The sequence below is a fragment of the Erwinia rhapontici genome (genome assembly GCF_020683125.1).
Classification (GTDB): Bacteria; Pseudomonadota; Gammaproteobacteria; order Enterobacterales; family Enterobacteriaceae; genus Erwinia; species Erwinia rhapontici.
Map to the genome: position 1 here is coordinate 3216032 of NZ_CP085627.1, position 57671 is coordinate 3273702.

Below are 57671 nucleotides of genomic sequence, written 5' to 3' on the forward strand. Positions count from 1 at the left end.
GAAGATGCGGAACGCATTGGGATTGACCGTCAGCGCTGCCTGGATAATCTCACCCTGCTGCGTCAACACCCTGAGGTACGCGAGAAAGTGGTGGCGCTGTATGCCGATGCCGAACCTTTCAAAGCCTCCGAAGATGTGGATGCCCAGATTTATAACGGTTTCTTTAGCGATGCTGACCGCAATGCGATGAATATCATTCGTCAGACTGCGCCGGAGAATCTTCCGGCGTTGGATTTAGCGTTCAATGACGCACGCATTGAGAAGTTACTGTTCCGCTATCGCGCACGTAACTTCCCCGGCACGCTGGATGACGCAGAGCAGAAACGCTGGCTGCAGCATCGTCGCGAGGTGCTGCATCCTGAGCGAGTGCAGAACTATGTTCAGGAACTGGAAATGCTGTTTAATCAGTATGAAGGGGAGCAGGCAAAGCTGGATCAGCTGAAAGCGCTGTTTGAGTACGCACGGGAACTGGTGTCCTGATAGGAAAAGGGCGGACCCAACAGCGGCCCGCCCTCACAGAGAATGATGCACCCACGAGGGTTTACATCAAATCTTCACTGCACTGTGGCACCGGATTACGGAAGCTGCGGGTGACAAAGGCCAGATACAGCAGACCAATCGCGCCCCAGACCAGGCCCAGCACCATGGAGCTCTCTTCCAGATTCACCCACAGTGCACCCACTGTCAGTGCACCCATCAGCGGCAGCACAAGGAACTTGAAGTTATCTTTCAAGGTCTTGTTACGCTTCTCACGGATCCAGAACTGAGAAATCACCGACAGGTTAACGAAGGTAAACGCCACCAGCGCCCCAAAGTTAATCAGCGCCGTTGCCGTCACCAGATCGAAGGTGATTGAAGAGAGTGCGATCACCCCCACCAGCAGCACGTTCAGTGCCGGCGTACGCCATTTCGGATGGATATAACCGAAGAAACGCACCGGGAATACCCCATCACGGCCCATCACATACATCAGACGTGACACGCCCGCATGCGCCGCCATACCAGAAGCCAGTACCGTCACGCAGGAGAAGATCAGGATACCGAACTGGAAGGCTTTACCTGCCACATACAGCATAATTTCCGGCTGTGATGCGTCCGGATCTTTAAAGCGCGAGATATCCGGGAAATACAACTGCAGGAAATAGGACACCACAATAAAGATGACGCCGCCAATCAGTGCGGTGAGGAAGATCGCTTTCGGGATAACGCGCTCTGCATCTTTGGTCTCTTCCGACAGTGAACTGATACCGTCAAAGCCAAGGAAGGAGAAACAGAGTATCGTCGCGCCAGTGATCATCGGCACCACATTGGCATTTTCTGACCAGAACGGTTTGCTGCTGACCAGCGTGCCTGCGCCTTCACCGTGCGCCACACCCCAGACAACCATCGCCATGATCGCCACCATCACCACTACCTGCAGCACAACAATTACACTGTTAAAGTTGGCAACGGTTTTAATACCTTTGAGGTTGGAGAGGGTCATAAAGCCCACCAGCAAGATCACAAAGATCCACGATGGAATGCCAGGGACCAGTGCTTCCCAGTATATTTTCGCCAGCAGGATATTGATCATCGGCATAAACAGATAATCAAGTAGCGAAGACCAGCCGACCATAAAGCCGACGTGCGGGCTGATCGCTTTCTGCGCATAGGTATAGGCCGATCCCGCAGACGGGAAACGACGAACCAACTGGCCGTAGCTCAGTGCGGTAAACAGAATAGCAATCAGCGCAAAGGCGTACGCGGTCGCGACGTGGCCATCTGTCAGGCCAGAAACAATGCCAAACGTATCAAATAAAGTCATTGGCTGCATATAAGCCAGACCCATCATCACAACAGGCAGTAACGTCAGCGTTTTTTTCAGTTTTGCACGCGGCTGGGCGGCTGAATTGAGCGTATCAAACGACATGATTTAGCCTCCCCACAGCATCAACCGTTCTGGGTTGAACCACAGGGGAGCTATGCATCGTGCGATAGCTTTTCGAAAGAGGATACTGGGAAGAACAGGCAGGCGTGAAGGTATCACCTGCTGTGGCGCCGTAGTCATCGCGCTGACGGATCCCAGCAGACGCTGGAGTAAGATGGTGAAGCCCCATGTTTGTTTCCTCAATAAAACACGTCAAAGTGTATTTAAAAGCGAATATCTATCCGGTTCTGGACCGGCCTCTTTAAAATGCGAAAGTTGTGTTGCCTGCTGACCGACAGATAAAAAAATACCGCCGCCAGGAAATTAAGCGTCGGTTTACAGGTATCATTTTGCAGGGCGCACATTCTGCACCAAAGTAAGGCGCAATGACAAGCCCCTAAGAGTTTCAGTTACAATTTATTGAAACAAAGAGAGTAAGCCGGGCGTGACAGTCACACCCGGTACAGGGATTTTCAGGCATTTTTCAGCATCCAGTCAATCTCCGTGGTGGTGATCAACCGTTCAAACTGCATCAGTTCATGGTGCTTACACTGATGCCAGACAAAACCAAAACGCGTGCCCAATAATGCCTGTATCTGATGGCTTTGCTCAAAGGCATTCAGCGCATCGCTTTGGCGGATCGGCAGCGGGTTCCCTTCCGCTTCGTGTCCGTTACCTTTGACCGCAGGAGGTAAAGGTAATTGATTGTCCAGCCCATGTAATATGCCTGCCAGAATGGCCGCCATCACCAGATAAGGATTAGCGTCCGCCCCGGCGACACGATATTCCACGCGATGGTTTTGCTGATCGCCACAGGGGATGCGCAGGGCCACGGTGCGGTTGTTATGGCCCCACGATGCCTGAAGCGGAACGAACGCCTCCGGCAGAAAACGGCGATAAGCGTTCACATTTGGGGCCAGCAGCGCCATTGATGCAGGCATCAGGTCAATCATGCCCGCCAGCGCGCGCTTCAGCAGCGGCGAATCGCTGCCATCGTCATTGGCAAAAGCATTATGATCGGCCGCATCCAGCATGCTGATATGCACGTGCATGCCACTGCCCGCATAGGCCTCGTAAGGTTTTGCCATAAAGGTGGCATTCATCCCGTGCTGCTCGGCAACCTGGCGCACCAGGCGTTTTAGCTGTACAGCATGATCGCAGGCATTGAGCACATGGCGGGTGTGATGCAAGTTGATTTCAAACTGCCCCGGTGACGCTTCCGCCAGCGCACCGTCAGCCGGTATCCCTTGTAAATGCGCCAGGGAATCGATATCACCCAGTACCGCTGAGAAATGGTCAAGATTATCGACAGAATAGACCTGGCTCTGCATGCTGCGTTCGTCGCTGCCCGGCGCACACGGTGGCTGAATATCGCCTTCCGCATCACGCTGCTTGTCGACCAGATAGAACTCCAGCTCTACCGCTACCACCGGAAACAAACCTCGATTGCGCAGTCGCTGCCAGAGGTGATTGAGTACGTTTCGGGGTTCAACGTCAAAGGGAGTGCCATCTTGATTACACATAGTCAGCAGAACCTGTGCCAGATGGTGCGGGTCCGCCGCAGAGGGGGTTAAGGTGCCTTCAACCGGCATGCAAAGGTTATCGGGTTCGCCCAGCGCCTGGCCGAGTCCAGCCTCTTCAACGGTATTGCCCAGAATATCCATGGCGAAGACCGATGCCGGGAAGTAGCAACCCTTATCAAGTTTTGTCAGACTGGCGATGGGGATACGTTTACCGCGAAACACCCCATTTAAATCATTAAGAAGAATATCGGCATACTGCGTTTCAGGATGGCGTTCCAGATAAGCTTTCACTTCATTCTGGAACGCGCTGGTTCGTTTTTCTTCACTGTGCCGCGTGAAGTCTTCAACTTCGACAATATTGGTCATCGCATCACCTTTTCAGGTTGTTGAATACTGCTCAAAATAACAGCCACCCTCTTAACATAGCGCCAACACAAAAAGTGTGCAAATGTAACTATCCGCTTTATATTTGCGCTTATTGCGTTTGAATATTAAGCACCTGATTGCTAGATTGAAAATATATTGCACAGTTTTCGGCCATTTCTGGCTCGAATGGTTGATATATTGACCAGCATGAGGAGGGATTGATGGGCATTATTTTTGACAAGCCGTTGATTGGCGTGGTGATGTGCCAAACCGATATTGGCGGCCACCCGACGCAGATGGTGCATAACAAATACCTCGATGCCATCTTCTCTCAAGGCGGTATCCCGCTCGCCCTGCCCCACGGACTGATGGCCGCTCCTCAGCGGTTAGAGAATGCAATGGCCGTTCTGGATGGCATTCTGCTGACCGGCAGCCCCAGCAATATTGAACCCCACCACTACGGCGAGAGCGGCAAAGAAGTTCTCGCCGATCCCGGCCGCGATACGCTCTCCTTTGCCCTGATCCGCTATGCGCTGGACCACCAGATGCCGTTGCTGGCGATTTGTCGCGGCTTACAGGAGCTGGTGGTGGCCACCGGCGGTACGCTGCACCGTCGGTTACATCAGGTTGAGGGCCTTCAGGAGCATCGTGAGGACGAGGAACTGTCACTGGACCAGCAATATGCCCCGGCGCATGAAGTCTGGGTGGAACCGGGAGGCTTGCTGGCACCGCTGGTGAATCATTGTGAAAAATTTTGGGTCAACTCCCTGCACCAGCAGGGTATTCGTTCGCCGGGTGATGCCTTGCGCATTGAGGCGCGTGCCGGAGACGGGCTGATCGAGGCTGTCAGCCATCGCCAGCACCCGTTTGCCCTGGCGGTGCAGTGGCATCCTGAATGGCACAGCGACAGCTCGGCGCTTTCACGTCAGCTGTTTGAGGGCTTCCTCGCCGCCTGCGTGGCATCAAAAAAGGACGCACAGCAATGAGTGAAACCACGCTGGCGCCAGGACGGCGTTTATCCGAAATCCGGCAACAGATGGGATTGTCCCAGCGTCGCGTGGCGGAGCTTTCCGGGCTGACGCACAGCGCCATCAGTACGATTGAACAGGATAAAGTCAGCCCGGCCGTCAGCACGCTGCAAAAACTTCTCAAGGTATACGGCCTGTCGCTGTCCGAGTTTTTTGCCGAAAAAGTGCAGGATGAACCGCCAAAGGTGGTGATCGATGCCCATGAGCTGATCGATATCGGCAGTCAGGGCGTATCGCTGCGTCTGATCCACAACGGCAATCCTCAGCGTACGCTGGCAATGCTGCTGGAAACCTACGAACCCGGTGCCACCACCGGCGAAAAAATCCGCCATCAGGGAGAAGAGACCGGCACGCTGCTGGAAGGCGAAATCATCCTGACGATCAGCGGCCAGCACTACGCACTTCACGCCGGGCAGAGCTATGTGATCGATACCGGCAAACCGCACAGCTTTACCAATTCATCCACGCGGCCCTGCCGTATTATCAGTGCACATACTCCGGCCACATTCTGACGGCCAGAGGCGATGCTGTTTCCGGTCGCCTCTGAGCCAGTGATTAAGGGAGAAGGTATGGAACATATCAACAGCTATTATGCCGCCACCACAAACCCACACGATCCCTGGCCAGTGCTGGAAGGGGATATCCAGTGCGATGTCTGCATCATTGGCGGGGGCTTTACCGGGCTGTCGTCTGCTCTGTTCCTTACCGAGGCGGGCTACGATGTCGTACTGCTGGAGGCGGCCCGGGTGGGCTTCGGTGCCAGCGGGCGCAATGGCGGCCAGGTGGTTAACTCTTACAGCCGTGATGTTGATGTTATTGAACAACGTTACGGCAAAGAGACGGCACGTCTGCTCGGCAGCATGATGTTTGAAGGAGCAACGATCATTCGCGATCGCATCGATCGCTATGCGATTCGCTGTGATTATCGTCCGGGCAGTATTTTCGCCGCGTTGAATAACCGCCAGATGCAGCATCTGACATCGCAACACCAGCTATGGCAGCGCTATGGCAATCACGACGTCGAACTGCTGGACCAGAGTGGCATCCGACGAGAAGTGGGCACTGAACGCTATGTCGGCGGGCTGCTGGATAAACGTGGCGGCCATATTCACCCGCTGAATCTGGCGTTGGGTGAGGCCGAGGCCATCCGCCGCCACGGCGGGCGTATTTATGAAAACTCTGCCGTGACCGCCGTACAATATGGCACCACGCATCGGGTGCGTACCGGGCGCGGTGAGGTCAGCGCACGTTTTGTCATCTTTGCCGGTAATGCCTATCTCGCGCCGCATCTTGAACCGCGGCTGGCGAAAAAAAGCCTGCCCTGTGGTTCGCAAATTATTGCCACCGAACCCCTGTCCGCGGATCAGGCCCTGTCGCTGCTGCCCAACCATCGCTGCGTGGAGGACTGTAACTATCTGCTGGATTACTTCCGCCTGACAGCGGATAACCGCCTGTTGTACGGGGGCGGCGTGATCTACGGGGCGCGCGATCCAGGTGATATCGATGCTCTTATCCGCCCGAAACTACTGAAGACCTTCCCGCAGCTGGCTGGCGTGAAGTTTGACTATGCGTGGAGCGGTAATTTCCTGCTGACCCTGTCACGGATGCCACAGTTTGGGCGCCTGGAGAACGGCGTTTACTACATGCAGGGTGACAGCGGACACGGGGTGACCTGCACCCATCTGGCTGGAAAGCTAATTGCTGAGGCAATGCGCGGAGATGCCGATCGCTTCGATGCGTTTGCCCGACTACCGCACCTGCCCTTCCCTGGCGGTCGTCGCCTTCGCGTGCCGTTAACCGCCATTGGTGCGGCGTGGTATGCATTACGAGACCGACTGGGCGTGTAACCGGGCCGGGCATCAGCACGGGGCGACCGGAAAAAGGGTCCCCCACTGCGACAACCCCTTGTTGATTATGACAATGGCATCCTGGCAGGATCGGGATAACGGTACTCGAACCCCAGCTCGCGACAGATTTTACTGCCATCGATCAGCTTGCCACTGTTTTTATCATGGTCCGCCAGGAAGGTTGGCGGCGTCAGCCCTAACTGCCGCGCAACCTGCGGGTAAAACTGATTACGCGCCGGGTGCTGCGGGGCACTGAGATTATAGATATGCCCGCCTTTCGGCGTCTGCAACAGCAGGCTAATCGCCGCAATCACATCGTCCAGGTGCACAAGGTTGACCCCCTGGTTACCATTGGCGATATCGGTTTTTCCGGCGAGAAAACGTCCGGGATGGCGATGTGGACCAACCAGTCCGGCAAGACGTAAGATATCCACTGAGGTGTTCGGCAGATTATGCAGCCAGTTCTCCAGCGTCTGTAGCGTCTGTCCGGCCACGCTGACCGGGTCCAGCTCGCTGCTCTCTTTAGTGATACCGCTATGATCGCCGTAAACCGAGGTTGAACTGGTAAAGATAATCCGTGGCACGTTAAACGCCAGCGCACTGTCTACCAGTTGCTGTACAGACAGCAGATAATTTTCGCCCCCGGCCGCCGTCCGGCTGGCCGGTAGTGTCACCACCAGCGCATCCACGCTGAGTAGCGCCTCAAGATCGTCTGCATCGCAGTTCAGTTCCGGTGTCAATTCAAGAAGATAACAGTCAATGCCGCTTCCTCGCGCAGCATTAACGCCATCAGGCGTGGTTTTGGTGCCGGTGACCTGCCAGCCCGCGCCCGCCAGCGACATGGCCAGTGGCATACCTAACCATCCCAGGCCGACAATTGCGACTCGTTTCATCCCTCAACTCCTGTTGTTAATGCCGATCGTGCAGACCGCTATCTTATCAGGCTACGCCAGCGCTCAGTCAGTGACAACCGACAGTTGATAAGAGAATTTTTCAACATTTACAAAAAAGTGTTGCGCCACGCGTCCATTCTCGTTAGGTTATTTGTCACGTAATGAATATCCATTCATCCAAGAGAATTTTATGACACGCGTTCAGTTCAATCACCATCATCACCATCACCCTGACTAGTCTTTCAGGCGATGTGTGCTGGAAGACGATCAGGATCTTCCAGTGGTGCAGAACGCAAACTCAGCCCCCGGAAGATCGCCTTCCGGGGGCTTTTTTTATGCCCTGAGATCAGAAGAACGCGGATACACCATACAGACAGGAAAAGGATAAGAACCCATGTTAGATAACACCCGTTTACGCATAGCTATGCAGAAATCTGGCCGTTTAAGCGATGAATCACGCGAATTGCTCGCGCGCTGCGGTATTAAAATCAACCTCCAGCAGCAGCGCCTGATCGCCTTCGCCGAAAACATGCCGATTGATATTCTGCGGGTGCGCGATGACGATATTCCGGGCCTGGTGATGGATGGCGTGGTCGATCTGGGGATTATCGGTGAGAACGTGCTGGAGGAAGAGCTGCTGACCCGCCGTGCTCAGGGCGAAGATCCCCGTTACTTCACGCTGCGCCGCCTCGACTTCGGTGGCTGTCGCCTGTCACTGGCGATGTCCGTTGATGACGAATATACCGGTCCACAGTGTTTACAAAACACCCGCATTGCCACCTCTTATCCGCACTTGCTGAAAAAGTACCTGGACAAGCAGGGCGTCAACTTCAAATCCTGCCTGCTGAACGGTTCCGTCGAAGTCGCCCCGCGCGCCGGCCTGGCCGATGCGATCTGCGACCTGGTCTCGACCGGCGCCACGCTGGAAGCCAACGGCCTGCGTGAAGTGGAAGTGATCTACCGCTCTAAAGCCTGCCTGATCCAGCGCGATGGCGAGATGCCTGCCGCCAAACAGGAGCTGATCGACAAACTGATGACCCGTATCCAGGGTGTGATCCAGGCGCGTGAATCCAAATACATTATGCTGCACGCACCGAGCGAACGCCTGGACGATATCATCGCCCTGCTACCGGGTGCTGAGCGCCCAACCCTGCTGCCGCTGGCCGGTGATAAGAGCCGCGTAGCGATGCACATGGTCAGCACTGAAACCCTGTTCTGGGAAACGATGGAAAAACTGAAAGCCCTGGGTGCCAGTTCCATTCTGGTACTGCCCATTGAGAAGATGATGGAGTAATTCGATGGCGACCCTGATGACCCCCATTGCCTGGCAGGATTGCAGTGCCAAACAGCAGCAGGCCCTGCTGCTTCGCCCGGCGCTTGGCGCCTCTGACAGCATCAGTGCCACCGTGCGCGGCATTCTCGACAAGGTTTCGAGTGAAGGTGACGATGCGTTGCGTTATTACAGCGCCACCTTCGATAAAACTCAGGTTGATGCACTGCGCGTCAGCGAACAGCAGATCACCGATGCCTGTGCGCGATTGGGTGATGAGATCAAGCAGGCGATGGCTGTTGCGGTCGCCAATATTGATACCTTCCATCAGGCGCAGCAGCTGCCGCCGGTGGATATCGAAACACAACCCGGCGTGCGCTGCCAGCAGGTCACGCGCCCGATAGCGTCAGTCGGCCTCTATATTCCGGGTGGCACGGCTCCGCTGTTCTCCACGGTACTGATGCTGGCTACCCCGGCGCGTATCGCAGGCTGTGGCCGAGTGGTGCTCTGCTCTCCACCCCCGATTGCCGATGAAATCCTTTATGCTGCACGGCTGTGTGGCGTGCAGGAAGTGTTCCAGGTTGGCGGGGCGCAGGCGATTGCCGCCCTCGCCTTCGGGACAGAATCCGTGCCTAAGGTGGATAAAATTTTTGGTCCAGGCAATGCGTATGTCACCGAGGCCAAACGTCAGGTGAGCCAGCGCATGGACGGCGCGGCGATTGATATGCCTGCTGGCCCGTCTGAAGTGCTGGTGATTGCCGATGAAGGGGCCACGCCGGACTTCGTGGCCTCTGATCTGCTGTCACAGGCGGAACACGGCCCGGATTCGCAGGTGATCCTGCTGACGCCTTCGCAAACCATGGCCGTGGCGGTCGCCGAAGCCGTTGAACGCCAGCTCGCTGAACTGCCTCGTGCGGCCACGGCCGCAAAAGCCCTGGAAAGCAGTCGCCTGATTGTGATGCGCGATCTGCAACAGTGCGTTGAAGTCAGCAACCGTTACGGGCCTGAGCACCTGATCATTCAGACACGCCAGGCACGCGACCTGGTCGACAGCATCACCAGTGCCGGCTCCGTGTTTCTCGGTGACTGGTCACCGGAATCCGCCGGTGACTATGCCTCGGGAACCAACCACGTCCTGCCAACCTACGGTTATACCGCTACCTGCTCCAGCCTGGGGCTGGCGGATTTCCAGAAGCGTATGACCGTGCAGGAACTGACAAAGCAGGGCTTTATGGGGCTGGCGGCCACCATTGAAACTCTCGCCGCTGCCGAGCAACTGACTGCCCACAAAAATGCCGTGACCCTGCGCGTAGCCGCACTGAAGGAGAAGCCATGAGCAGCAAGATTGAAGATCTGGCCCGTGCTAATGTGCGCGCCCTGACGCCCTACCAGTCGGCACGCCGTCTGGGAGGCAACGGTGATGTCTGGCTGAACGCCAATGAATACCCGCTGGCGGTGCCGTTTGAGCTCAGCCAGCAGACCCTGAATCGCTACCCGGAATGTCAGCCTAAGTTAGTAATTGAGCGTTACGCGGCCTATGCGGGACTGACGCCGGAGCAGGTGCTGGTAAGCCGCGGTGCCGATGAAGGCATCGAACTGTTAATGCGCGCCTTCTGTGAACCGGGCAAAGATGCCGTGTTGTTCTGCCCACCGACCTACGGTATGTACAGCGTCAGCGCTGAAACCATCGGTATTGAATACCGTACGGTAGAAGCACGCGAAGACTGGCAACTGAACTTGCCCGCCATTGCTGGCCAGTTAGACAATGTAAAGCTGGTGTATGTGTGCAGCCCGAACAACCCGACCGGAAATCTGATCAACCCGGACGATATTCGCCAGCTGCTGGAGATGACGCGTGGCAAAGCGCTGGTCGTCGCCGACGAAGCCTATATTGAGTTCTGCCCTTCAGCCTCACTCGCTGGCTGGCTGAAGGATTACCCGCACCTGGTGGTGCTGCGTACGCTGTCTAAAGCGTTTGCGCTGGCAGGGCTGCGCTGTGGTTTCACTCTCGCCAACGCCGATGTCATTGCGCTGCTGATGAAAGTGATCGCCCCTTACCCGCTCTCTACGCCTGTGGCGGATATTGCGGGTCAGGCACTGAGCGAGCAGGGCATTGCACTGATGCGCCAGCATGTGAGCGAGCTGGTCGCCACCCGGGAAAAGCTGATTGCCGATCTGCGTACGTTAGACTGCGTTGAGCAGGTGTTTGAGAGCGATACCAACTATATTCTGGCGCGCTTCTCCGCCTCAAGTCAGGTATTTAAGACCTTGTGGGATCAGGGCATTATTTTGCGCGATCAGAACAAACAGCCTGGTCTGGCGGGCTGTCTGCGCATCTCTATTGGCACCCGCGAAGAGTGTGAACGCGCAGTGGCCGCACTAACATTATTACCCGGTTCATCCGTATCTCAGGAGCAAGCATGAGTCAGAAAGTCCTTTTTATCGATCGCGATGGCACCCTCATTTCTGAGCCGCCAGAAGATTTTCAGGTAGACCGCATGGATAAACTGGCCTTCGAGCCTGACGTCATCCCTGCCCTGCTGTCGTTACAGAAAGCGGGCTATCAGCTGGTGATGATCACCAATCAGGATGGCCTGGGGACCAGCAGCTTCCCGCAGGACGATTTCGACGGTCCGCATAATCTGATGATGCAAATCCTCCGTTCGCAGGGCGTGAACTTTAGCGACATTCTGATTTGCCCACATAAGCCGGAAGATCACTGCGACTGCCGTAAGCCAAAAACAAAAATGGTTGAAGCCTGGCTGGCGGAAGGCGCACTGGATATCGCCAACAGCTATGTGATTGGTGACCGCGCAACTGACGTGCAGCTGGCGCAGAACATGGGCATCACCGGTCTGCTGTACAGCAAAGACCTGAACTGGAACGCGATTGAACAGCAGCTGACGAAGCGTGACCGTTATGCGCTGGTGCAACGCAACACCAAAGAGACGCAGATTAAAGTCGAAGTGTGGCTGGATCGCGAAGGCGACAGCAAAATTAATACCGGCGTGGGTTTCTTTGACCATATGCTCGATCAAATCTCTACCCACGGCGGCTTCCGCATGAACATCGACGTGAAAGGCGATCTCTATATTGACGATCACCACACCGTGGAAGATACCGGGCTGGCGCTGGGTGAAGCCCTGCTGAAAGCGCTGGGTGACAAACGTGGCATCGGTCGTTTCGGTTTCGTGCTGCCAATGGACGAATGCCTGGCACGCTGCGCACTGGATATCTCCGGTCGTCCGCACCTCGAATATAAAGCGGAGTTCAGCTATCAGCGCGTTGGCGATCTGAGCACCGAGATGGTGGAACACTTCTTCAGCTCACTCTCTTACACCATGGCCAGCACCCTGCACCTGCGCACCAAAGGCAAAAATGACCATCACCGCGTTGAAAGCTTGTTTAAAGCCTTCGGCCGCACGCTGCGTCAGGCGATCCGCGTGGAGGGAAATACCCTGCCAAGTTCGAAAGGAGTGCTGTGATGGATGTGGTGATCCTCGATACCGGCTGCGCCAACCTGTCCTCCGTTAAGTGGGCGGTACAGCGTCTTGGCTATGATCCGGTAGTCAGTAAAGAAGCGGATATCGTGCTGAACGCCGACAAACTGTTTCTGCCCGGCGTGGGCACCGCCCAGGCCGCGATGGATCAGCTGCGTGAACGCGAACTGATCGCGCTGATTAAAGCCTGTACCCAACCGGTACTGGGTATCTGCCTCGGTATGCAACTGCTGGGCAGCGGTAGCGACGAGAGCCGCGGCGTACCCACGCTGAATATCATCGACCAGCCTGTGCAGCGCATGAAAGATCACGGCCTGCCGCTGCCACATATGGGATGGAATCAGATCACCTCGCAAGCGGGTAACCACCTGTTTCGCGGTATTGAAGACGGTGCCTATTTCTACTTCGTGCACGGCTACGCCATGCCGGTCAATGAATACACCATTGCCCAGTGCAATTATGGCGAAGCCTTTACCGCCGCCGTGCAGAAAGATAATTTCTTTGGCGTGCAGTTCCACCCGGAGCGTTCCGGTGCCGCTGGCGCGCAGCTGCTGAAAAACTTCCTGGAGATGTAACCGGCATGATTATCCCGGCATTAGATTTAATTGATGGCAAGGTGGTGCGTCTGCATCAGGGCGATTACGGCCAGCAACGCGACTACGGCAGCGACCCGCTGCCGCGCTTACAGGATTATGAAGCACAGGGTGCGCAGGTGCTGCATCTGGTCGATCTGACCGGGGCAAAAGATCCGGCCGCACGTCAGATCCCCCTGCTGACCAAACTGCTGGCAGGCGTCACCGTTCCGGTCCAGGTGGGCGGTGGTATCCGCACTAAAGAGGATGTGGACGCACTGTTAAAGGCGGGTGCCACACGCGTAGTGGTGGGGTCTACGGCGGTGAAACAGCCGGAAGAAGTGCAGCAGTGGTTTAAACAATACGGCGCGGAAGCGATTGTGCTGGCGCTGGACGTACGCATTGATGCCAGTAACCGTAAAGAAGTGGCGATCAGCGGCTGGCAGGAAGCCAGCGGCATCACGCTGGAAGAAGTGATTGAGCAGTTTTTGCCTTTCGGCCTGAAACACGTGCTGTGCACGGATATTTCACGCGATGGCACACTCAGTGGCTCTAACGTTGAACTGTATCGCGAAGTGTCTGCCCGCTACCCGAGCATTGCTTTCCAGTCCTCCGGCGGCATCGGCTCTCTGGACGATATTGCCGCCCTGCGCGGCTGTGGCGCTCGGGGCGTGATCGTGGGTCGCGCTCTGCTGGAAGATAAATTCACCGCATCGGAGGCTATTTCATGCTGGCAAAACGGATAATCCCTTGCCTGGACGTACGTGACGGCCAGGTCGTGAAAGGCGTGCAGTTCCGCAACCACGAAATCATCGGCGATATCGTGCCGCTGGCGCAGCGCTATGCGCAGGAAGGGGCCGACGAACTGGTGTTTTATGATATCACCGCATCCAGTGATGGCCGTGTGGTGGATAAAAGCTGGATCTCACGCGTGGCAGAAGTGATTGATATTCCTTTCTGCGTGGCTGGGGGCATTAAGTCGGTTGAAGATGCCGCCCTGCTGCTCTCGTTCGGCGCGGATAAGATTTCGATTAATTCTCCGGCGCTTGCCGATCCTTCCCTTATCACGCGCCTGGCCGATCGCTTTGGCGTGCAGTGCATTGTGGTGGGCATCGATACCTGGTTTGACAGCGAAAGCGGCAAGTACCATGTGAATCAGTACACCGGAGATGAAAGCCGGACCAAAGTCACCACGTGGGAAACCCTCGACTGGGTGGAAGAAGTGCAGAAGCGTGGTGCGGGTGAGATTGTCCTGAACATGATGAACCAGGATGGCGTGCGCAATGGTTACGACCTGGTACAACTGCAAAAAGTACGCGCACGCTGTAAAGTACCGCTGATTGCTTCCGGCGGCGCGGGCACCATGGAGCATTTCCATGAAGCCTTCCGCGATGCTGACGTTGATGGCGCACTGGCGGCATCGGTGTTCCATAAACAGATTATTAATATCGGTGAGCTGAAAAGTTATCTGATTGAAAAAGGTGTGGAGATTCGCGCGTGTTAACAGAACAACAACTGTCCCAGCTTGACTGGGTGAAAACCGACGGCATGATGCCCGCTATCGTCCAGCACGCGGTGTCTGGTGAAGTGCTGATGCATGGGTATATGAATCAGGAAGCACTGGCGAAGACGCTGGAGATTGGCAAAGTGACCTTCTGGTCACGCACCAAACAGCGCCTGTGGACGAAAGGCGAATCCTCGGAGCACTTTCTGAATGTGGTCAGCATCACGTCAGACTGCGATAACGATACGCTGCTGGTGCTGGTCCACCCGGTCGGCCCAACCTGCCATCGTGGCACCACAAGCTGTTTCTCGCCCGCAGCGACAGACTGGACTTTCCTCTATCAACTGGAGCAGGTCCTGGCCGAGCGTAAACACGCTGACCCGAAAAGTTCCTATACCGCCAGCCTGTACGCCAGCGGCACTAAGCGCATTGCACAGAAAGTGGGTGAGGAAGGCGTAGAAGTGGCACTGGCTGCCACCGTCAACGACCGTCATGAGCTGACCAATGAAGCCTCTGATTTAGTCTATCATCTCCTGGTCCTGCTGCAGGACCAGGAGATGAACCTGTCAACGGTGATTGAGAACCTGCGTCAGCGTCATAAGTAAGCCCTTCTCATTATCAGGCCGGGTTATGCCCGGCCTGCACCCTATTCTGCTCTCATCCTCAAACGATAATCAGCGACCACATTACGCCCGATAACAATCGCTGAACCTGCAATCGCGCCCAAAATGGCGGCCAGCAACAGCACTAACGATTTTCTAGGATTGACAGGTGCCGCAGGTAAGTCGGGTTGAGTGATGTACGTGAAGGGTTGTAACTTTTCAGCGTCAGGCTTCAACTGTGAGAGTGCCAGGAGCTGAGTTTGTGTATCGAAATATTGTTTATCAAGCACGGGAGGCTTGTTGGCTTCATTAGCAATCATCGCACTTAGCGCATGGGTACCCAGCAGATATAACGTATCATCCGAAAGGTTATCTGCCTGATTAAGCTGCGAGTTGGAAATATCGGATGCCTCTGCAATTTTCAACGCATAGCGAAAAACTTCAACGCGATGTTCATGACGCTGTAATGCGATATTTTTCTGCGCCTCAAGAGAGGCGATCAGTTCGCGTTGTTTCGCAATCAGGTTCGTATTGATTTCAGAAACATAATCATTTACCAAAGAGGCATTCACCTTCTCAATATAGTTTGAGAGTTGCGCCTGCGCGTGGCTGGCAGAATCAGCCGTAGCTGAGATGCTCAGGGGATAGTTGAGCGTTTTGTCTTTAACTTTTATATCGAACGAACTTGAAGCGGCCAGTGAAGCACTAAAGCGACTAAAGAGGCTTTGCTGAAGAATGCCCGAAGAGAACTGCCCGGGTTTGCTTTGATTACTGTTAGCATTATTCTCATTGTCATTTAATGCATAAAGTTGATTCAAAATACCACTGTAATAGGCCATCTGGCCGATATCGGGTTGCGTCAGGATGGCTGTTGATGTCCATTTAGATTTAACTGAAGCAAGGTATATCCCCGCGCCAATAAGGCTAACAACTATCAGTGCAATGATGATCCATTTACCTTTCCATAACTGGAAAAAAATGTCCAACAGGTCCAGTTCATCATGCTTTACAGATTCAAATTGCTCAAAATTTGTTGTGTTTTTTTTGCTCATCATGACTCAACTTAAAAAATTGGTATCGTTTTTATGGTTATGCGAATAAAAGATAGTCGAGCAGTTGGCAGAGCGCCAGAAGGATAGTCTTAAAATCGGGGAGAAGAAGGAAAATAACCTCCCGAAAAACGGGAGGTTAGGCATTGACTTAGTTCAGCCATTCGGTGTGGAACACACCTTCTTTATCAGTACGCTTGTAAGTATGCGCACCAAAGTAGTCACGCTGCGCCTGAATCAGGTTCGCAGGCAGTACCGCTGAACGGTAGCTGTCGTAGTAGGCAATGGCCGCAGAGAAGGTTGGTGTTGGGATACCGTTCTGGACAGCCCAGGCAACAACGTCACGCAGCGCCTGCTGGTATTCGTCAGCAATATTTTTGAAGTACGGAGCCAGCAGCAGGTTAGCGATGTCAGCATCAACAGCATAAGCATCGGTGATTTTCTGCAAGAACTGGGCACGGATAATGCAGCCCGCACGGAAAATCTTAGCGATTTCACCGTAGTGCAGATCCCAGTTGTTTTCAGTAGAGGCCGCTTTCAGCTGAGAGAAGCCCTGTGCGTAAGAGACGATCTTACCCAAGTACAGCGCGCGACGTACTTTCTCAACGAATTCCGCTTTATCACCGCTCACGGTCTGAACTTTAGGACCGCTCAGTACTTTAGACGCTGCAACACGCTGCGTTTTCAGTGATGAGAGGTAGCGGGCAAATACGGATTCGGTGATCAGTGACAGTGGCTCACCGAGGTCCAGTGAGCTCTGGCTGGTCCACTTACCAGTACCTTTATTCGCTGCTTCATCCAGAATCACATCAACCAGGTAGTTACCCTCTTCATCTTTCTTAGTGAAGATATCTTTGGTGATGTCAATCAGGTAGCTGCTCAGCTCGCCTTCGTTCCACTCGCTGAAGGTTTTAGCCAGATCGTCGTTGCTCAGGTTCAGCGCGCCTTTCAGCAGTGAATAGGCTTCAGCTATTAACTGCATGTCACCGTATTCAATGCCGTTGTGAACCATCTTCACATAGTGACCCGCACCGTCCGGCCCCATATAGGCCACACAGGCTTCGCCCTCGGCAACAGCAGCAATTTCAGTCAGGATCGGCGCAACCAGCTCGTAAGCTTCTTTCTGGCCGCCAGGCATGATGGAAGGGCCTTTCAACGCGCCCTCTTCGCCACCGGAAACACCGGTACCGATAAAGTTAAAGCCCTGCTCGGACAGTTCACGGTTACGGCGAATGGTGTCTTTATAGAAGGTGTTACCGCCATCGATCAGGATATCGCCTTTATCGAGGTGCGGCGTCAGGGAGGCGATGGTTTTGTCGGTCGCTTCACCGGCCTGCACCATCAAAAGAATACGACGAGGTTTTTCCAGAGAGTCAACAAACTCTTCGATGCTGTAGTGTGGAACCAGTTTCTTGCCTGGATTCTCTGCCACGACTTCATCGGTTTTTTCACGCGAGCGGTTGAAGATAGAAACTGTGTAGCCACGGCTCTCGATGTTGAGTGCCAGATTACGGCCCATTACAGCCATACCTACAACGCCGATCTGTTGCTTGGACATACCTACTCCTGTCTGGGTGGAAAACCCGCAGTTCTGTGACTGCGGTCAATGTTCCAGACATGTTAACTCAGGATTAGGGAGGGATGGTAGTGATTGGTGCGATAGTTCTTAACAACGCAAATAAGCAGTCTAAAATTGTGGATAACATCCCCAATAACTTCATAGTTAAAGGCGCCTCAAACCTCTCATGAGTAATAAAATGATTCCGCCCAAAAAGGAACATAAGGAAGCATCAACTTACTATAATATATATTAACAAAGAACATCATTGCTGTTATCAGTGAAATAACAATCAACCCTATGTATTTTTTACGTGAGACATAAATAATGTAGGGAATTACAAATATCTCGGCCACACCCAAAATCTCTGAAAGACGCACTGCGAACACCGGTATATCGAAAAACATCACCCAACATATTGCCGAGAAAATATAAAACCTCAGCATTACGTTGAAAAATTTATCTGCATAACATTCTTTGGGACAAAAAAAGCATACGAGATAGATAATAATTAATCTGATTAACTGCATAACACTAAAAGCATTTACAGCATCGACTTCCCCCAGCCTTGTTTTTTCGTAATAAATGCTAAACTTCTCCTGAACATATCCTATTGGAATATATGAAAAAACACGTGCAAAACCAAAATTAACGACATACAGGGCATATAAAAAAACAATGAGACAGGTATAAAAAAACATTTCCTTCTTATGAACTCTCTCCTTAGAAACAAGAGGCACCATAAGAAAAATGAGAGCTGAGTAGTGGAACAAGAGCGAAAGGAAGATTATTATAAAAAAGTTTTTTTTGTTACCACCAAACCAGTTAGTGATGGCGATTAAAGCTAAAGAAACCGATACCCCAACTCTTATCTGAGTCATTTCATGCAAGAAATAGTAATTACTGAAATATATAAGAACAGATACCAGCGGGAAAACACTAAACTTTCTAATAGAATAGAACTTTAAACTCAACCCTAGCAATGCATAAATAATAAAAATCAACTGAGGGCCATCGGTCAACCACGATGAAATATAACTAAAAAAATAAAAGGTTGGTTCTATAAGTAAATCGACACCATCGATAATATGTTTATAAATATTCAAATAACTCTGATGATCCCTATCAATAACACCCCGGGCAGCACAGAAAAAAAGCAATAAAGTGGCTACAAAAAAGAACATCCATTTCTTAACATTGCTTGAAACTGATACATCAAGAGATAACCAAGAAAAAAAACATATTGTCAGATACCCGGTTAAATATATTGCCATGTTTTTCCTAAAAAATTTTTACAACATCTGTTAACACAACCGCATTTGACCGCATAAATAGCAGTTCAATACAGCAGGCCTTTGGAGGTTTACTGAATGCGAGTCAAACTTTCCTTACAACAATTAATAATTAACCTACAGTTATATCATAACTAACAATCATAATATCAGAACCGAAAATTAAAACTACAACAGTTTTATTGAATCGACATCAAACACCTGAATGATAAACCGATAAAAACACTACATTCCAAATCATAAAAGATGTGAAGCTTCATAAATCAACCTAAACATGTTACAATATAATTATAATTAATGAGGGTGTAGTGTATGTTGATAAATAAAAATAAAAACAGTACAATTGCGCTAAGTTATTCATCGCGACAATCACATATCACTCACAGCCTCTTTATTTACTTGTTAACCACATGTCAATTATGATACATCGAAACCGCAGTCTAAATATTCATTCTATATCATTAGTAATCATCAGCTCTCCATCCCAAAAAGGATGCCGCGCAATGAAAATAGTTAATAAAAAAACACACTGTAGTTCTTTAATCTTTTGTGACTATATTTTACTGGCCACTGAGTAATTATTATGATTAAAAGAAAATTTTTTGGTAACTTCTTATCATTAGGTATCATGCAAGGTCTTAACTACTTACTGCCAATACTAATGATTCCTTTTCTTGTCTCTAAGATTGGCCTGTCTAATGTTGGGGTCATCGCAACTATTTCAGCTGTATTTGCGTATGTACAATTAGTTATTGACTATGGTTTCTCGTTAACAGCAACCAGAAATATTTGTCACAACGGCTATGAGCATAATGATGCTTCTGAGATAACAAGTTCAGTTTTAATTATAAAGTTATTATTTTCATTACTATTCTCCCTTCCTATTTTGATAATTTATTATTTCAATGATTACGTTCAAAACAATTCACTTATTATACTTTTCACTTTTTTAATTATAATATCACAGTCGCTTTTTCCTTCATGGCATTTTCAAGCTGCGGAGAAAATGCATTTCATCACATTGTCTAATGCATTTCCAAAACTTTTAGCATTCACTCTTATTTTTCTGATTGTTAAGTCTCCTGAAGATACATGGAAAGTTCAGGCCCTGGCTTTCTTGGGAACATTTTTATCTCTATGCATTAGCATGTTTTTTTTAATAACAAAATTCAATTTTAAATTCAAAATATCTTTGCCAAATATAAAAAGAGAATTAAAGGATGGATTTGAAATATTCTGTGCAAGATTGGCTTCAGGTCTTTATAAAAATTTCAACGTTATTATTTTGGGTGTATTTACTACTACAGTCTATGTAGGTGCATACTCTATCGCTGAGAGAATAGTTCGCAGTGTACAAACAATACAGAACGTTGCAGGCGATGTTTTGTATCCGATTTTTTCGAAAAGAAAGCACACCTCAACTGACTTCTTCAAATACAATTTTTATAAATATTTACCTGCGATTGTTATATCATATAGCTTAGGGGCATCCGCCATTTTCTTTATGTCACCTTCTATATCAAAGTTGATGGCAAAAGAATCATGGGAAATTGTTAACGAATGTTTGAAAATAATGAGTTTGGTTTTTCTTTTTGGTGGATTAAACTACATTATCGCAATACTTGGATTAGCCTCATCAGGTTATTCAAAGGATTTCGCAAAATGTGTTGTAATGACAGGGGTTATAAATGTATTCATTGCGACACTAATGAGTATATGGCTAGGTTTTATCGGAGCTTCAGCTTCACTGGTGTTGAGTGAACTTATATTGCTAATACTGGTTTCATCCAGAGCAAAAAAAACAGGGGTTTTATAATGGATGAGTTGTATATTGCCACAGTCACTTATGCTAATAGAGGAGAATTAGTCGTAAAAACTATTGAAAGCGCGATTATGTCAGGCGCAAAAAAATTCATTATTGTAGATAATGGAAGTTCTTCTCAAAGTCTTACATTGATAAAGGAGATGCACTCTCGGCATGCTGAAATAGAATTATTTATGATTAACAATGAAGCTAACATGGGATCAGCATTTGCTTTTAACCAGGCAATGGACCTCTCATGCGATATAGCGGCAAGTGATTCGTGGGTGCTATTCTTAGACGATGATAATGTTTCTGTAAATGATTCAATTAAACGGTCATATAATATCGCCACATCAAATGAAAATAATTCTGTTTACTTTCTTTATAGGAAAGACAGACAACACTATGTTGATTACATCAGAACAAGAAAACCGGAAACGTTATTAGGAAAGAAAAATTCCTTCATGCAATTCACTATTTTAGGATATCTATCAAAGACTCTTAAAATATTCTCAAAAAATAAAGATCCACACTTTCATTTGAACCTTTCAGATATAGAGAGAGTAGAGACACCATGTGGACCTTATGGCGGCATGCTTATAAATGTAAGTGTTTTAAAAAAAGGAATCAGACCGAAGGTTGAAATGTTTTTATATTTTGACGATACAGAGTTTACAATGAGACTAGGTCGCTCAGGTTGCAGACTATGGATATTACCAACTTGTGAACTAATAGATATTGACCAGTCATGGACAGAAGTCAAACCAGCAAGGTTTTCACTACCTCTTTTTGAAGCTCCAGAATATAAAGTTAAAAATACATTCAGAAATAGAGTTTTTTTTGAGAGAAAATATAACAACAACTCTGACACTGTATATTTAATGAACATCTCCGGATTTATCTTTATATTGTTTATTAAAGCCATCTTATCCGGAAATATTAAAAAAATACCCATGATCGTAGAATCCATCATTGAGGGTTGGAAATTTAAATAGATACATTGCGAGGACCTATTATGAATCCTCGCGTAACATAAACACCCTCTATGTCACTGAAAATATTGATATTTAAAACATATTTTCTTGCATTGCGATTCAATTAAGAACAGCCTTAATAGGATAATTACCAACAGGGAAAATAAAGGGTTATATTATTAATTTCGTTAAAATTTAAATTTATCAAAGGTTTTAAACTAAACATTTATAACATATTATAGCGCAGCAATGTGGTCATTAAAATCACTGTGTGTTTAATTAATATTAAAGGGGTTGTAATATCAATAAATAATTAAATTATCATCCAGAACCCGATTAAAAATGTTGCTCGACGCATTAAATAATAATTAAAACATATGCATGTCTATTTTTAACAGATCCTTTGATTACTGAAAATGTTTCTTAATCTTGATCATAAAAATCAACACAGAACATAATGAACTGTAGAAAATATTTCTCTTTGCATTAATTAGTAAATATAATATTATTTTCTTTAATAAAGGTAACTTTTTCTCAGTATTATGGAATTTTATTTTAAAAAATTTACCGCTAAACTTTGGCCCCCATAAAAAGGCTTCACAAGGAATATTACTTTTCCAAAACAAGTAGCACAAACTTAACTGGTCCCTTGATGAAAATTTAGTTATCATCTCCAACCATTCTTCCATGATGGTTTTTATTTTTTCGCAGCCATGCTTTCTAAAAATTATATTATTTTCATAAAGGCCATACTTTTCAGGAAAACCTTCGTTCTTGTAGAACTGCATTTGTTTCTTTATCCGGTCAGGCTCTCCCTTTCCTAGCCTTAGACATGCTAAAGACTCTTCATAGATACATTCTCTTTCAGCATGCGGAGGTATCGATATCATTTTATTCTTTAATGCAAAATCAAAAGCGTTTGACAGGTTTTTACCTGCTATTTTTATATTCCCATCAATATAAAGACTTTCATCATAATCTGATAAAAATCTATGTGGCATAAACTTATAAATTCTATTCAATCTTGCATTATCTGTTACACCATTGAAATTATCTACGTATTTCACAATCCAATGACTGGACTTTAAGGATTTATTATTTGTGAAACAAATATAATCTATGCTCGAATCCACGTAATCAGGTTCGAGAAGATCATCGTAATCACCAAATATTGCGGTATAAACAACTCTTTTATTCATCGTAATTTTGAATACATCATTTTTTTAATTGGATGAGGCATTAGCGAGAAAAAACCTCTCGCTACGATTAGAGAATATATTTTTAATGACCTGTTTTTTAACAAGAGTGAATATTTAATCCTGAGTTTTACTTCGCTTAATGCTTTATTCAACCCTGAACGACGATGTAATGTATCAGAATTTATTCTGTAATTTATGAGGACTTTGTCTACATTTGAAAATTTGTAACCACGCACCAAAAGCAAAAACCACAATGCAAGATCCTCACTAAAGCAGGTATCTAGTGGGTAACGATTTCCATCTTGAAAAACACGTTTTCTGAACATAACCGTTGGATGTATGAATGGACATTTATAAAGACTATATTTTACCAATTCATCATGCGTGAGTGGCACTTTTTTAACATTTAATGCAAAACTGGCACCGAATTCATGGCAATATCCTCCGAGAACATCAACATCCGGATTTTGTTTTAAATATTCAACCTGTACCATCAAGCGTTCAGGAAGCGAAATATCATCACTATCCATGCGTGCAATATACTCAAATTTACCTTCTGCGATAACTATATCGACAAGATGATTTAATGAAACTGCAAGCCCTCTGTTTGTAGGTGATGATATGATGAACACTCTTTCATCGACAGCATAATAGTCAAGCAACTTACTCAATTCATTATCAATGACACCATCTATCATAATATATAAGCTTATCGATTCTAGCGTCTGATTGAGTATACTCTCTATTGCACTTTTGAGTTGAGATGATATATCATTTTTATAGACGCTCATCACGACAGCGACTGCTTCATTACTCATCATTAACCTTAAAAAAACGAAATTCAAAGGAATGCTTAGACATTTTTATAGGTTATTAATCACAAAACTGTAACCAGTTAATGTAATAATCACTATGATCACTTCGAAAAACAACAAGTACTTTTTATGTGAAAAGAAAAAACAACAATATTCTCTATACTATTATTTTGTTTTGTACTTTCCAGTGTGGTTTTTTAATCCATCCAAAATTCCCTGACTAATGAAAAATAACCTTTTTTTTCCTTCAGGGAGAAAGACTGGATAGAATATAAACTTAAAGGAAATTTTTGCTAAGCTACTCAATTTCCAATAAACAGGAACATAATCCCGCCGCATTAGGATGAAAGCATTTCGCACTGCATAGTAATGTCTGAAAGGAGATGGCATTCCAACACTGAGTATATTCAATATTTTGAATTTACCATCACCGAGGCGATGTCCCAGCAATGCTTCAGCATTACGAACCACAATAAATCCGGAACGTTGCAGGCGCCAGCAGTATTCATGATCAACTGCATCAATGAATAGCTCATTGGCCATACCACCTACTTTCTCGTAAGCTATTTTGGGAATTAAACTACCTGAACTTAATATACAACTCACTTTCATGAAATGGTTATGAAGTAAAGGGGTTCCTTTCATAACCTTTGCAACATTCACTTCATTTGTATATCGATCATAATCTTGAGCGCCAACCAAACCAACATTCAAGCCTGTATTTTTTAATTCAATATAGCAACTCAACAATCTCTCGACCATATCAGTATTCGCAAGACTATCCTGGTCCATCTGAAGAATAAAATCAGCATGATGACTATTAAATGCCAAATCCATTCCAATAGATTGTGCTGCGGCAATACCAATATTTTCACCAAAATTTTCGATAAAAATACAATCCGAATTCTCAAACAGATCTGTAGTAAGCGGCTCTAATGAGTTATTACAAATAATAACACCATCAGTCTGAGATAATAAATTATTCACGCTTTCAACAAGAAGTTCAACATCTGGATTATAAGTTACTAAAATAGTGATAATCTTATTCATTACTAAAATCCCGGTTACAACAATGTTCTACTTGTCATTAAATGAACATCAACTTAACTAATTCACTGTAACAGCATGACAATCATAAAGTCTAAGTTTACTTTCAATACTGGATGGTGTTTTATTTTTACATTAATATATCTTTGAACGCTGAAGCTTGTTGATCTTTCTCAGAAATGCAAGAGGCGTTAACTGGCCATCCAATATTTAAATCGGGATCATCCCATTTAATTGAACGTTCAGATTCTTTGTTATAAAGGTTGTTGGTTTTATATAGAATTTCCACACCTTCTGTAAGTGCAATAAAGCCATGGGCAAAACCTTCTGGTATCCAAAGCTGTTTTTTATTCTCTGCGGATAACTTAACACCCACCCATTGCCCATAAGTTGGAGAATCAGAACGTATATCTACCGCAACATCGAAAATATCACCAACAACACAACGTACCAACTTCCCCTGCGCATGAGGCGCAACCTGGTAATGCAAACCGCGAAGAACCCCTTTTGAAGACTTCGAATGGTTATCCTGCACAAACTCCACCTTACGGCCTACTGCTTCTTCAAATACTTTCTGGCTGAAGCTCTCAAAAAAGAAACCTCGTTCATCCCCGAACACTTTAGGCTCAAAAATCAGCACATCCGGTATTTCTGTTCTAATCACGTTCATAGCATTAATACCCTTTCACCATCTTGAGCAGATACTGCCCATATTCATTCTTCGCTAATGGCGCAGCCAGTTTCTTCACCTGCTCTGCATCGATAAACCCTTTGCGATAGGCAATTTCTTCCGGGCAGGAGACTTTCAGGCCCTGACGTTGCTCAATGGTCTGAATAAAGTTGCTCGCCTCAATCAGACTGTGGTGCGTACCGGTATCCAGCCACGCATAGCCACGCCCCATCATCGCCACCGACAGGTTGCCCTGATCCATATACAGGCGGTTGATGTCGGTAATTTCCAACTCGCCGCGATGTGACGGTTTCAGGCTTTTCGCCATTTCCACTACGCTATTGTCGTAGAAATAGAGCCCGGTAACCGCATAGTTACTCTTGGGCTCCAGCGGTTTCTCTTCCAGAGAGACCGCAATGCCGTCTTTATCAAACTCCACCACGCCATAACGCTCAGGATCATTAACATGGTAAGCAAATACCGTCGCGCCGGAGGTCTGGCTTACTGCCGCTTGCAGCTCTTTCGGCAGGTCGTGGCCGTAGAAGATATTGTCGCCTAACACCAGTGCACAGCTATCTTCACCAATGAACTCTTCACCCAGAATAAAGGCCTGTGCCAGGCCATCGGGGCTCTCCTGTACAATGTATTGCAGGTTAAGCCCCCACTGGCTGCCATCGCCCAGCAGCTGTTCAAAACGTGGCGTATCTTGCGGGGTACTGATAATCAGAATATCGCGAATGCCTGCCAGCATCAGCGTGCTGAGAGGGTAGTAGATCATGGGTTTATCGTAGATGGGCAGCAGTTGCTTGCTGACGGCCATAGTGACCGGATACAGGCGGGTTCCAGACCCCCCTGCCAAAATAATTCCTTTACGCATGAGATATCTCTAATTTATATCGGGTTAATGAGGTCAGAGCGCATTAAACGCGGCTAACTCAGCCATCATCCGCTGAACCCCGCGTTGCCAGTCGGGCAAGGTCAGACCAAACGTGTTTTGAAATTTACGTGTATCCAGCCGGGAGTTAAGCGGACGCTGCGCGGGCGTTGGATAGTGGCTGGTGTTCAACGGATGTAACGTCTTCAAGACTAACTCAACACCTGCGTCTTTTGCTTCGGCAAACACGACGTTAGCGTAATCATACCAGGTCGTAGTGCCCGCTGCGGCAAGGTGATATAACCCCGCCACCGACGGATCGCGCATCGCAGCAGTAATAGCATGAGCCGTACAATCCGCGATCAGATCAGCCCCGGTTGGTGCGCCATGCTGATCGTTAATCACTGACAGTTCATCACGCTGCTTCGCCAGACGAAGCATCGTTTTGGCAAAATTATTACCTTTGGTGGCATACACCCAACTGGTGCGGAAAATCAGATGCCGGGAACAATACTGCTGAATGGCCAACTCACCGGCCAGTTTGCTGGCACCATACACATTAAGCGGCCCAGTGGAATCGTCTTCTTCCCAGGCCTGCGCACCTTGTCCCGGAAACACGTAGTCAGTCGAATAGTGAACCAGCCAGGCACTCAGCGATTCGGCCTCTTTAGCAATAGCTTCTACGGTCAATGCATTGACCCGATGCGCCTGCTCAGGCTCACTCTCGGCTTTATCGACGGCAGTATATGCCGCAGCATTCACAATCACATCAGGGCGGATGCTGCGGATCGTAGCGATAATTCCCTTGGTATCAGCAAAGTCACCGCAATATTCTGTTGATGATGTGGCCAGCGCGGTAACGTTCCCCAGTGGAGCCAGCGCACGCTGCAATTCCCAGCCGACCTGGCCATTTTTACCGAACAGCAGAATATTCATGGCTGACGTTCACTGTAGTTCTGTTCAATCCATGACTGATAGGCGCCGCTTTTGACGTTACTCACCCACTCGGTATTGTCCAGATACCACTGCACCGTCTTGCGGATCCCGCTATCAAATGTTTCCTGTGGTTGCCAGTTCAGTTCTTGACTGATTTTAGAGGCATCAATCGCATAGCGACGGTCGTGCCCCGGGCGGTCGGCAACATAGGTAATCTGCTCACGGTAGCGAGTGGCTTTCGGCACCATCTCATCCAACAGATCACAGATGGTTTCCACCACCTCTAAATTCTGCTTTTCGTTATGGCCGCCGATATTGTAGGTTTCACCTATCTTACCCTTTGTTACCACCGTATAGAGTGCGCGCGCATGGTCTTCCACATATAACCAGTCGCGGATCTGATCGCCACGTCCGTAAACCGGCAAAGGCTTACCGTCGAGTGCATTCAGGATCACTAAAGGAATCAGTTTTTCCGGGAAGTGATAAGGGCCGTAATTGTTTGAGCAGTTGGTAATTATCGTTGGCAAACCGTAGGTACGAAGCCAGGCACGGACTAAATGGTCACTGGATGCTTTTGATGCCGAATACGGGCTGCTGGGTGCATAGGCAGTGGTTTCGGTAAATAATGGCAGCGCAGCTGAGTTATCATTCATCTCGTCCGGATGTGGTAAATCACCGTAGACTTCGTCGGTAGAAATATGGTGGAAACGGAAAGCCGTTTTGCGCGTAGAATCCAGCCCGCTCCAGTAACTGCGCGCTGCCTCCAGCATGATATAAGTGCCGACAATGTTGGTTTCAATAAAATCAGCCGGGCCGCTGATGGAGCGGTCTACGTGGCTTTCAGCCGCCAGATGCATTACCGCATCAGGTTGATGTTCATTGAAAATCGCACTAATGGCATCTTTGTCACAGATGTCGGCCTGTACAAAAGCATAACGCGCATCATTGCTGACACCAACTACGGACTCAGGATTGCCCGCATACGTGAGTTTATCAACGTTCACGACACTGTCTGTAGTCTGCGTAATAATATGGCGAACTACTGCTGAACCAATAAATCCGGCGCCGCCGGTCACTAGAATTTTCACGCCGTCGTTCTCTCTTTGGCTAATATCGATAATGCTAAGAATGCTCGCTGACGGTCATTTGTCCGTCAAACAGCGTGGCGAAGTCACAGTCAATTTTTGCCGTACTTTTATGGCGTATAACATCAACAGGTATACGGTGATGACCTGAATTGTTGATATCAGATGTGCATACTGTTTCACTTAGCCACGCTACCGCCACTGGCTGTAGCCACCAGATAGCTGTCTCTTACCTTGTTACACAAGCATAGTCTGACCTTGTCACTCGACGTGCTTTTCATAACCAGATTAGTCCTGGAAATAATCAGACATTAAGTGTCACAAAATCCAGCAACAATTTTTATACTAAGCACTGGACCATACAAGCCTAATCTTTACTTTTTTTGTGGGTTTAACGCTTTCGACATTAAATGAACAATTAAGCAACACTGATAGGTTATTTTCTAACTCATACTATTTTGTGATCTCACCCACACGCTCCGCCCTCAGTAACTATCGTTAAGATAGAGGGTTAAAATATACCATTGCCATCCCTCACAAACAAAAAAACTCCCAGATAAGGGAGTTTTATACATAAAAGGATTTCCCGTTTTATTCAACGATACCCATTAGGATTCTTCGACTGCCAGTTCCACGTATCACGCATCATCTCATCGATACCGCGTGACACACGCCAGTCCAGCTCTTTGTCCGCCAGCGAGGCATCCGCCCAGAACGCAGGAAGATCGCCATCACGGCGCGGTGAGATCTGGTAAGGCACAGGCTTACCTGCGGCTTTCTCAAAGGCTTTCACCATCTCCAGCACCGAGTACCCTACCCCGGCACCGAGGTTGTAAGCTTTATAGCCATCAACCGCAGCAATATGGTCCAGCGCTTTAAGATGGCCTTCAGCCAGATCCATCACGTGAATGTAGTCGCGTTCGCCGGTGCCATCTTTCGTTGGGTAATCTCCGCCAAAGATGCCCAGCTTTTCCAGACGGCCAATGGCCACCTGAGCAATGTACGGCAGCAGGTTGTTCGGGATGCCGTTCGGGTCTTCGCCGATCTGGCCAGACTCATGCGCCCCCACCGGGTTGAAATAACGCAGCGCGATGGTTTTGAATTCCGGGTTCGCTTTGGCATAGTCACGCAGAATCTGCTCAACCATCAGCTTTGAGGTGCCATACGGGCTGGTTGTGCCGCCAATTGGCGTGGTTTCCACATAAGGAACCGGCGCATCAGCACCGTAGACGGTAGCAGAAGAGCTGAAGATAAACTGATTAACACCCGCAGCACGCATCTCTTCCAACAGCACCAGCGTACCGGTAACGTTATTCTGGTAGTACTCCAGTGGTTTGCGGGTGGATTCGCCCACGGCTTTCAGGCCGGCAAAGTGAATCACGGCATCGATGCGGTTACTGGCAAAAATATCGCGCAGGCACGCACGGTCGAGGATATCCCCTTCGCAGAAGGTGGCCGTTTTACCCGTCAGCTTCTCTACGCGGTTAATCGATTCGCGTGAGGCATTGCTCAGGTTATCCAGTACGACAACATCATCACCACGTTGCAGCAGCGATAACACGGTATGGGAACCGATGTAGCCCGCCCCGCCCGTTACTAAAATTGCCATGTTGACTCCTTCAGACCACGCCCGGCGCGGCCATAATCAAATAAGATTACTTCGCCAGAATTTTTTGAATTTCTTCACGGAACTCGCGGCCCTGAGCGTGGTTACGCAGGCCCCAGGTCACAAACGCTTTCATATAGCCCAGTTTACGACCGCAGTCGAAGCTGTCGCCACTCAGCAGGTGTGCATCAACCGGCTGTTTTTTGTTCAGGTTGGCAATCGCATCGGTCAGCTGATAGCGGCCCCAGGCACCCGGCTCAAGGTTTTCCAGTTCTGGCCAGATGTCCGCAGACAATACATAGCGGCCAACGGCAGCCAGGTCAGAATTCAGGGTCTGTGGTTGCTCTGGTTTTTCCACGAATTCGACAATAGAACTGACTTTGCCTGGGAAGTCCAGTGGCTCCTCGGTAGTGATCACGGAGTATTCAGACAAATCCACGTCAGGCATATGATGGGCGAGTACCTGGCTACGGCCAGTCTCTTCAAAGCGTGCCACCATCGCGGCAAGGTTGTAACGCAGCGGATCGGCACTGGCGTTATCCAGCAATACGTCCGGCAGGACCACCACGAAGGCATCATCATGCAGCATCGGGCGGGCACATAACAGGGAGTTTGCCAGGCCCAGCGGCTGTGGCTGACGCACGTTCATGATCGTCACACCCGGCGGGCAGATAGACTGCACTTCACTCAGGAGCTGACGTTTCACACGCGCTTCAAGCAGGGCTTCAAGCTCATAGGACGTATCAAAGTGGTTTTCAACCGCATTCTTGGATGCATGAGTGACCAGGACAATTTCCTTGATACCCGCTGCCACGCACTCGTCGATGATGTACTGAATCATCGGCTTGTCGACAACAGGCAACATCTCTTTAGGAATGGCTTTTGTAGCAGGGAGCATATGCATACCGAGACCCGCAACCGGGATAACTGCTTTAAGCTTGGTCATAGTGTTTCCATATAAATGAAGTAAAAAACGTCCATTGATTATGCATTAAAGAGATGATTCACAAGTATAATCTTAATCTGAAAAATAAGCAGCCAGGGCCAGCAATAAAAAAGGCCACCATCACGGTGACCTTATATTTATTACCGGGTTACAGCCAGTGAGTGAACCATTCCGGCCTGATAAACAGATTGAAATAACTCACCAACGCCATGATCCCGACAAACACCACCGCCACCGACATCCACTGACGAGCATAGGGGATAAATGGAATGCCAATCACCGGTTTGATAAAGAACGGATGGGCAAAGGCAGAGATGAGAACCTGAGAAATCGACAGCGTCAGCGCCACATACCAGACGTTCGGCCAGATCCAGGTGGTTGCCAGTACCAGCACCACGATGATGCTTGCCACCACATTCCACCAGAACTCGACGTTGGTACGGCCGTTAGCCTGAGATATCGCGCCGGTCAGCCCGCCCATCGGACGCAGCATACCGAACAGCAGCATCAGTGGGATCAAATGACCAACCGCCTCGTGTGCCGGGCCGTAAAGCACGCGCACCACCACCGGGGAGAGGATACCAATCGCCAGATACATCAGGCTGCTGAACAGCATGATCATGAAGGTGCCTTTCAGGAACAACTTCTGCAACTGCGCAGGTTCGTGTTGTTTCTCAGCAAAGCGGGGTAGTGCCAGGCGATTAATCACCGGCGTCACCAGTTTCAGCGGTTGCAGCACCAGCTCTTTCGCCAGTGAGTATACCCCGAGCATTTCAGCGCCCATCACTTTACCGACGATCAGGGAGTCGGCCTGAGTACGTAACTGGTTAATCGTCTGTGATCCCAGCTGATACACACCGTACTTCATCGAGCTGAAGAACGTCGATTTATCAAACTCGAAGGTCGGCCGCCAGGACTTTTCACCAAACCAAATCATGCACAGAATACGCATCGCGGCATTGGCAAACAGGCCGAGGATCACCGCAGAGACATTGAGCGGCGAGTAGTAAAGCAGCCCCACCGTCAGTGCAAAGGCAAGAAACTTGGTGACCATTTCGATCTTCGCCAGCAATACCATGCGTTTGGCTTTAACGAAATGGGCCTGATACTGCGACAGCGATCCCAGTACCAGGAAGTTAATGCTGGTTAGCATGATCAGCCCGGTGAGTTCCGGAATGTGGTAGAAATGCGCGATCGGCCAGGCAATGGCGATCAACAGCAATCCGGTCAGCAGACTGAGTAAAACGTTCACCCAGTAGATGGTGCTCTGCTCCTTGCGGGTGATGTTCTGGCGATGCACGATGTAGCTGCTCATCCCCATATCCTGCAACACCATCGCCACGGCCAGAATGGCGTTAATAATCGCCAGAATACCCAGCTCGTGGGTCTCCAGCTTACGCGCCAGCACCCCAAGCTGCACCACCTGTAACACGGCGGCGAAACAGGTACCGCCAAACAGCCATACGGCCTGATTTTTTAAACTACTCACGCTAATTGCTCCAGAATCTCTGCCAGTTCGCGGTAGGCGATATGCTGGTTAAATTCGGTTTCTACCTTGTGGCGTGCGGCCACCACCACCGGTGCGATATCGGCCTCACCCTGTGACAGTTTCAGCAGAATGGCAGCCAGTGCTGCGGCATCGCCTTCCGGTGCCAGCCAGCCGGACACATTGTGTTCAATCAGCTCAGGGATACCACTGTGCTCGCTGGACACCACCGGTAGCCCGACAGCCATCGCTTCCATCAGCGCCACGGGAATCCCTTCCATGTCACCATCCGCCGCAGTCAGCGACGGAAGCAGGAAGATATCGGCTTCATCGAGATAGCGTTTGATCTCTTCCTGCGGCTTAAAGCCGACCATTTTCACGCAGTCAGCCAGATCGGCCGCCGCGATGGTGGCACGCAGTTCCTCTTCGAGGTCGCCGTTGCCGACAATGGTGTATTCAAACTGTCCGCCCTGCGCTTTGAGGATTTTGCAGGCATCAATTGCCACACCCAGCCCTTTCTTCTCGGTGAGGCGCGCCACGGAAAGAATGCGTAGCGGCTGATGGAGAGAATCCCTGATTTTGAGATTAAATTTCTCCGGCTCGATGCCCATGCGGGTCACATGAATCTTCTCTGCCGGGCAGCCCATGCTAATCAGCTTGTTCTCCCACAGGTGGCTGATAGGCAGCAGCAGCTCGGTCTGGGTAAACAGGCGTGCATAGTCATCTTTATGCTCATCGAGGATATGGCGGCGGGAAATATCGGCACCGTGGAAGACGGTGGCCTGCTTGCCCTGCAGAACATTCAGTTCACGCAGTTTATTGGCGAGCGCCCCGGCATAACCGAAGTGCACTAAAAACACATCGGCAACGAAAGGGGTTTTGTTGGCGGCCACAATCGCCGGCAGCAGCAGCTTGCTGGACTGGGCGCCGTAGCGCCCGATATTGAAGGATTTTAATGTGGCGGTATTGAGAATTTTTGGCAGCACAATTTGCAGACGCTGTTTCAGTTTATCCGCATTACTGACCTTCTCTTCTGGCAGCAGATAGTGGGTCTTCTCTGCCAGTTGATAACGGTCAAACGCACCGTGTCGATTCACCAGGTCGCCCGGAAACACCGAAATGATCTCAACGTCGTAGCCGATATCAATAAAATGCGTCACCTGGTTCAGTACGAAGGTTTCCGAGGAAACCGGAAATCGCATCGTGAAAAATGTCAGTTTCATTGGTTCACCCTAAGCGTTTGACCACGTCGTCAGTGATACGGTTACCCAGGATCCGTTCCTGTTCCACAGCCGTATCAACCTGCTGCTTCACCGCCTCATAGTTATCCAGCACATTATTCACCCGCGTGATAATGCTGCCGTCCATCAGACTCTTCACATCGCTGGCCATGTCTGGCAGCCCAAGTTGGTTCATCACGCCCAGAGATTTGTGCTCGTAGTTAATCGCCACCGCTGGCGTCCCAAAGTTCATTGAGATAATCGCGGAGTGTAAACGGGTGCCAATCGTGAGATGGCACTGACCCAGCAGGATACCCAGCTCAAGGTCGTTAAATTCATCCATGATTACGTGATATTTATCTTTCTGTTCAATATGATCGCTCAGTGTCATCGCCACCATACGGTCATCTTTGTTGTAGCTGTCGATGCCGGTACAGGTGGAGAAGGCGACCACCTGATAGCCACGCGCAATCATCGCGTTGATCACCCGGCCAAACGCCGCTTCGTACTGCTGCTGGGTCACCCCAAGGCGCTTGTCGAAAGGTGCCAGTTCACGCACGGTAATGGCAATCGTTTTTTGCTGGCCAATGACCTGCTGCCAGTGCACCAGGTTATGACCCGGTTCTTCCACCTCACGTGCGCGGACCAGGAAGGCGGTATCAGCACCTTTTACCACTTTCCCGGTGGTGATACCGCCCTGCTTCATCATCTCCAGGCTGACGCTTTCACGCAGCACCAGACTATCGACGCGGTCGAACACGAAGTTCGCAATTTCATTGAAACGTGGCTTCTGGAACGGCCCCACGCTGTGACCGATCATATGGATCGGTTTCTTCGCCAGCAGTGCACACAGTGAGTGCTCAAACTGCAACGGACCATACAGATCCACAAAGAACGAACCGCCGACCTGGATAATCGCATCGTACTGCTTCAGGTTGTCGCTGAATTCCTGTAAATACTGCGGCACCGGAAACAGCTTGAACACACCCTTATTCGCGATGTGCGCCATCATGATTTTTGGCATCAGGCGGCGTTTGATCTTGTCGACGATCTTGTTTTTGCCCTTTTTGGTCTGCAAAAAGAGCGCATCAGGCAGAATGTCTTGCTGGAGCAGGTAACCAGAACTGGTTGGATAACGGCTAATAACATCAATATCAATATCGTTCCTTGCCAGATTCAACGAATCAATAATCCCGCGTAAAATAGCGCCATCACCACGATTTCCACATGTATGATTGCCAACTAATAAAATCTTCATAACTACTCCAGAAAAATTTTTGTAATTTTTACAGGCTAACGCCCATCAATGCAGCTGAATCGTTTAAAACAGGCTGCCTGTCCTGCCCGAGGAAAAACAGCCTGATAACTCTGAAATTGCCTGGTCTTAACGGAAAACCGACACTTATTTCAGTGAAAAGTACGGGATGGCGACCTGGCGGCCATTCAGCACGATAGAAACAAAGCCTTCCGGGTGATCCGTATTGACCTGGTCGGCGGTGAGTGGACGGGAAGCCATCAGCAAATCACCCGCCTCATTCGCGCCGATTCCGGCCTTGCCGTTATGCAAGCTGAAACGCTGACTTGCGCGGCTGACATCCTTGCCCGAGGGGGCGTTGCCAAATGCCATTTTGCTGTCGAAACGTGCGCAGCGGCCGGTCTTAAAGCGGTCTTTTGCGGTGGTTTTGATCAACACACCGGCCGACGCGACCCAGCCATCGATTTTGACAAACACCCGCACATCGGTGTCGTGCGGCGTCACAATCATCACATCAAGCACCGGGCTGGCCCCTTCGGCATGCCAGGATGCTTCAAACTTGTGGGTTTTCCGTTGCAGGCTGACAATCGCCCTTCCGCCGGTGGTTTTGTCCCCCACCACTTTGTTGAGCGGCGCATTGCCGCTGCCGTTGCTGAAGGAGGACTGGCCGAAGATTTCAATCTCCCAGGCATCGCCGACATCCGGGGTATAGATATTGCCCAGCTCCACCCACTTCTGCTGGTCGCTGTTGTTTTCGATGCGGAACCGTGAGGTCAGATAGTTGTATTTCATACTGCCATCAACCGCCACGCCGTAAGACTCCACGCGCGTGGAACCGCGTTCCCAGGCGCCCAGCCACTCGCCTTCCGCCAGCGAATTATCAATCCAGCTACCGGCCTGAAGATTGGTCTGACGCATATTGAGACGCGAGTTGTGCGCAATCAGCGGGTTTTTACAGGTTTCCAGGCTCAGCGCATCAATGATCCACTGCCCGTTCGAGATATCACCGGGGAATTCGGTGTGTTCAATCCAGCCGTTGTGGATCAGCGACTGACCGCAGCGTTGCAGGTTCAGCACCTTACCGTCGGTGCAGTATTGGGCATTAAAGTTAGACAGCTCGATGGCCGTGCTGTGATCCCACTTACCCTTAGGTGCATTGGACCAGACAGACTTGATCACGTCGCCGCTACAGCGCAGCGCATACCACTGATCAATTTTGCAGTCGAGGGTATCCATCAGGCTGATCGCCGTGCCGCCAACGCGGACAAACCGCAGGCAGGCGCCACGGAAATACTGGCCGCCTTCGCATTGGTTATCGAAGAAGCCCTGCTTGTTCGGCTGGGTGTCGGTGCGCCCGTTAAATTGTAGGTTGCTGACTTCCACCCAGCGGGTGTTGACCTTGAAGACGAAGTCAGAATCGCCGTTGGAGACAATGGTGGTGGCCGGGAAATAGCCGAAGTTCACCATCGCACCGGAGACGCGGAAGAAACGCGTCTGCTGCTGCGAGAAGTCACAGGCGCTGACGAAGAAGGTGCCCGCCGGGAATTGCAGACAGATCTGCTGGTTCGCATCCTGCGCCCACTGATACATCGCTTTGATCGCCGGGGCGCTGTCGGTTTTACCATCGGCAATCGCACCGAAGTCAAACAGCGTCAGACGGTTAAAGTCCTCCACCACGCGGCGCCAGTGGTAATCCGCACCGGAGGAGATCGTTACCCCTCCGTCGTCTTTGGCGGCTTCCAGTGTGCCAACGAACTCGCCGCCGCCCACTTCCAGCCCCTCATGCCAGCTTTTCAGCTTAATTTTTGCGCCACTAAACAGCGGGCGCGTTTTACGCAGATCGTCAACCGAAGGAATTTCACCAATCAGCTGATATCCGGCAGGTTGCGCCAGACGCTGGCTGAAATTATTCGCGCCACGGGTTACATCCGGAATATTAAACAGCGTATTTCCGGCATCATCGACCACCGCCATAGAGTGCGAAGGATCGGCAATCAGTGCTGCATTGTCAGCGATAAACTGCTCAAAGTTGCCCTTATTCAAGGCAACGGGCTGCTGTACCTGTGACAGTTTGCCAGAGGCATCGCGCAGATAGAGGTTAATCAGATTTCCGGATTGGGTCGGGTCCGTACCCGCTTTACCGATAAACAGTTTACCGTTGAAATTCTTCCAGAACTGGTCTGGCATGGTGTAGACATTCTCTGGCGTCAGAATCGGCACATCGCCTTTCGGCAGCTCACCGGGTGTAATCCCTTTTAACGCCAGAGAGGGATCGCTTTTCGCCGCCGCACTGGAAATAGAGCTGACAGAGAGTCCGGCAAGAATCGACGAGAACGCCGTGAGTAATTCTCTTCTTTTCATTGGTGTTATCCCATGGTCAATTTTTTGGAGCCTGCAAAGCAGGCAGGAAACGGATGTCCAGAGATACTCAATTGGAACCTGAACCGCCCTTACACCAGGGACAGCCAGCTCTCTTTAATCACGCGGCCGTCAAATTTAAGGGCCGTGGTTTGGGTACTGGCGCTCATCGCATAGAACAGGTCATCGTCATGAGCAAGCTGGTTCATACTGGCAATGAAATGGGCTTTGTCGTTCATCGCCACCAGGAAACCATCCTGCTGATGATTAATAATTTCCTGCGGCCCGGTCGGGCAATCGTACGCGACAACAGGCAGTGACCAGGACTTGGCTTCCAGCAACACCAATGGCAGACCTTCATAGCGCGACGTCATCAGCGCCATATCGCTGTCGCGGTAGTAGTCGTTGATATTACTCACCCGGCCAACGAAATTAACGCTGTCGCTGATGTTCAGCTTTGCTGCCTGCGCGATCAGTTCATCTTTCAGCTCACCGTCACCGGCAATCACCAGCGTCCAGTCAGGATTGCTGGCAACAAAGCCCTGCCAGACATCCAGCAACAGGTCGAAACCTTTTTGATGATCCAGACGTCCGACCGCAAGCGCCTGATAGTGCCGCGTTGTGCGCTGAAGATTTTTGTACACCACAGGGTTGGGGATGGTTTTGCTGGCGATATTCCAGCCGTTGAACACCTGATGATCTTTATCGGTCAGTACGATCACGCGGTCGTAATAACGCAGCATCAGGTACTTGAGGAGTTTGATCGGTTTACTGAAGGAGTTAATCGCCACATGTTCACAGGCATAGACGCGGGCGGTTTTCTTTTTGAGGGTCATCATGCTGTAGAGCGCAAACATCACGCTCAGGCGCCCCATGCTGATCAGAAACACCGCGTCAAACTGCTGCTGCTGAATCTGCTTCACGGCGGCCTTAAGCGGATTTTTTTCGCCAGCGAAGCTGACGATCTGCTGTACCTGGCTGAAAGGATAAAACGGTTCTCCCGACCCTTCCAGTGAATAGATGGTCACCTCATGCTGCTCACCGAAGCACTCTGACATGAAGTTACAGATATTCTCAGTTCCGGCATAGGAATACGCATCCTTGATGACCAGTACGATTCTTTTCATTATTTCAGCCACCTCAGATCAGCGATGTTTTAAGGTAAACAACACGCCATTAACCATGTACCAGACGTAGTAGTAATAAACCTTCAGCGGGTTATTTTTATAAATGTACTTGAGTAAATCGAGGTGCCATTTCGCTGCTTTATTTTTATTACGCGACAGGGAGTCCCCCATTTCATAATAGGTCACCAGATTTTTATCAATCACCCGCGCCTGCTTGTACTGCTCGAACAGCTCATAGAGGAAGAGAAAGTCTTCATGCCCTTTCTTCTTAAACAGCACCTGACGCGCCGGGCGACGATAGCAGACAGAAGAGAAGCAGATACGGAACTGCTTTTTAACGAATTTATCCTTCAGCAACACAGGGTTACCGTAACGGACCTCGTAGGATTTCGTGCGTGACTGATAGTGATAATGACTGATCACCAGGTCATCACCGGCCGCCAGGCAGGCGGTTTGCAACATCAGCTTATCGCTGGCCCACTCATCGTCACTGTCGAGGAAGGCAATAAACGGCTCCGTCGCGGCTTTTAATCCCACGTTGCGTGTTTCTGCTGCACCGAGGTTGACGTCATTGCTGAGAAGAGTAATCCGCGGGTCAGTACAATGCTGCTGCACAAATTCCAGTGAGTCATCGGTGGATTTATCATTAATCAGATAGATCCGCCAGTCGGTATACGTTTGATCAATCACCGACTGCACCGCACGCAAAACGGTCGCGCGCGCATTGTACATCGGGATAATAATCCCTACCGTGCCGATTTGATTATTCATCTGATACCCTATTTTTATTACGGGTCAGGCATGCCTGACCCCTACGAAATATATCTGTCGAAGATTACGGACCAGGCAGGCCTGACCCCTACGAAATATATCTGTCGAAGATTACGGACCAGGCAGGCCTGCCCCCTACGAAATACATCTGTCGAAGATTACGGACCAGGCAGGCCTGACCCCTACGAAATATATCTGTCGAAGATTACGGACCAGGCAGGCCTGCCCCCTACGAAATACATCTGTCGAAGATTACGGACCAGGTATGCCTGACCCCTACGAAATATATTTGGGGAAACGCAGGGGCGAGGCACGCCTCGCCCGCTGGCGTTAAAAAAGACGGAATAACGGTGCAATGCTGTAACCATTGATGGACTGCACTGACAGAATGGTGTTGTACGCCAGATAATAAGAGGTCATGGCAAACAGCAGCCCAAAGTTAAGCAGCGTGTGACGGATACGCATCATCAAAAACGCCAGCAATAACGGTTCACAGTGCAGGAACAGGTTCCCGACTCGTCCACCGATAATGGAGAAGTCCGAGAAAATGATACGCACGGCGGCACCGGCCGAGTAAGCGATAAACAGAATGTAGGCAATACGGTCTTCTTCTTTAATCGGACGGTTAAAATAAACCACGGTAAAGAAGGCAATAAAGGCGATGTTTTTTAAGTTCGCCAGACCAAAGACCGGTGAGGCGGCATCAAATACCGTCCCGCTATAGCCCATCGCTCGGTCCCCGATCACCGGAACAATCCCCAGTGAGTCCAGGAACAGCTTTTTCCCGCCGATCAGCCCCAGCGGGATCGCCGCCAGTACCATCGCAATACCAAAGTATTTACGCTCACGCAGGAACAGGAACGGTAACACCATCAGTACCGCATAGCCGGTTGAGTGTGACTGGGTGCTGAACGCCAGAAAAACAAACGCCAGAAAATATTTACGCCCGGCGGCCGAACAGATGCAGGCCACCGCGAAGGCGCTGGAAAGCCCGAAACGAATCTGGTTCATATCCTTGTTGATGAACAGGTGCGCTGAGTAAAGGCACAGCGAACAGAGGATCAACGGTGAATACTTCTTAAAAATCCAGGCATTGGTTGATACGGCAATAAAACTGATGAACAGCAGGAAAAAGTAGCTTTCATGGGTGAACCACGACAATATCCATGCCAGTAACATAAACAGGTTTTCGTAACGGTAAATATCCGCCACGGTTTCATAACCACTGATACTCGACTGACGGGAAAAATCGTAGAAGAAACCCAGATACTGCCAGTCATCAATACCGGAGTTGGGGCCCCTGAAGCCCGCAAACATAATCAACGCCACCACCGCGATAAAGAAGAAGTAGGTGGTCACGCGCTTCATTTTTGGCTCATTCGCCTGGTTAATCGTCGCCAGTTCAAAGAAACATAAAATCAGAATGCTGTAACTGACTATCCAATATATTGCCATAGTGTTTCCCACCCAATTATTATTCTTCTGCTCACGTTACTTCCCTCCGAGTTTTGCCCGAAGTTTGTCTTTCACACGATTGAGGAAGTAAGTGCGGTTATCTTTATTGGTTAAGAAAAAGTAGCGGGCAAAGCTGAGGCTGGCCTGGAACGACTTACCGTCCATCTTATAACGCAGCGGCAGTTTGTACGCTTTATAGGTGTGAACATCACGCCGGGTGAGATACGGCTTCATGTTGTCGAGCCAGAAGAAGGAATACTTCACCGACTCGCCTTTATGTTTAGAACCAAATTTGGTGACCAGATGGTAGTTGGCTAGCGGCTGGTCAATCATCACAAACTCGTAGCCGAGTTTGTCAGCACGGATGCAGAAGTCGTAGTCCTGGTGACGGATATACTTCTGATCAAAGCGGATATCCTGCGCGTATTCACGTTTCAGCACAATGGTGCTGGTCTGGATAAAGCCATAGCAGCCAAACAGATACTCGGCCACGGTTTCATGGCGCCCCACCTGCTGCAATGGCAACACCTTCAGGAACTGCCCATCCTGAATAATATTGACCTGGCTGTAAATCACGAACTTCTGCTTGCCCTGCCCTTCCAACTGATGAATCAGCTTCAGGGTCTCAGTCAGCTTGTCTTTGTGCCACTCATCATCCGCATCAAGGAAGCTGATGTAATCGCCCGTTGCCAGTTCGATACCTTTGTTACGCGCACCGGAGCCGTTCAGTTTTTCCTGCGACAGCACCAGATTAATCTTCAGCTGGCGGTAACGCTCTGACTGCACCAGTTCGGCCAGCTTATCGGCGTCAGCCGATTTATCATCAACGATGATCACTTCGAAATTCTGGTAACTCTGCGCCGCCACACAATCCAGCGTGGTTACAATAGATTCGGATGCATTATATGCAGGAATGACGATCGAAAAGAAAATATCCTTCATTACCAGGCACCTTTTAAACGGTTACAAACAAACACTCACCAGAAAAAAAGGAACCTTTACCCTTTCGGTATAAAGGTTCCTCAGGGATATTAGCTCTTTGCATCCTGCTTATAGCTGTAGTCGTAATAGTCATAGCCGTAACCATAGGCATTAGCTGACTTACGTACTACGGCGTTGAGGATCACCCCTTTAATATCGATACCGTTCTGGGCGAAACGTTTGTAGCTGATTTCCACTTCCTTAAGGGTGTTGGTTTCGAAACGCGCCACCATCAGGGAGGTTCCCGCCAGCTTGCCGATAATAGACGCATCGGTCACAGCCAGAATCGGTGGGGTATCAATTAACACCAGGTCATAGTGCTGACTGGCCCAGTCAAGCAGCTCATTCATGCGGCTGTGCATCAGTAGCTCAGACGGGTTAGGCGGCACCTGACCACGCGCAATAAAATCAAAACCGTAATCACCGCGCTGGATCAGATCCGGGGTAAAGGGTGTCTTACCGGACAGAATGTTCGACAGACCCGTTTTACTGTCAGCACCCAGCAAATCATGGGTGTAACCGCGACGCATATCGCCATCGATAAACAACACTTTCTGACCGGCTTTCGCCACCAGCGTTGCCAGATTAGAACAGATAAAGGTTTTACCTATTCCCGGGCTGGCACCGGTAATCATCAGAATGTTGTTTTTCGCTTCCATCATGGCGAAGTGCAGGCTGGTGCGCAGGCTGCGGATTGCTTCGATGGAGAGATCCGTTGGATTGCCCAGTGCCAGCAGCGTGTTGTGCGGGTCTGTTTTACCTTTCAGGTTACGTTTCGCCAGTGCTTCGGCATCTTTCTTACGCTGCCATTCGGAAAGCGGTACGCTGGCATACACGCTCAGGCCCAGCTCTTCCAGCTGTTCAGGGTTATCAATGCCATGATGGAACAGGGCTTTCAGCAGCACCAGACCCACCGATACCACCAGGCCTGCCACCAGACTGGCCAGAATCAGTAACAGTTTTTTCGGTGCGACCGGCGTACCAGCGGTTTCCGCATGGTCGATGATGCGAACATCACCTACGGTGCTGGCCTTACTGATGCTCAGTTCCTGCTGACGATTCAGCAGTTGCATGTAGATTTCCTGCCCTGCCTGCACATCACGCGTTAAACGCACAATTTCCTGCTGAGTCTGCGGCATCTGGCTGATTTTGCCGTTCAGCTTTTTCTGCTCACCTTCCAGCGTGGCGCGTTTTTCCAGCAGGGCGCGGTAGGTCGGGTGATCTTTCTTGAACAACTGTGACACTTCCGCTTCACGGAAAGTCAGTTCGTTCAGCTGTGTCTGAATGCTGACAGAAGAGTCGAGCGCAGACTTCGCTTCCAGCGACACATCGACGGAGTCATTCTGGCGACGGAAGGTATTCAGCTTGTCTTCTGCGACATCCAGTTTGCTGCGAACATCAGGCAGCTGGTTCTTCAGGAAGGCCAGACTCTTCTCGGCTTCTTCAGATTTGCGCTCAACGTTCTGATACAGATAGTTATTAATCACCTGGTTCAGCACCTGGCTGATCAATACTGGATCTTCACCGGTATAGGTCAGGCCCAGCACGCCGGTGTCCTTGCCCATATCCGCAACGGTCAGGTTGTTGTAGATCAGTTTGATGGCCTGCAGGTCACTCAGTTTAGACACGGTGAAGCTGGTGCCTTCTTCTGCCTGAATGTCGCTGACCAGCATGGTGACATCGCCGTGCTGTTCAAACTGGCCGACTTTACCTTTAAACAGCTCATCGCCGTCTTTGCTGACGGTGTAGCTGTCCGGCCCATCGACTTCGACCGTTAGCTGGCGTTTATCCCAGATAGCCGGCACTTTCAAGCGAGAAATGGCTATCTGCTGCGGCTTATTGCCCATCATGCGTGACAGGCCTTTACCGATCACCGGGAAATAATCCTCCTGCACCAGCACATCAAGGCCGAGATCTGCCACCGTTTTCCCCAGCACCATACGTGAGGTAACAATTTGCACTTCAGTCGCTGACGCAGGTTGTGCATTGGGCATCATCTGCGACAGGTCATTCAACACGGTGTTGGCATTTTTCTGCTCAACCTGCACCATGGCATCCGCGCTGTAAATCGGCGTGGCGAACAGGCTGTAAAGCGTGCCCATCAACATAAATAACGCCGTAACCGCAACGATTATCCAGCGATGGTCAATGAACTGTCCCACAAGATGCGCCAGATCGAACCCGTTTGAATCGTCTTGAGGCGCTGACGGTGCCTTACTTTTTATTTTCATGGAAGTCCCAACTATCGGCTTAATGCGTTGACCCATTTCTGGGCAGCGTTTTCAAGGATTCCGTACACGGCCTCAAAGGCATCGCGGCTTTTCTTATACGGGTCGGCGATTTCCTGCTGATTGATCCAGTGTCCAAACAGCATGGTTTTGCCACGTACGGAAGGGTTGATGCGGCAGACCTGGTCGACATGTTTTTTTTCCATCACCAGGATCAAATCGTAATCCCGGCACATGCCCGACGTGAGTTGCTGTGCCACATGCCCTTGCAGTGACACACCATTTTCACCGGCCACGCTGCTGGCAGTGTCGTCAGCAGCGTGGCCGACCATGGCCCCCAATCCCGCGGATGCGATATTCTTCTCAGGTAGTGCGGATTTCAGCAGTCGTTCCCCGGTGGGGGAACGGCAGATATTTCCGATACAAACAACTAAGATTGAATTAATCATAATGTTTCCCGGCGGTTACCAGTTATGAAGCGTCTGCACGGTACGTGTCGCATCGTAAACACCGCTGATGGTCGGAACGAGCTGTGAAATCACGCGGTTCCAACGGGTGAGCGGCGTAGAAGTGACATAAACGATGTCATAAGGTTCTAATTGGAACTCGGTACCCATTACCATCGCGGCGGCATCTTTAGTATTGAGCTGATAGATGTTGGCGATTTTGCTGCGGTTAGGTCCTTTAGTTGGACGAATCACGAAGACACCCGTTGCATCAGCAGCGGCCTGATCCATGCCCTGAGCATTACCCAGCGCTTCCGACAGCGTCATGCCGCTGCGGTCCATTTTCAGTGTGGCCTGCTGTTTCACTTCACCCATAACGAACACTTTGAGGTCGTCATTACGCGGCACATAAAGAATGTCGCCAGGGTACAACAAATGGTTTTGCGACAGGTCACCGTTCTTCATCAGCGCCTGTAATGAAATAGGCTGCTCGCGGCCGTTGTGCGTCAGCACTACGTTTCGCCAGTCGGCGTTGGCGGTTAACCCGCCCGCGGCGTTGACGGCATCAAGAATGGTCAACGGCACGTTGGTGATCGGCTGCTGGCCAGACGTCGTCACTTCACCGGTCACATAGGTTTTCTGTGATTTAAATGAGGCAATGCTGACATCGACCTGCGGGCTTTCAATGTACTGGGACAGGCGGCGAGCGATCTCATCACGGATTTCCTGCACCGTGCGACCCGCTACACGCACTTTTCCGATATACGGATAGAAGATCGTGCCATCGGAATGGACCCAGTTACCGGTGTCGCTGGCGCTACGATACTGACCAGATGGGGTTGTCAGTTCCGGGTGATCCCAGACGGTCACCGTCAGAACATCACCGACCCCGATACGATACTCATAAGCCTGCAACTCGCGCTGCAGCGCTTCATTCGCCTGTGCCACAACCGGTTTTGGTCGCATGCGTTCAACCAGGCCCGGCGTCAGCGGGAAGACATTAACGTATTTGTCGATGTCAAAATCACTGTCCTGTTGCTTGACAACATCTTTACCCGTGGTGGAAAGGTGGCTGCCCGGCTCGATGGTACAGCCGGAAAGGAACGCTGCTGAGACCAGCAGGGGTATCAATTTAGTTTTGATTTTAATCATCTGGTTTATCGCTATCAGTAATTTGAATGTGAATGGCGAGACCGCCGCTGTGTAGCGTCTAAAAGTTGCTAATACTGCAAATCAGGTACTTATTTGTAAGGCCCCCTGCTTTGTTTTAATAAGCCCCATCCCGTTTCAGAACCACACCGACGGTTTTGAACAAGATGGCGATATCGTTCCACAGTGACCAGTTTTTCACGTACCAGGAGTCGAAGTAGACGCGCGTTTCGTAATCAACATCATTACGTCCGCTCACCTGCCACAATCCGGTCATGCCTGGTTTAGCCATATAGTAGTAATCCACATCACCCGCATAGCGTTCCAGTTCGGCTTCAATCACCGGACGTGGCCCCACCAGACTCATTTCACCGCGCACGACATTCCATAACTGCGGTAATTCATCAAGGCTGGTTTTACGGATAAAATGTCCAACGCGGGTAATGCGCGGGTCATTTTTCAGCTTAAAGTCTTTATCCCACTCTTCACGCGCTGCCGGGTCAGTGCGCAGCACCTCTTCGAGCACCTCTTTCGAATTCACCACCATGGAGCGGAACTTCAGACATTTAAATTTGCGGCCTTTGAAGCCAACGCGTTCATGACCATAAATAGGGGCACCACCGTCGCGGGAAACCATAAATATCAGCGCCGCTAATGCAGGCAACAGCATAGTGATAATCCCCAGCGCGCCAACGATATCGAAGGTGCGTTTCAGGAAGCGCGAGGTGCGCTTGGCGAGATTGTTGTTCACGCGCAGAATCATCACTTCATGGCTAAAGATGTATGCCATATCTGTGCCATAAAGTGGCACACCACGCAGTGAAGGGATGACGGATACTGAACGGCAGTTATGTTTGGCCAGATTCTTCAGCCACAGATCGCGTGACTGGCTCTGCTCATATTCCACTGCCACGATAAACTGCGTTTCGCTGTTCACCATTGCCCACAGCGTCTGCTCGTCTTTCACAACCGGGATACCGAAGAGTTCATGAGCGGGCTGGCTGCCATCGACATCAAAGAAAGCCACCACATCAAAGCCCATCACTTCTTCGCTTTGCAGCGCCTGATACGCTTCTTCGGCATTTTTACCACTGCCTAAAATAATCGACTGCTTTTTCCACAGATTGTTTCGATTAAGCACGCGTTTCACAACGGCACGTCCCACCGGGATCATCACCATCGCCAGCAACCAGGTTAATACCCAAATCCAACGGGACAATTCCCATTTAGATAATGCGCTGATTGAAAGTGCAATAATCGAAAATACTAAGACGGTTCTGAAGACTTCTTTTAACTCAAACCAGAAGGGTTTGCGGTAAGTGTAATGGCGTAATCTCACCCAGAACCATCCCACACAAACAACAGAAAGGAGAATATGTGTAACAATAGTCAATTTGAAATCGATGGCAGGTATATCCGACAGAATATCACCTGGAAAACTATTAATGAGCAGAATGGCCACAGCCAGTGCCGCATTAAAACAGATGAGATCTGAGAGAGCCAATGACAGTTTTATTAACAACCCTTTAAAGGTAAATTCAATATCGCGCATAGTTAACTCGTAATTTTTATCTTAGGAAGCCTGTGTTTTATTGGTCTCTGACCTGGTGAGATGAGTATTTAATCAACACATCAGTTATTACACAGGAAACTTATTTAGGGAGTCTGACAAAAAGGTCATCGTAGCTGGCATAGCGGCTAGAGATTTTGGCAAGAAAATCAACATGAACGTTTACTGTTCCGCGGCGCTTCCTGAACAGTCTCAAGACTCGTCAGGACACGCTACCGCCCCTGGCTTGTAGCTGCCAATGCGCTGTAATGTTGCCATTTCATGTTGTTCACCTGCCATTTTCAGCGTCAGGCTTTAGCGTTTTTATCGACAGAAATGCGTCATCATTCACATAAATCAACATTTAATCCGTCAGTACTGCGCTAAATACAACATCCACGCAGACATTCAGTAACACGTTGCTATACTAGTTATAACTGGCCTGTTTACAAGAGGCTCCCCTCGCCCGTACCTTCTTTTAGGAATAAGACTACGTTGCTGCTGCGTCAGTACCACTCATTGCCCTACTCCTCTCACAGTAAAATTAAGATTAATTCCCTGTCGAAAACTAAGAATAATCCTACTTCCGTGTATTCAGGTTATAAGTATTACTCTTTAATCAATCTGGCCCTATACGATTAATCCTGAAAAGAAACAGTTTAAGAATTTCGGTAACCGATGGTTATTAATCCGCCGATAAGGCGGATTATCCTCCCTTCCTGAAGTCCTAAAGACAATACGCCCGGATTACAGGTTGAAATGGTGGCGATTCCGACTCATCATTGATGATCTCATATGCTGTTCAGGTGAAAACAATGTTCGAATGGATCGCCGACCCGTCAATCTGGGCCGGCCTGGTCACGCTAGTCCTGCTGGAACTGGTCCTGGGTATTGATAACCTGGTGTTTATAGCCATCCTGGCTGAAAAGCTTCCCCCCGCACTGCGCGACCGTGCGCGCGTCACCGGCCTGATGCTGGCTCTGCTGATGCGCCTTGGCCTGCTGGCCTCTATCTCCTGGCTTTCATCACTGACCGATGCCCTGTTTAGCGTCAACGGTCACGGTTTTAGTGCACGCGATCTGATCATGCTGGTCGGCGGCGTATTCCTGCTATTTAAAGCCACGATGGAGTTGAACGAGCGGCTGGAAGGTAAGGATGGGGAAGAAGGCCCGCAAAAACAGGGCGCACGCTTTTGGCCTGTGGTGGCTCAGATTGTGGTGCTGGATGCGGTGTTCTCGCTGGATTCGGTGATCACCGCTGTCGGTATGGTTGACCACCTCGCCGTGATGATGGCAGCGGTGATTATTGCCATCTTCCTGATGCTGCTGGCCAGTAAACCTTTGACCCGTTTCGTTAATAGCCACCCGACCATTATCATTCTCTGCCTCAGCTTCCTGCTGATGATCGGCTTCAGCCTGATAGCCGATGGTTTTGGCTACCATATTCCTAAAGGGTACCTGTACGCTGCCATCGGTTTCTCAGTGATTATTGAAGCCCTGAACCAGCTGGCGCAGTTTAATCGCCGTCGTTTCCTCTCTGCAAAATCGCCGCTGCGTAAACGCACCGCAGAAGCGGTACTGAGACTACTGCGCGGCCACCACGAGCAGGCTGAACTGGATGCGGAAACCTCATCACTGATTGCCGATAATGCCGGGCGCAAAGCCATCTTCAACAAGCAGGAGCGCATGATGATTGCTCGCGTGCTGGCCATGGGCCAGCGCAGCGTTCGCAGCATCATGACCTCACGTCATAATATTGAGCATATTGACCTGGCCGAGTCGCCGGAAAAAATCATGGCGCTGCTGGACAATAATCAGCACACACGACTGATCATTACCGAAAACAGCGATGAACCGCTCGGTGTGGTACACGTTATTGATCTGTTGAAGCAGGCCCTGCATGGCAATGACATTGATCTGCGCGCGCTAATCCGCCAGCCATTGGTTTTCCCTGAGCAACTTGCCCTGCTGCCCGCGCTAGAACAATTCCGTACCGCCCGTACCCATTTTGCGTTTGTCGTCGACGAGTTTGGATCGGTTGAAGGCATTGTGACGCTGAGTGATGTGATGGAAACCATCGCCGGCAACCTGCCTAATGAAGGGGAGAAGATCGATCCACGCTACGATATTCAACAGAATGCCGACGGCAGCTGGACGGCAAATGGCCATATGCCACTCGACGATCTGGCCATGCATCTGCCGCTGGTACTGGATGAGAAGCGCGAATACCTCACGCTGGCAGGATTACTGATGGAGCATTTGCAGCGCATACCGCAGGAAGGGGAAGAGGTTCAGGTGGGGGATTACCTGTTCCGGACGTTACAGGTTGACAGCCATCGGGTACAAAAGGTGCAAATTATCCCGCAGAATGACACCGTGTAATGTCAGCGAATGTCGGGGGCGACCCTGTTCCCATCGCCCCCGACAACATCACAGACCTTTCAGCAACTTATTCATATTGTCTTTGTTGTTGCTATCCGGGTTACGTTCAATCCACTGCTGCAGACGCTGACGGGCTTCGTCACGCAACTCGTCACGCAGCACCTGATCCACTCTCAGGTTGTAGTTAATCGCCGACCACGGACCATAGATGTGTAATGGCACTGGCGTTTGTTGCAGACGCTGTACCAGCGTACTGTCACCGCTCCAGCCTTGGGTCACCGTCACGCCAAAGCGAATATCCAGCGTTCTTTTCACCACATCAATCATGCCTGCGCCGGTATAGTTCAACTGATCGGAACGGGCATCCAGGCGACCAAAATTAAACACGCCATTATTGAGTGCCAGCCGCCCCTGGATTTGTTGCAGGTTGGGTTGGTTCTCCTCATTCTGGCCGCGTACTTTGGTGCTGTTATTCTCCACCGCTCGCTGGATCAATTGCTGGAAGTTAAGACCGGCAAACTGCGCGTCCCGAATACTCAGGTCCGCACTGCCCTGCCACTGTCGCTTAACAGCGTCGACAGTCAGCCCCTCACCGTGAAAGTCCCCTTTGAGCGAAAGTGCACCACTGACGTTGTTTGGCAATTCAAACCCTTTCAACAACGGCGTCAGTGCAAAATGCTTCAGGTCTGGCTGGAGTGCCACTTTGGTCTGTGCGCTACGCACATCAATCGTACCTGGCAGAGAGAAACTGCCTTCAGCGGCCTGGCCCCTGAAGGTGTTCACCGTCAGTAACCCCCCTTCACTGGCGGCGTCCAACTGCACATTGTTCATCTGCAGCCCGCGCCAGTTGAGTTTGTCGGCCACCAGGGAGAGCTGACCGTCCATCGCATTGAGAGGGGAATCGGCATTATCATACTCTGGTAACGCAGCAATCACCGGTGCAGGGCCGGTACGCTGTTCAGCCCCAGAGGCGCCCCCCGCAGAAACGGGGTTCAGGCCCAGTAAGGCATCCAGATCGAGACTGGCCGCGTGCAGACTGGCAACCACCTGGGGGCGCGTCCCCAGGGAACCTGACACCTTGCCAGTGAGCTGACTGTCATTGGCACTGAGGCTGATATCTTCAAGACTGAACTGACGGGTTGGTGACGTCCATTGGGCTTTCATCCGGGCGCTGCCTTTCACGCCGTCCTGAGGAAGATTAGCCCCTTTGAGTTGGTAATCGAACTGATTGATGACCGCGCCGATGTGTCGTGGATAATCGGTAATATCCAGATCGCTGTCCATGCTCACCTGCAACTCGCGCTGGTCACGGTTTATCCGGCTGCTCAGCGTGATGTGCGCACGGCGAGGCTGCGTCTGATCCAGCGCCAGATTAAAATCACGCACGTTCAGTTGTTCACCATTAGCTTGCTGCCAAACCAGCAGGCTGTCAGCAATGCGCAGATGGGAAATATCGAACTTCCAGCCATGCGTTACGTCGCTGACAGAGGTGGTGGTCCCTTTATCGACGGGGCCGATCGGTGCATCGGCAGGACGCTGGCTTTCGCTGTCCTGCGTCAGGCGCACAACGGCACCTTTCAGCATGACCTGCTTGACGGAAAGCTGATGGGAAAGTAGCGGCAACAGATCGACGTCAAGCCGCATATTTTGCGCACTGACAACGGGCTGTGCGGCACCCGGCGCGGTCAGGGTCACCGGCCCGGAAAGGATGCTGAGCTGCGGCCAGACATGCCAGCGCAAATCGCCATTGAGCGCCAGCTGGTAGCCATTACGCTGCTCCACCTGGCGAATCATATAGGCGCGAAAATCATTAGGATTAACCAGCACGACCAGCGCGGTCATACCCGCCACCATCACCACCAGTAGAATGGCGAGGGTCGTTATAAATCTTTTCATGCCTCTCCTTAACCCTTCATCTTTCCGCTCACAGCGGTGTTGGCTGCCTTCCCTCACCCCAGTCACTGACTGATGTAAGCTCCTGGGGATTCGCTCAGTTGCCGCCTTGCTGCAAGCTGAAATCTAAAGGGTTTCATCACTCTTCTTTCCGCTCACAGCGGTGTTGGCTGCCGTCCCTCATCCCAGTCACTGACTGATAGTGTAAGCTCAGCTTGAATGATGCCGGGTAATCAGTCTTTATCGATGCGGCTGGCATCCGCCCCCTGCTGCCCTTTGTACTTGGCATCCTGGCGGCTGTTATAAGGACGCGCTGCCGGCCCCGACAGCGGCTCAAAGCTCAGTGCGCCAATCAGCATGCCAGGGCGCAGCGCTAATGGCAGTTTACCTGAATTATAGAACTCCAGCACAATCCGGCCCTGCCAGCCCGGGTCAATACGATGAGCGGTCACGTGAACCATCAGCCCAAGACGCGCCAGTGAAGAGCGACCGTCCAGCCAGCCCACCAGATCGTCGGGGATGGTCACCGACTCCAGCGTCACCGCCAGCGCCAGTTCACCAGGGTGCAGATAGAAGGCATCGCCTTCCGGCAGCACAATTTCATCGCTCATCACGCGTTCCAGCGCCGCGCTGACTTCGTCTTTCGGTCCACTTAAATCAATAAAAGGAGCAGTATGACCGCGAAAAGTGCGGAACTGATTGCCCAGGCGGACATCAACGGTGGCACCATTGATACGTTCAACCGGCGGGCGGGGATCAATGCCCAGTTTGCCATTATCAAGCCAGGCTTCTATATCGCGGTCACATAATCTCATGGTGCACTCCAACAGACGCTTCGATTACTCGAAGAACTGATTAATTTTCGCTTTCAGGATATCAATGGCAATACGGTTTTTGCCGCCACGCGGCACAATAATGTCAGCGTATTGTTTTGAAGGTTCGATAAATTGCAGGAACATCGGGCGCACCGTCTTCTGATACTGTGCCATCACCGAGTCCATTGAGCGCCCGCGCTCGTTCACATCACGTTTCATACGACGCATCAAACAGATGTCCAGCGGGGTATCAACGAAGATAGAGAAGTTCATCTCCTGACGCAGTCGCGCATCCGTCAGCAGCAAAATCCCTTCAAGGATGATCACTTTCTTCGGCTTAAGGCAGATGGTTTGCTGGGTGCGAGTATGTTCCACATAACTGTAGACGGGGAGCTCAATCGCCTGCCCGGCTTTCAGCATCTGCAGATGTTGTAGCAGCAGATTGTGGTCCATAGCGCTGGGGTGGTCGTAGTTCGTCTTGACCCGCTCCTCCATAGTGAGGTGGCTCTGGTCTTTGTAGTAGGCATCCTCGGGGATGACACCAATATTTTCATCGCCCACGCGATCGCGTACTTCACGATACAACGTACTGGCAATAAGACTTTTTCCCGAGGCTGAAGCGCCTGCGATACCTACGATGACGCACTGATGCGACTTGTCAGTCATATATTAAAGACCTGGTTCTGAGACAATATAAGGGTAAGCATAACCCGGCAGATTTCGAGCCCCCTCTTAGGGTCTGATGTTAGCGCAGACAAAAAACGCCAATAAAAACGCCTGCGGCTTGAAAAATGAAGGGCATAGCGGGCGCAATTATAGGGAGTTACCCCTGTTGATGCCAGTAAAAAGCGCCTGCAACTTTTTCAGACTTTCCCGTTAGGCGACAATCAGTTTCATCGTTAAACTGATGGACAGAAAAACAGTAAAAAGGAAACCGTGTGTCCTGGCATATCGTCCATATTTTGACCTATTTTGGCGACAGCATGTTGCTGATCCCCACCGCTGCCATTATGGCGTTATTACTCCACCGGAAAAGTGACAATAAACGCACGGCCTGGTACTGGCTGCTGGCCTTCTGCACCGCAGGCGCGGTGGTCAGCCTGTCAAAAATCGCCTTCCTGGGGTTTGGTATTGGCAGCGCACGTTTCAATTTCACCGGCTTCAGCGGCCACAGCGCGATGTCTGCCACCCTCTGGCCGGTGATGCTCTGGCTGTTGAGTGCGCGTCTGCCGGCAATCTGGCGTATTTCAGCCATCGCTATCGGCTATCTGATCCCGCTGATGGTCGGCATCTCACGCCTGGTACTACATTATCACTCCGTCAGTGAAGTGGTCTGTGGATTAATCCTCGGCTTTACACTGAGCAGCGCATTCCTGATCGGCCAGCGTCACACCCGCCCGCGCGGATTTTCCCTGTGGCAACTGAGCATTGCCCTTCTGGTGCCGCTGCTGCTGATTGGGCATGGCCGCATCGCCACCACCCAGCAGTTCCTGCAACGCCTGTCCGTACAGATCGCCGGTATCGACCATGCCTGGACCCGTGAAGAGTTGCTCAAATTGCGCCAGTAATGGCGCAAAACCTCCCCCTGACGCGATATTGCCCCCCTTTCAATCGTCCGAATAAGACGATCTTTTGATTGTGCATTTGCCGCTGCATCGTCTATTCCTTATGCTAGCATGGCATTAGTTATTGAGATTACGCCTATATCGGCGCTGCGCTGGATATGTAATGACGACAGAAACGTTACAACGAATAGCCCTCTCCCGCCCACGTTGGGTCAACGGGCTGCTATTGGGATTATTGAGTTTTGTCGTCACCTTTTTCTGCCTTGAGCTGATTAAAGTCAGCGGGCAAATTTCCCCGCTGTGGTTTTCCACCGCCCTGATGACCATGGTGGTTTTCCGCAATCCTTCGCGCGATCTGCCTGTGCTTCTGTTCGGTTGCGTGTTGGGGGTCACCTGCGCTAATGCCACGGTGCTGGGTCTGTCGTTCTCCAATCTAAAATTCCCCCTGGTTAACCTGCTACAGGCATTGATGGGGGGAATACTGCTTCGCCAGCTGCTTGACCGACGTGCGCCGCTCAACTCCCTGTACAGCTGGTGCAAGATGGTCGTTTCCATCGGCATATTTACGCCACTGGCAGGCGGGTTGTTAGCCACCTGGATACTGGATATCAACGGCCATGCCTCATTTCGTTTTTTTACCACGTGGACGATTTCCGAGGTGATCGGCATGCTGGCTCTGGGGCCGGTTTGTCTGCTGTGGCAGCCTGATTATGTTCGCCGTCACTTACGCCAGAATGTCTTGTTCGAAACGCTGCTGACTCTGGTCATCACATTGTTCCTGTGCTGGGTAACGCTGCGCTATGCCCCCTGGCCGTTCACTTTTGTGATTGTGATCCTGTTCTACAGTGCGGTGCGACTGCCCCGCTTTGAAGCCTTTGTTATCTATCTCGCGACCATTTCCATGATGTCGCTGATGCTGGCGCTTCACCTCATCCCAACGGACAACACCAGTGCACAGCTGCTCTCCTCCATGCCATGGGTGCCTTTTCTGCTGGCGCTGATCCCCAGCCATATGATGACGCTGGTGATGCATTCGTTTCGCGAGGAGCGCAAACATATTTCTGAGAGCGAGACCCGTTTCCGTCACGCGATGGAATATTCAGCTATCGGTATGGCACTGGTCTCTACCCGTGGTCAGTGGATGCAGGCCAATAAAGCCCTGTGCCAACTGCTGGGGTATACGCCCGAGGAACTCTATGCGATGACCTTCCAGCAGTTGACGCATCCTGACGATCTTGATGCAGACCTGGTTCAGTTACATACCCTGTTGGCAGGTGATATTCAAAGTTACAGCATGGAGAAGCGCTATTTCAGTAAGAACGGGCAAACCCTTTGGGCACTGCTGGCCGTCTCGCTGGTTCGTGATAATGAGCAGCAGCCGCTCTACTTTATTGCGCAAATTGAAGATATTACCGAGTTGAAGAAAACCGCGAAGGTCAATCAGCAGTTGATGGAACGCATCACCCTGGCGAATGAAGCTGGCGGTATCGGCGTGTGGGAGTGGGACCTGCAAAGCGGAACCATGAACTGGGATAAGCGCATGTTCCAGATATACCAACTCCCCACCCATGCGCAGGCGACCTATCTGACCTGGGCAAACAGCCTGCACCCTGCCGACCGCGATGAGGCCATCACCACTTTCGACAACGCGATTAAGAATGCCACGCCCGTCGATATTGAATTTCGCATTGAGACCGACATCGGCATCCGCCATATCCGCGCGCAGTGCAGTATCGTGCTGGATGAAAAAGGCAACGTCGAACGTATGCTGGGCATCAATCAGGATATGACCCCGCTGCGCCAGTTAACCGATGCGCTCTATGAAGAGAAAGAACGCATGCATATTACTCTCGATGCTATCGGTGAAGCCGTGATCAGCACCGATGAAGAGATGCGCGTTATCTTTATGAACCCGGTGGCGGAAAAAATGAGCGGCTGGCTGCAACATCAGGCATCGGGTCAACATATCAGCAATATTCTGCATATCACTCACGGCAGCCAGGGTCCCGAGCGTGAAAATCTGCTGCTGTGCGACTTACCCCAGCAAAAAATACCGGGCGATCTTGATGCCGAACTGGTGCTGCATAACCGTTCCGGCGAACAGTTCGCCATACATTACAGTCTGTCGCCACTGAAAACGCTGACCGGAGAAAATATCGGTAGCGTGATGGTCATTCAGGACGTCAGCGAATCACGTGCGATGCTTAAGCGTCTGAGCTACAGCGCCTCTCACGATATGCTGACCCGCCTTCCCAATCGCGTCAGTTTCGAACATCAGTTAAAACGTCTTATCCTCTCTTGCACAGAACAGCAGCAACATGTGCTGGTCTTTATTGACCTCGACCGTTTTAAAGCGGTCAACGATACCGCGGGCCATGCAGCGGGTGACGCATTGTTACGTGAAGTCTCTGGCGTGATGCAGCAGCATCTGCGCGCTAGCGATTTCCTGGCCCGCCTGGGGGGTGACGAATTCGGTGCATTATTGCCAGATTGCTCACTGGAACAGGCCAGTGAGGTAATCGACCGTATTGTTCACGCCGTGAACGATTATGGTTTCCTGTGGGAGGGCCGTTTGCATCATGTTGGTGCCAGCGCAGGTCTGACGCTTATCAGCCCGGAGAATGCCAGCGCCAGTGAACTGATGGCACAGGCCGATCTCGCCTGCTATCACGCCAAAAATAACGGACGCGGCCAGCTTTCCGTGTATGAAAGCCACCTGCTGAAGCGCCTGAAACCCGTAATGAGTCGCATTGAAAACGAACAAATCATCGCTCAGCAGCCGATGCGGCTGCACGTCTGGGCCGCCGCACCGCCTGGGAAAATTCATGCCACCAGCTTCTATCTGGCGGAGATGCAATTGTTTACACCGGAGGGACAAGAGATTGATGAGGCCAGCTTCCGCGCCGGGTTACAGGATGGTGATCTGTTTGTGGCCCTTGACCGTAAACTGATTAGAGAGTTTTTCCAGCATTATGCGCAGGGTGCGCTGAGCAAAGGGTTAACGCTGGCGCTACCGGTTTCAGGTTTTGGTTTACGTGATCCGCACTTTATCAACGAGACACTCGCACAGTTTGCACGCTACGACGTTCCGGCCAACCTTATCTGGTTCGCGATCAACGCCGATGTACTGAGCCAGCATGATGTCGTACTGCACCAGAATATTGCCCGTCTGCGCGCCACGGGAAGCCGTATTGTACTGCGCAATTTTGGCCGTAATCTTGATGCGTTTAACCAGCTACCGGCCGAGGAGATCGACTATCTGATCCTCGCCAGTGAGCTGGTCGCCAACGTTCACTGCAACCTGATGGACGAAATGATGGTGTCGATCATTCACGGCCACGCCCAGCGTCTGGGGATCAGCACCCTCGCCGGGCCAGTAGAACTGCCGGTGGCACTGAATACGCTGTCGAACATTGGGATTGATGTCGTCTGGGGTGAGGTGATTGCGCCACGCCAGCCGCTGTCGACACTGCTGCTCAACAGCTACTTCGCGATAAAATAACCCCCTCACCGCAATACAGGTGTTATTGACCGCCGGGCTGACGCAGGCAGGACTCACTGACCCAGCGCCGGACCAGGCTGTCCTGCACCGAATCAGTTAACAGCTCTGCGCTGGCCGACATCAACGGGCCACAGGGCAATCCTGCCTTGCGCATAACGGCCAGCGTCTCGGGCCCATCTTCATAACGAAAAACCGCCAGCATCTGTTGAGGCGATAAGGTCACCCCCTGGGCGATCGCACTGGCCAGCACCTGCTGTAACACGCTGGGTGACTCTTCACGGAAACGCCAGTTGCCACGGGATTCATCAATCAACGTATTGGTCATTGCGCCCTTCCCGTCACGGGGAGAGGGTTCCTGGTAATGATCCCAGACGATTAATTTGCTGTTCAGCAGCGCGGTGCGGGTGGCTGGCGGGGCATATTTGATCATCCACGCCATCAGGTTCAGGTGACGCCCTTCCCCATCAGACAATGTTTGTTCCAGCTGTGTCGGCTGCTCACGCAGTGCGGCCATCAGCGTTTGCGTGTCCTCATTGAGCGCCAGCAGTGCCAGCCGCCAGAGCCCTTCCGGCGCGGGCAGATACTTCAGTAAGAAATTTGCGCTCTGACCGTTGCCGTTAAAAA

The 57671-nt window shown here is 50.5% G+C and carries 49 protein-coding genes and 1 other annotated feature (2 of these 50 running past the window's edge); of the genes, 18 read left to right on the forward strand and 31 right to left on the reverse strand.

The features are described 5' to 3' along the window. Positions 1-480, forward strand: partial view of an exodeoxyribonuclease I gene (sbcB, locus tag LJN55_RS15045; RefSeq protein ID WP_227536402.1) — the final stretch only. 948 nt of this gene lie to the left of the window's left edge; 480 of the gene's 1428 nt are visible here — the last part of the coding sequence; the start codon falls outside the window, past its left edge; it ends in the stop codon at positions 478-480. Between the two features lie 61 nt (positions 481-541). Here the strand turns inward: sbcB and LJN55_RS15050 are convergent, their stop codons facing one another. Continuing rightward, positions 542-1909: an APC family permease gene (locus tag LJN55_RS15050; protein ID WP_227534776.1), complete on the reverse strand. Its 1368-nt coding sequence runs from the start codon at positions 1907-1909 to the stop codon at positions 542-544. Positions 1910-2379: 470 nt separating this feature from the next. After that, positions 2380-3795 (reverse strand): glutamine synthetase family protein, encoded by a 1416-nt coding sequence (locus LJN55_RS15055; RefSeq protein WP_167863655.1) that lies wholly within the window; start codon positions 3793-3795, stop codon positions 2380-2382. Positions 3796-4016: 221 nt separating this feature from the next. Between LJN55_RS15055 and puuD the strand changes: the two genes are divergently transcribed. From puuD to LJN55_RS15070, 3 genes are read left to right on the forward strand one after another with little or no spacing between them, the layout of a single operon-like run. After that, positions 4017-4781, forward strand: a complete 765-nt coding sequence (gene puuD, locus LJN55_RS15060) for a gamma-glutamyl-gamma-aminobutyrate hydrolase (RefSeq protein WP_227534777.1) — start codon at positions 4017-4019, stop codon at positions 4779-4781. Continuing rightward, positions 4778-5335, forward strand: a complete 558-nt coding sequence (gene puuR, locus LJN55_RS15065; protein WP_133841560.1) for an HTH-type transcriptional regulator PuuR — start codon at positions 4778-4780, stop codon at positions 5333-5335. The genes puuD and puuR overlap by 4 nt, the downstream gene beginning before the upstream one ends. Positions 5336-5392: 57 nt before the next feature. Beyond that, on the forward strand, positions 5393-6670 hold the full coding sequence (locus LJN55_RS15070; RefSeq protein WP_227534778.1) for an NAD(P)/FAD-dependent oxidoreductase: 1278 nt from the start codon (positions 5393-5395) through the stop codon (positions 6668-6670). A gap of 65 nt (positions 6671-6735) precedes the next feature. On the opposite strand, the gene LJN55_RS15075 is transcribed toward LJN55_RS15070, so the two are convergent. After that, the gene (locus tag LJN55_RS15075; protein ID WP_133841558.1) at positions 6736-7563 is read right to left on the reverse strand and encodes an SDR family oxidoreductase; all 828 of its coding nucleotides are present in this window, start codon (positions 7561-7563) and stop codon (positions 6736-6738) included. Between the two features lie 190 nt (positions 7564-7753). On the opposite strand from LJN55_RS15075, the gene hisL reads away from it, so the two are divergent. The 9 genes from hisL to hisIE all read left to right on the forward strand — a co-directional run bounded on the left by hisL (position 7754) and on the right by hisIE (position 15014). Beyond that, a complete protein-coding gene (gene hisL / locus LJN55_RS15080; RefSeq protein WP_100396937.1) occupies positions 7754-7801 on the forward strand; it encodes a his operon leader peptide in 48 nt (15 codons plus the stop codon). Beyond that, positions 7777-7899, forward strand: a sequence feature (His leader region). (Overlaps the previous gene by 25 nt.) 58 nt (positions 7900-7957) lie before the next feature. Beyond that, on the forward strand, positions 7958-8857 hold the full coding sequence (hisG, locus tag LJN55_RS15085) for an ATP phosphoribosyltransferase (protein WP_133841557.1): 900 nt from the start codon (positions 7958-7960) through the stop codon (positions 8855-8857). A gap of 4 nt (positions 8858-8861) precedes the next feature. Beyond that, the gene (hisD, locus tag LJN55_RS15090) at positions 8862-10169 is read left to right on the forward strand and encodes a histidinol dehydrogenase (protein WP_171149139.1); all 1308 of its coding nucleotides are present in this window, start codon (positions 8862-8864) and stop codon (positions 10167-10169) included. Further along, positions 10166-11257, forward strand: a complete 1092-nt coding sequence (gene hisC / locus LJN55_RS15095; protein WP_133841555.1) for a histidinol-phosphate transaminase — start codon at positions 10166-10168, stop codon at positions 11255-11257. The genes hisD and hisC overlap by 4 nt, the downstream gene beginning before the upstream one ends. After that, on the forward strand, positions 11254-12318 hold the full coding sequence (hisB, locus tag LJN55_RS15100; protein WP_133841554.1) for a bifunctional histidinol-phosphatase/imidazoleglycerol-phosphate dehydratase HisB: 1065 nt from the start codon (positions 11254-11256) through the stop codon (positions 12316-12318). Before hisC ends, hisB begins: the two co-directional genes overlap by 4 nt. Further along, positions 12318-12908 (forward strand): imidazole glycerol phosphate synthase subunit HisH, encoded by a 591-nt coding sequence (gene hisH, locus LJN55_RS15105; RefSeq protein ID WP_227536403.1) that lies wholly within the window; start codon positions 12318-12320, stop codon positions 12906-12908. The genes hisB and hisH overlap by 1 nt, the downstream gene beginning before the upstream one ends. Before the next feature lie 5 nt (positions 12909-12913). After that, positions 12914-13651: a 1-(5-phosphoribosyl)-5-[(5-phosphoribosylamino)methylideneamino]imidazole-4-carboxamide isomerase gene (hisA, locus tag LJN55_RS15110; RefSeq protein WP_159336341.1), complete on the forward strand. Its 738-nt coding sequence runs from the start codon at positions 12914-12916 to the stop codon at positions 13649-13651. Then, positions 13633-14409 carry an imidazole glycerol phosphate synthase subunit HisF gene (hisF, locus tag LJN55_RS15115; RefSeq protein ID WP_133841551.1) on the forward strand — a complete coding sequence of 259 codons (777 nt, stop codon included), beginning with the start codon at positions 13633-13635 and terminating at the stop codon, positions 14407-14409. Before hisA ends, hisF begins: the two co-directional genes overlap by 19 nt. Beyond that, on the forward strand, positions 14403-15014 hold the full coding sequence (hisIE, locus tag LJN55_RS15120) for a bifunctional phosphoribosyl-AMP cyclohydrolase/phosphoribosyl-ATP diphosphatase HisIE (RefSeq protein WP_227534779.1): 612 nt from the start codon (positions 14403-14405) through the stop codon (positions 15012-15014). The genes hisF and hisIE overlap by 7 nt, the downstream gene beginning before the upstream one ends. 41 nt (positions 15015-15055) lie before the next feature. Here hisIE and LJN55_RS15125 read toward each other — a convergent pair whose 3' ends face one another. From LJN55_RS15125 to LJN55_RS15135, 3 genes are all read right to left on the reverse strand, one after another. After that, entirely contained in the window at positions 15056-16066 is a 1011-nt protein-coding gene (locus LJN55_RS15125) for a Wzz/FepE/Etk N-terminal domain-containing protein (protein ID WP_227534780.1), read from the reverse strand. A gap of 145 nt (positions 16067-16211) precedes the next feature. Beyond that, entirely contained in the window at positions 16212-17618 is a 1407-nt protein-coding gene (gene gndA / locus LJN55_RS15130) for an NADP-dependent phosphogluconate dehydrogenase (protein WP_200643522.1), read from the reverse strand. Positions 17619-17803: 185 nt separating this feature from the next. Beyond that, positions 17804-18892, reverse strand: coding sequence for an EpsG family protein (locus tag LJN55_RS15135; protein WP_227534781.1), 1089 nt, complete (start codon positions 18890-18892; stop codon positions 17804-17806). A 601-nt stretch (positions 18893-19493) separates the two neighbouring features. Between LJN55_RS15135 and LJN55_RS15140 the strand changes: the two genes are divergently transcribed. Together LJN55_RS15140 and LJN55_RS15145 are read left to right on the forward strand one after the other, a co-directional pair. Next, complete coding sequence (locus LJN55_RS15140) at positions 19494-20726, forward strand: oligosaccharide flippase family protein (RefSeq protein ID WP_227534782.1); 1233 nt, start codon at positions 19494-19496, stop codon at positions 20724-20726. Next, positions 20726-21709, forward strand: coding sequence for a glycosyltransferase family 2 protein (locus LJN55_RS15145; RefSeq protein WP_133841545.1), 984 nt, complete (start codon positions 20726-20728; stop codon positions 21707-21709). The genes LJN55_RS15140 and LJN55_RS15145 overlap by 1 nt, the downstream gene beginning before the upstream one ends. Positions 21710-22095: 386 nt before the next feature. On the opposite strand, the gene LJN55_RS15150 is transcribed toward LJN55_RS15145, so the two are convergent. The 21 genes from LJN55_RS15150 to wbaP all read right to left on the reverse strand — a co-directional run bounded on the left by LJN55_RS15150 (position 22096) and on the right by wbaP (position 46894). Further along, on the reverse strand, positions 22096-22887 hold the full coding sequence (locus tag LJN55_RS15150) for a glycosyltransferase domain-containing protein (protein ID WP_227534783.1): 792 nt from the start codon (positions 22885-22887) through the stop codon (positions 22096-22098). Then, positions 22884-23708, reverse strand: a complete 825-nt coding sequence (locus LJN55_RS15155; RefSeq protein WP_212815516.1) for a glycosyltransferase — start codon at positions 23706-23708, stop codon at positions 22884-22886. The genes LJN55_RS15150 and LJN55_RS15155 overlap by 4 nt, the downstream gene beginning before the upstream one ends. A 159-nt stretch (positions 23709-23867) precedes the next feature. Beyond that, on the reverse strand, positions 23868-24752 hold the full coding sequence (locus LJN55_RS15160; protein ID WP_227534784.1) for a glycosyltransferase family 2 protein: 885 nt from the start codon (positions 24750-24752) through the stop codon (positions 23868-23870). 127 nt (positions 24753-24879) lie between these two features. Beyond that, a complete protein-coding gene (gene rfbC / locus LJN55_RS15165) occupies positions 24880-25419 on the reverse strand; it encodes a dTDP-4-dehydrorhamnose 3,5-epimerase (RefSeq protein WP_227534785.1) in 540 nt (179 codons plus the stop codon). Between the two features lie 4 nt (positions 25420-25423). Then, entirely contained in the window at positions 25424-26296 is an 873-nt protein-coding gene (gene rfbA, locus LJN55_RS15170; RefSeq protein WP_133841540.1) for a glucose-1-phosphate thymidylyltransferase RfbA, read from the reverse strand. Positions 26297-26329: 33 nt separating this feature from the next. Then, positions 26330-27229, reverse strand: a complete 900-nt coding sequence (gene rfbD, locus LJN55_RS15175; protein WP_167863638.1) for a dTDP-4-dehydrorhamnose reductase — start codon at positions 27227-27229, stop codon at positions 26330-26332. After that, entirely contained in the window at positions 27226-28317 is a 1092-nt protein-coding gene (rfbB, locus tag LJN55_RS15180) for a dTDP-glucose 4,6-dehydratase (protein WP_159336334.1), read from the reverse strand. The genes rfbD and rfbB overlap by 4 nt, the downstream gene beginning before the upstream one ends. A gap of 592 nt (positions 28318-28909) precedes the next feature. Then, on the reverse strand, positions 28910-29923 hold the full coding sequence (gene galE / locus LJN55_RS15185) for a UDP-glucose 4-epimerase GalE (protein WP_133841537.1): 1014 nt from the start codon (positions 29921-29923) through the stop codon (positions 28910-28912). A 46-nt stretch (positions 29924-29969) separates the two neighbouring features. Continuing rightward, a complete protein-coding gene (galF, locus tag LJN55_RS15190) occupies positions 29970-30866 on the reverse strand; it encodes a UTP--glucose-1-phosphate uridylyltransferase GalF (RefSeq protein WP_133841536.1) in 897 nt (298 codons plus the stop codon). Positions 30867-31014: 148 nt separating this feature from the next. Next, positions 31015-32355 carry a lipopolysaccharide biosynthesis protein gene (locus LJN55_RS15195; RefSeq protein ID WP_227534786.1) on the reverse strand — a complete coding sequence of 447 codons (1341 nt, stop codon included), beginning with the start codon at positions 32353-32355 and terminating at the stop codon, positions 31015-31017. Next, positions 32352-33575: a glycosyltransferase gene (locus LJN55_RS15200; RefSeq protein ID WP_227534787.1), complete on the reverse strand. Its 1224-nt coding sequence runs from the start codon at positions 33573-33575 to the stop codon at positions 32352-32354. Before LJN55_RS15200 ends, LJN55_RS15195 begins: the two co-directional genes overlap by 4 nt. 4 nt (positions 33576-33579) lie before the next feature. After that, a complete protein-coding gene (wcaK, locus tag LJN55_RS15205; RefSeq protein ID WP_227534788.1) occupies positions 33580-34830 on the reverse strand; it encodes a colanic acid biosynthesis pyruvyl transferase WcaK in 1251 nt (416 codons plus the stop codon). Positions 34831-34974: 144 nt separating this feature from the next. Further along, positions 34975-37188, reverse strand: coding sequence for a phage tailspike protein (locus tag LJN55_RS15210; protein WP_227534789.1), 2214 nt, complete (start codon positions 37186-37188; stop codon positions 34975-34977). 89 nt (positions 37189-37277) lie between these two features. Continuing rightward, the gene (locus LJN55_RS15215; RefSeq protein WP_133841531.1) at positions 37278-38312 is read right to left on the reverse strand and encodes a glycosyltransferase family 4 protein; all 1035 of its coding nucleotides are present in this window, start codon (positions 38310-38312) and stop codon (positions 37278-37280) included. Between the two features lie 18 nt (positions 38313-38330). Next, positions 38331-39083 (reverse strand): glycosyltransferase family 2 protein, encoded by a 753-nt coding sequence (locus LJN55_RS15220; protein ID WP_227534790.1) that lies wholly within the window; start codon positions 39081-39083, stop codon positions 38331-38333. A 330-nt stretch (positions 39084-39413) separates the two neighbouring features. Next, a complete protein-coding gene (locus LJN55_RS15225; protein WP_133841529.1) occupies positions 39414-40538 on the reverse strand; it encodes an EpsG family protein in 1125 nt (374 codons plus the stop codon). Positions 40539-40574: 36 nt separating this feature from the next. Then, positions 40575-41480, reverse strand: a complete 906-nt coding sequence (locus LJN55_RS15230) for a glycosyltransferase family 2 protein (protein ID WP_133841528.1) — start codon at positions 41478-41480, stop codon at positions 40575-40577. 89 nt (positions 41481-41569) lie between these two features. Then, entirely contained in the window at positions 41570-43750 is a 2181-nt protein-coding gene (gene wzc, locus LJN55_RS15235) for a tyrosine-protein kinase Wzc (RefSeq protein WP_133841527.1), read from the reverse strand. 11 nt (positions 43751-43761) lie between these two features. Further along, complete coding sequence (locus LJN55_RS15240; protein WP_133841526.1) at positions 43762-44196, reverse strand: arsenate reductase/protein-tyrosine-phosphatase family protein; 435 nt, start codon at positions 44194-44196, stop codon at positions 43762-43764. 15 nt (positions 44197-44211) lie between these two features. Then, a complete protein-coding gene (locus tag LJN55_RS15245; protein WP_133841525.1) occupies positions 44212-45345 on the reverse strand; it encodes a polysaccharide export protein in 1134 nt (377 codons plus the stop codon). 115 nt (positions 45346-45460) lie between these two features. Then, positions 45461-46894: an undecaprenyl-phosphate galactose phosphotransferase WbaP gene (wbaP, locus tag LJN55_RS15250; RefSeq protein WP_133841524.1), complete on the reverse strand. Its 1434-nt coding sequence runs from the start codon at positions 46892-46894 to the stop codon at positions 45461-45463. Between the two features lie 812 nt (positions 46895-47706). Here wbaP and LJN55_RS15255 point away from each other — a divergent pair. Continuing rightward, on the forward strand, positions 47707-49272 hold the full coding sequence (locus tag LJN55_RS15255; protein WP_227534791.1) for a TerC family protein: 1566 nt from the start codon (positions 47707-47709) through the stop codon (positions 49270-49272). A gap of 48 nt (positions 49273-49320) precedes the next feature. Here LJN55_RS15255 and asmA read toward each other — a convergent pair whose 3' ends face one another. The 3 genes from asmA to udk all read right to left on the reverse strand — a co-directional run bounded on the left by asmA (position 49321) and on the right by udk (position 52646). Further along, positions 49321-51168 (reverse strand): outer membrane assembly protein AsmA, encoded by a 1848-nt coding sequence (gene asmA, locus LJN55_RS15260; RefSeq protein ID WP_227534792.1) that lies wholly within the window; start codon positions 51166-51168, stop codon positions 49321-49323. A gap of 230 nt (positions 51169-51398) precedes the next feature. Further along, a complete protein-coding gene (dcd, locus tag LJN55_RS15265; RefSeq protein ID WP_133841521.1) occupies positions 51399-51980 on the reverse strand; it encodes a dCTP deaminase in 582 nt (193 codons plus the stop codon). 24 nt (positions 51981-52004) lie between these two features. Then, positions 52005-52646, reverse strand: a complete 642-nt coding sequence (gene udk, locus LJN55_RS15270) for a uridine kinase (protein WP_133841520.1) — start codon at positions 52644-52646, stop codon at positions 52005-52007. A 272-nt stretch (positions 52647-52918) separates the two neighbouring features. Here udk and LJN55_RS15275 point away from each other — a divergent pair, with 272 nt between their 5' ends. Further along, positions 52919-53548, forward strand: coding sequence for a phosphatase PAP2 family protein (locus LJN55_RS15275; protein ID WP_227534793.1), 630 nt, complete (start codon positions 52919-52921; stop codon positions 53546-53548). A gap of 160 nt (positions 53549-53708) precedes the next feature. Further along, positions 53709-57047: a diguanylate cyclase gene (locus LJN55_RS15280; protein ID WP_159336328.1), complete on the forward strand. Its 3339-nt coding sequence runs from the start codon at positions 53709-53711 to the stop codon at positions 57045-57047. A 22-nt stretch (positions 57048-57069) separates the two neighbouring features. On the opposite strand, the gene LJN55_RS15285 is transcribed toward LJN55_RS15280, so the two are convergent. Next, a protein-coding gene (locus LJN55_RS15285) for a hypothetical protein (RefSeq protein ID WP_227534794.1) crosses the window boundary here: on the reverse strand, positions 57070-57671 show its end. 814 nt of this gene lie beyond the right edge of the window; 602 of the gene's 1416 nt are visible here — the last part of the coding sequence; the start codon falls outside the window, past its right edge; the stop codon is at positions 57070-57072.

What these genes read in the sequence shown, in the direction of transcription:
- LJN55_RS15050 (WP_227534776.1), bottom strand. Translation starts at nt 1,909, where the DNA reads ATGTCGTTTGATACGCTCAATTCAGCCGCCCAGCCGCGTGCAAAACTG.
- LJN55_RS15055 (WP_167863655.1), bottom strand. Translation starts at nt 3,795, where the DNA reads ATGACCAATATTGTCGAAGTTGAAGACTTCACGCGGCACAGTGAAGAA.
- puuD (WP_227534777.1), top strand. Translation starts at nt 4,017, where the DNA reads ATGGGCATTATTTTTGACAAGCCGTTGATTGGCGTGGTGATGTGCCAA.
- puuR (WP_133841560.1), top strand. Translation starts at nt 4,778, where the DNA reads ATGAGTGAAACCACGCTGGCGCCAGGACGGCGTTTATCCGAAATCCGG.
- LJN55_RS15070 (WP_227534778.1), top strand. Translation starts at nt 5,393, where the DNA reads ATGGAACATATCAACAGCTATTATGCCGCCACCACAAACCCACACGAT.
- LJN55_RS15075 (WP_133841558.1), bottom strand. Translation starts at nt 7,563, where the DNA reads ATGAAACGAGTCGCAATTGTCGGCCTGGGATGGTTAGGTATGCCACTG.
- hisG (WP_133841557.1), top strand. Translation starts at nt 7,958, where the DNA reads ATGTTAGATAACACCCGTTTACGCATAGCTATGCAGAAATCTGGCCGT.
- hisD (WP_171149139.1), top strand. Translation starts at nt 8,862, where the DNA reads ATGGCGACCCTGATGACCCCCATTGCCTGGCAGGATTGCAGTGCCAAA.
- hisC (WP_133841555.1), top strand. Translation starts at nt 10,166, where the DNA reads ATGAGCAGCAAGATTGAAGATCTGGCCCGTGCTAATGTGCGCGCCCTG.
- hisB (WP_133841554.1), top strand. Translation starts at nt 11,254, where the DNA reads ATGAGTCAGAAAGTCCTTTTTATCGATCGCGATGGCACCCTCATTTCT.
- hisH (WP_227536403.1), top strand. Translation starts at nt 12,318, where the DNA reads ATGGATGTGGTGATCCTCGATACCGGCTGCGCCAACCTGTCCTCCGTT.
- hisA (WP_159336341.1), top strand. Translation starts at nt 12,914, where the DNA reads ATGATTATCCCGGCATTAGATTTAATTGATGGCAAGGTGGTGCGTCTG.
- hisF (WP_133841551.1), top strand. Translation starts at nt 13,633, where the DNA reads ATGCTGGCAAAACGGATAATCCCTTGCCTGGACGTACGTGACGGCCAG.
- LJN55_RS15125 (WP_227534780.1), bottom strand. Translation starts at nt 16,066, where the DNA reads ATGATGAGCAAAAAAAACACAACAAATTTTGAGCAATTTGAATCTGTA.
- gndA (WP_200643522.1), bottom strand. Translation starts at nt 17,618, where the DNA reads ATGTCCAAGCAACAGATCGGCGTTGTAGGTATGGCTGTAATGGGCCGT.
- LJN55_RS15135 (WP_227534781.1), bottom strand. Translation starts at nt 18,892, where the DNA reads ATGGCAATATATTTAACCGGGTATCTGACAATATGTTTTTTTTCTTGG.
- LJN55_RS15140 (WP_227534782.1), top strand. Translation starts at nt 19,494, where the DNA reads ATGATTAAAAGAAAATTTTTTGGTAACTTCTTATCATTAGGTATCATG.
- LJN55_RS15145 (WP_133841545.1), top strand. Translation starts at nt 20,726, where the DNA reads ATGGATGAGTTGTATATTGCCACAGTCACTTATGCTAATAGAGGAGAA.
- LJN55_RS15150 (WP_227534783.1), bottom strand. Translation starts at nt 22,887, where the DNA reads ATGAATAAAAGAGTTGTTTATACCGCAATATTTGGTGATTACGATGAT.
- LJN55_RS15155 (WP_212815516.1), bottom strand. Translation starts at nt 23,708, where the DNA reads ATGATGAGTAATGAAGCAGTCGCTGTCGTGATGAGCGTCTATAAAAAT.
- LJN55_RS15160 (WP_227534784.1), bottom strand. Translation starts at nt 24,752, where the DNA reads ATGAATAAGATTATCACTATTTTAGTAACTTATAATCCAGATGTTGAA.
- rfbC (WP_227534785.1), bottom strand. Translation starts at nt 25,419, where the DNA reads ATGAACGTGATTAGAACAGAAATACCGGATGTGCTGATTTTTGAGCCT.
- rfbA (WP_133841540.1), bottom strand. Translation starts at nt 26,296, where the DNA reads ATGCGTAAAGGAATTATTTTGGCAGGGGGGTCTGGAACCCGCCTGTAT.
- rfbD (WP_167863638.1), bottom strand. Translation starts at nt 27,229, where the DNA reads ATGAATATTCTGCTGTTCGGTAAAAATGGCCAGGTCGGCTGGGAATTG.
- galE (WP_133841537.1), bottom strand. Translation starts at nt 29,923, where the DNA reads ATGGCAATTTTAGTAACGGGCGGGGCGGGCTACATCGGTTCCCATACC.
- galF (WP_133841536.1), bottom strand. Translation starts at nt 30,866, where the DNA reads ATGACCAAGCTTAAAGCAGTTATCCCGGTTGCGGGTCTCGGTATGCAT.
- LJN55_RS15200 (WP_227534787.1), bottom strand. Translation starts at nt 33,575, where the DNA reads ATGAAACTGACATTTTTCACGATGCGATTTCCGGTTTCCTCGGAAACC.
- wcaK (WP_227534788.1), bottom strand. Translation starts at nt 34,830, where the DNA reads ATGAAGATTTTATTAGTTGGCAATCATACATGTGGAAATCGTGGTGAT.
- LJN55_RS15210 (WP_227534789.1), bottom strand. Translation starts at nt 37,188, where the DNA reads ATGAAAAGAAGAGAATTACTCACGGCGTTCTCGTCGATTCTTGCCGGA.
- LJN55_RS15215 (WP_133841531.1), bottom strand. Translation starts at nt 38,312, where the DNA reads ATGAAAAGAATCGTACTGGTCATCAAGGATGCGTATTCCTATGCCGGA.
- LJN55_RS15220 (WP_227534790.1), bottom strand. Translation starts at nt 39,083, where the DNA reads ATGAATAATCAAATCGGCACGGTAGGGATTATTATCCCGATGTACAAT.
- LJN55_RS15225 (WP_133841529.1), bottom strand. Translation starts at nt 40,538, where the DNA reads ATGGCAATATATTGGATAGTCAGTTACAGCATTCTGATTTTATGTTTC.
- LJN55_RS15230 (WP_133841528.1), bottom strand. Translation starts at nt 41,480, where the DNA reads ATGAAGGATATTTTCTTTTCGATCGTCATTCCTGCATATAATGCATCC.
- wzc (WP_133841527.1), bottom strand. Translation starts at nt 43,750, where the DNA reads ATGAAAATAAAAAGTAAGGCACCGTCAGCGCCTCAAGACGATTCAAAC.
- LJN55_RS15240 (WP_133841526.1), bottom strand. Translation starts at nt 44,196, where the DNA reads ATGATTAATTCAATCTTAGTTGTTTGTATCGGAAATATCTGCCGTTCC.
- LJN55_RS15245 (WP_133841525.1), bottom strand. Translation starts at nt 45,345, where the DNA reads ATGATTAAAATCAAAACTAAATTGATACCCCTGCTGGTCTCAGCAGCG.
- wbaP (WP_133841524.1), bottom strand. Translation starts at nt 46,894, where the DNA reads ATGCGCGATATTGAATTTACCTTTAAAGGGTTGTTAATAAAACTGTCA.
- LJN55_RS15255 (WP_227534791.1), top strand. Translation starts at nt 47,707, where the DNA reads ATGTTCGAATGGATCGCCGACCCGTCAATCTGGGCCGGCCTGGTCACG.
- asmA (WP_227534792.1), bottom strand. Translation starts at nt 51,168, where the DNA reads ATGAAAAGATTTATAACGACCCTCGCCATTCTACTGGTGGTGATGGTG.
- dcd (WP_133841521.1), bottom strand. Translation starts at nt 51,980, where the DNA reads ATGAGATTATGTGACCGCGATATAGAAGCCTGGCTTGATAATGGCAAA.
- udk (WP_133841520.1), bottom strand. Translation starts at nt 52,646, where the DNA reads ATGACTGACAAGTCGCATCAGTGCGTCATCGTAGGTATCGCAGGCGCT.
- LJN55_RS15280 (WP_159336328.1), top strand. Translation starts at nt 53,709, where the DNA reads ATGACGACAGAAACGTTACAACGAATAGCCCTCTCCCGCCCACGTTGG.